58 protein-coding genes and 1 pseudogene (1 of these 59 only partly in view) are annotated in these 56,150 nt (G+C 59.9%); 26 read left to right on the top strand and 33 right to left on the bottom strand.

Annotated elements, in window-relative coordinates; translation table 11 throughout:
• Positions 1–7: 7 nt before the first annotated feature.
• The 3 genes from IEX27_RS12725 to greA are packed head-to-tail and all read right to left on the bottom strand — an operon-like array spanning position 8 to position 2,339.
• Entirely contained in the window at positions 8–763 is a 756-nt protein-coding gene (locus tag IEX27_RS12725; RefSeq protein WP_188721432.1) for a glycosyltransferase family 25 protein, read from the bottom strand.
• Complete coding sequence (locus tag IEX27_RS12730) at positions 760–1,863, bottom strand: glycosyltransferase family 4 protein (protein ID WP_188721433.1); 1,104 nt, start codon at positions 1,861–1,863, stop codon at positions 760–762. The genes IEX27_RS12725 and IEX27_RS12730 overlap by 4 nt, the downstream gene beginning before the upstream one ends.
• 2 nt (positions 1,864–1,865) lie before the next feature.
• Positions 1,866–2,339, bottom strand: coding sequence for a transcription elongation factor GreA (greA, locus tag IEX27_RS12735; RefSeq protein WP_188721434.1), 474 nt, complete (start codon positions 2,337–2,339; stop codon positions 1,866–1,868).
• Between the two features lie 265 nt (positions 2,340–2,604).
• Between greA and IEX27_RS12740 the strand changes: the two genes are divergently transcribed.
• From IEX27_RS12740 to IEX27_RS12755, 4 genes and pseudogenes are all read left to right on the top strand, one after another.
• Positions 2,605–3,510, top strand: coding sequence for a DMT family transporter (locus IEX27_RS12740; protein ID WP_188721435.1), 906 nt, complete (start codon positions 2,605–2,607; stop codon positions 3,508–3,510).
• A gap of 58 nt (positions 3,511–3,568) precedes the next feature.
• Positions 3,569–4,323: pseudogene (locus IEX27_RS12745) on the top strand (IS5 family transposase).
• Positions 4,324–4,473: 150 nt separating this feature from the next.
• Positions 4,474–5,262, top strand: coding sequence for an extensin-like domain-containing protein (locus IEX27_RS12750; RefSeq protein ID WP_188721547.1), 789 nt, complete (start codon positions 4,474–4,476; stop codon positions 5,260–5,262).
• A 68-nt stretch (positions 5,263–5,330) separates the two neighbouring features.
• Entirely contained in the window at positions 5,331–6,635 is a 1,305-nt protein-coding gene (locus IEX27_RS12755) for a hemolysin family protein (RefSeq protein ID WP_188721437.1), read from the top strand.
• Here IEX27_RS12755 and IEX27_RS12760 read toward each other — a convergent pair.
• From IEX27_RS12760 to IEX27_RS12775, 4 genes are all read right to left on the bottom strand, one after another.
• A complete protein-coding gene (locus tag IEX27_RS12760; protein ID WP_188721438.1) occupies positions 6,632–7,024 on the bottom strand; it encodes an acyl-CoA thioesterase in 393 nt (130 codons plus the stop codon). The two genes, IEX27_RS12755 and IEX27_RS12760, sit on opposite strands and share 4 nt — an antisense overlap.
• 82 nt (positions 7,025–7,106) lie before the next feature.
• The gene (locus IEX27_RS12765; protein ID WP_188721439.1) at positions 7,107–8,006 is read right to left on the bottom strand and encodes an NAD-dependent epimerase/dehydratase family protein; all 900 of its coding nucleotides are present in this window, start codon (positions 8,004–8,006) and stop codon (positions 7,107–7,109) included.
• Complete coding sequence (locus tag IEX27_RS12770; protein ID WP_280516488.1) at positions 8,003–8,809, bottom strand: glycosyltransferase; 807 nt, start codon at positions 8,807–8,809, stop codon at positions 8,003–8,005. Before IEX27_RS12770 ends, IEX27_RS12765 begins: the two co-directional genes overlap by 4 nt.
• A gap of 21 nt (positions 8,810–8,830) precedes the next feature.
• Entirely contained in the window at positions 8,831–10,051 is a 1,221-nt protein-coding gene (locus IEX27_RS12775) for an NAD-dependent epimerase/dehydratase family protein (protein WP_188721440.1), read from the bottom strand.
• A gap of 335 nt (positions 10,052–10,386) precedes the next feature.
• Here IEX27_RS12775 and IEX27_RS12780 point away from each other — a divergent pair, with 335 nt between their 5' ends.
• Together IEX27_RS12780 and IEX27_RS12785 are read left to right on the top strand one after the other, a co-directional pair.
• A complete protein-coding gene (locus IEX27_RS12780) occupies positions 10,387–10,602 on the top strand; it encodes a hypothetical protein (RefSeq protein ID WP_188721553.1) in 216 nt (71 codons plus the stop codon).
• A 233-nt stretch (positions 10,603–10,835) separates the two neighbouring features.
• Complete coding sequence (locus IEX27_RS12785) at positions 10,836–11,825, top strand: hypothetical protein (RefSeq protein ID WP_188721441.1); 990 nt, start codon at positions 10,836–10,838, stop codon at positions 11,823–11,825.
• Between the two features lie 105 nt (positions 11,826–11,930).
• Here the strand turns inward: IEX27_RS12785 and IEX27_RS12790 are convergent, their stop codons facing one another.
• The 8 genes from IEX27_RS12790 to IEX27_RS12825 all read right to left on the bottom strand — a co-directional run bounded on the left by IEX27_RS12790 (position 11,931) and on the right by IEX27_RS12825 (position 19,020).
• A complete protein-coding gene (locus IEX27_RS12790; protein ID WP_188721442.1) occupies positions 11,931–12,485 on the bottom strand; it encodes a cytochrome b in 555 nt (184 codons plus the stop codon).
• A gap of 122 nt (positions 12,486–12,607) precedes the next feature.
• Positions 12,608–15,436 (bottom strand): excinuclease ABC subunit UvrB, encoded by a 2,829-nt coding sequence (uvrB, locus tag IEX27_RS12795; RefSeq protein ID WP_188721443.1) that lies wholly within the window; start codon positions 15,434–15,436, stop codon positions 12,608–12,610.
• Between the two features lie 87 nt (positions 15,437–15,523).
• Positions 15,524–16,069, bottom strand: a complete 546-nt coding sequence (locus IEX27_RS12800) for a hypothetical protein (protein ID WP_244630357.1) — start codon at positions 16,067–16,069, stop codon at positions 15,524–15,526.
• Positions 16,070–16,101: 32 nt separating this feature from the next.
• Positions 16,102–16,623, bottom strand: a complete 522-nt coding sequence (locus IEX27_RS12805) for a SixA phosphatase family protein (RefSeq protein WP_188721444.1) — start codon at positions 16,621–16,623, stop codon at positions 16,102–16,104.
• A gap of 274 nt (positions 16,624–16,897) precedes the next feature.
• Complete coding sequence (locus tag IEX27_RS12810) at positions 16,898–17,149, bottom strand: GlsB/YeaQ/YmgE family stress response membrane protein (protein WP_188721445.1); 252 nt, start codon at positions 17,147–17,149, stop codon at positions 16,898–16,900.
• Between the two features lie 247 nt (positions 17,150–17,396).
• Positions 17,397–17,750 (bottom strand): tRNA-binding protein, encoded by a 354-nt coding sequence (locus IEX27_RS12815; RefSeq protein ID WP_188721446.1) that lies wholly within the window; start codon positions 17,748–17,750, stop codon positions 17,397–17,399.
• 151 nt (positions 17,751–17,901) lie between these two features.
• The gene (locus tag IEX27_RS12820; RefSeq protein WP_188721447.1) at positions 17,902–18,402 is read right to left on the bottom strand and encodes a type III secretion system chaperone family protein; all 501 of its coding nucleotides are present in this window, start codon (positions 18,400–18,402) and stop codon (positions 17,902–17,904) included.
• Between the two features lie 336 nt (positions 18,403–18,738).
• Entirely contained in the window at positions 18,739–19,020 is a 282-nt protein-coding gene (locus IEX27_RS12825) for an accessory factor UbiK family protein (RefSeq protein ID WP_188721448.1), read from the bottom strand.
• Positions 19,021–19,216: 196 nt separating this feature from the next.
• Here IEX27_RS12825 and lgt point away from each other — a divergent pair, with 196 nt between their 5' ends.
• The 8 genes from lgt to IEX27_RS12865 all read left to right on the top strand — a co-directional run bounded on the left by lgt (position 19,217) and on the right by IEX27_RS12865 (position 27,083).
• On the top strand, positions 19,217–20,071 hold the full coding sequence (gene lgt / locus IEX27_RS12830; RefSeq protein ID WP_188721449.1) for a prolipoprotein diacylglyceryl transferase: 855 nt from the start codon (positions 19,217–19,219) through the stop codon (positions 20,069–20,071).
• A gap of 7 nt (positions 20,072–20,078) precedes the next feature.
• A complete protein-coding gene (locus tag IEX27_RS12835; RefSeq protein ID WP_188721450.1) occupies positions 20,079–21,134 on the top strand; it encodes a class I SAM-dependent methyltransferase in 1,056 nt (351 codons plus the stop codon).
• Between the two features lie 115 nt (positions 21,135–21,249).
• On the top strand, positions 21,250–22,188 hold the full coding sequence (locus IEX27_RS12840) for an omptin family outer membrane protease (protein WP_188721451.1): 939 nt from the start codon (positions 21,250–21,252) through the stop codon (positions 22,186–22,188).
• A 161-nt stretch (positions 22,189–22,349) separates the two neighbouring features.
• Positions 22,350–23,306: an omptin family outer membrane protease gene (locus IEX27_RS12845; RefSeq protein WP_188721452.1), complete on the top strand. Its 957-nt coding sequence runs from the start codon at positions 22,350–22,352 to the stop codon at positions 23,304–23,306.
• 160 nt (positions 23,307–23,466) lie between these two features.
• Positions 23,467–24,252: a peptidoglycan editing factor PgeF gene (gene pgeF / locus IEX27_RS12850; RefSeq protein WP_188721453.1), complete on the top strand. Its 786-nt coding sequence runs from the start codon at positions 23,467–23,469 to the stop codon at positions 24,250–24,252.
• Positions 24,252–25,403: a M24 family metallopeptidase gene (locus IEX27_RS12855; protein ID WP_188721454.1), complete on the top strand. Its 1,152-nt coding sequence runs from the start codon at positions 24,252–24,254 to the stop codon at positions 25,401–25,403. Before pgeF ends, IEX27_RS12855 begins: the two co-directional genes overlap by 1 nt.
• A gap of 55 nt (positions 25,404–25,458) precedes the next feature.
• Positions 25,459–25,983, top strand: a complete 525-nt coding sequence (locus IEX27_RS12860; RefSeq protein ID WP_188721455.1) for a hypothetical protein — start codon at positions 25,459–25,461, stop codon at positions 25,981–25,983.
• A gap of 167 nt (positions 25,984–26,150) precedes the next feature.
• On the top strand, positions 26,151–27,083 hold the full coding sequence (locus tag IEX27_RS12865) for a ribose-phosphate pyrophosphokinase (protein WP_188721456.1): 933 nt from the start codon (positions 26,151–26,153) through the stop codon (positions 27,081–27,083).
• A 49-nt stretch (positions 27,084–27,132) separates the two neighbouring features.
• Here IEX27_RS12865 and IEX27_RS12870 read toward each other — a convergent pair whose 3' ends face one another.
• Positions 27,133–27,519 carry a DUF488 domain-containing protein gene (locus IEX27_RS12870; RefSeq protein ID WP_188721457.1) on the bottom strand — a complete coding sequence of 129 codons (387 nt, stop codon included), beginning with the start codon at positions 27,517–27,519 and terminating at the stop codon, positions 27,133–27,135.
• A gap of 260 nt (positions 27,520–27,779) precedes the next feature.
• Here IEX27_RS12870 and IEX27_RS12875 point away from each other — a divergent pair, with 260 nt between their 5' ends.
• The 3 genes from IEX27_RS12875 to ychF all read left to right on the top strand — a co-directional run bounded on the left by IEX27_RS12875 (position 27,780) and on the right by ychF (position 30,404).
• Positions 27,780–28,406, top strand: coding sequence for a 50S ribosomal protein L25/general stress protein Ctc (locus IEX27_RS12875; protein WP_188721458.1), 627 nt, complete (start codon positions 27,780–27,782; stop codon positions 28,404–28,406).
• Between the two features lie 38 nt (positions 28,407–28,444).
• Entirely contained in the window at positions 28,445–29,167 is a 723-nt protein-coding gene (pth, locus tag IEX27_RS12880) for an aminoacyl-tRNA hydrolase (protein WP_188721459.1), read from the top strand.
• Positions 29,168–29,300: 133 nt separating this feature from the next.
• The gene (gene ychF / locus IEX27_RS12885; protein ID WP_188721460.1) at positions 29,301–30,404 is read left to right on the top strand and encodes a redox-regulated ATPase YchF; all 1,104 of its coding nucleotides are present in this window, start codon (positions 29,301–29,303) and stop codon (positions 30,402–30,404) included.
• A 115-nt stretch (positions 30,405–30,519) separates the two neighbouring features.
• Here ychF and IEX27_RS12890 read toward each other — a convergent pair whose 3' ends face one another.
• Both IEX27_RS12890 and IEX27_RS12895 read right to left on the bottom strand, forming a co-directional pair.
• Positions 30,520–31,197 carry an outer membrane protein gene (locus tag IEX27_RS12890; RefSeq protein WP_188721461.1) on the bottom strand — a complete coding sequence of 226 codons (678 nt, stop codon included), beginning with the start codon at positions 31,195–31,197 and terminating at the stop codon, positions 30,520–30,522.
• Positions 31,198–31,392: 195 nt separating this feature from the next.
• Complete coding sequence (locus IEX27_RS12895) at positions 31,393–32,040, bottom strand: outer membrane protein (RefSeq protein WP_188721462.1); 648 nt, start codon at positions 32,038–32,040, stop codon at positions 31,393–31,395.
• A gap of 322 nt (positions 32,041–32,362) precedes the next feature.
• Between IEX27_RS12895 and IEX27_RS12900 the strand changes: the two genes are divergently transcribed.
• Genes IEX27_RS12900 through IEX27_RS12910 form a run of 3 tightly spaced genes read left to right on the top strand, consistent with a single transcriptional unit; the run spans position 32,363 to position 34,317 of the window.
• The gene (locus tag IEX27_RS12900) at positions 32,363–33,334 is read left to right on the top strand and encodes a magnesium transporter CorA family protein (RefSeq protein ID WP_188721463.1); all 972 of its coding nucleotides are present in this window, start codon (positions 32,363–32,365) and stop codon (positions 33,332–33,334) included.
• A gap of 21 nt (positions 33,335–33,355) precedes the next feature.
• Entirely contained in the window at positions 33,356–33,829 is a 474-nt protein-coding gene (locus IEX27_RS12905; RefSeq protein WP_188721464.1) for a MaoC family dehydratase, read from the top strand.
• The gene (locus IEX27_RS12910; protein ID WP_188721465.1) at positions 33,826–34,317 is read left to right on the top strand and encodes a MaoC family dehydratase; all 492 of its coding nucleotides are present in this window, start codon (positions 33,826–33,828) and stop codon (positions 34,315–34,317) included. The genes IEX27_RS12905 and IEX27_RS12910 overlap by 4 nt, the downstream gene beginning before the upstream one ends.
• A gap of 213 nt (positions 34,318–34,530) precedes the next feature.
• On the opposite strand, the gene IEX27_RS12915 is transcribed toward IEX27_RS12910, so the two are convergent.
• The 6 genes from IEX27_RS12915 to hemF form a co-directional block, all read right to left on the bottom strand.
• On the bottom strand, positions 34,531–35,076 hold the full coding sequence (locus IEX27_RS12915; protein WP_188721466.1) for an adenine phosphoribosyltransferase: 546 nt from the start codon (positions 35,074–35,076) through the stop codon (positions 34,531–34,533).
• A gap of 175 nt (positions 35,077–35,251) precedes the next feature.
• Positions 35,252–36,079 (bottom strand): cytochrome c1, encoded by an 828-nt coding sequence (locus tag IEX27_RS12920; protein WP_188721467.1) that lies wholly within the window; start codon positions 36,077–36,079, stop codon positions 35,252–35,254.
• A 24-nt stretch (positions 36,080–36,103) separates the two neighbouring features.
• A complete protein-coding gene (locus IEX27_RS12925; protein WP_188721468.1) occupies positions 36,104–37,390 on the bottom strand; it encodes a cytochrome b in 1,287 nt (428 codons plus the stop codon).
• Positions 37,391–37,411: 21 nt separating this feature from the next.
• Complete coding sequence (gene petA, locus IEX27_RS12930; protein ID WP_188721469.1) at positions 37,412–37,972, bottom strand: ubiquinol-cytochrome c reductase iron-sulfur subunit; 561 nt, start codon at positions 37,970–37,972, stop codon at positions 37,412–37,414.
• A gap of 292 nt (positions 37,973–38,264) precedes the next feature.
• Complete coding sequence (locus IEX27_RS12935; protein ID WP_188721470.1) at positions 38,265–38,573, bottom strand: DUF6665 family protein; 309 nt, start codon at positions 38,571–38,573, stop codon at positions 38,265–38,267.
• A gap of 151 nt (positions 38,574–38,724) precedes the next feature.
• Positions 38,725–39,639, bottom strand: a complete 915-nt coding sequence (hemF, locus tag IEX27_RS12940; RefSeq protein ID WP_188721471.1) for an oxygen-dependent coproporphyrinogen oxidase — start codon at positions 39,637–39,639, stop codon at positions 38,725–38,727.
• Between the two features lie 110 nt (positions 39,640–39,749).
• Between hemF and IEX27_RS12945 the strand changes: the two genes are divergently transcribed.
• On the top strand, positions 39,750–40,010 hold the full coding sequence (locus IEX27_RS12945) for a hypothetical protein (RefSeq protein ID WP_188721472.1): 261 nt from the start codon (positions 39,750–39,752) through the stop codon (positions 40,008–40,010).
• Positions 40,011–40,055: 45 nt separating this feature from the next.
• On the opposite strand, the gene IEX27_RS12950 is transcribed toward IEX27_RS12945, so the two are convergent.
• The gene (locus tag IEX27_RS12950) at positions 40,056–41,039 is read right to left on the bottom strand and encodes a glutathione S-transferase family protein (protein ID WP_188721473.1); all 984 of its coding nucleotides are present in this window, start codon (positions 41,037–41,039) and stop codon (positions 40,056–40,058) included.
• A 267-nt stretch (positions 41,040–41,306) separates the two neighbouring features.
• Between IEX27_RS12950 and IEX27_RS12955 the strand changes: the two genes are divergently transcribed.
• Both IEX27_RS12955 and IEX27_RS12960 read left to right on the top strand, forming a co-directional pair.
• Entirely contained in the window at positions 41,307–41,825 is a 519-nt protein-coding gene (locus IEX27_RS12955; protein ID WP_188721474.1) for a GNAT family N-acetyltransferase, read from the top strand.
• A 128-nt stretch (positions 41,826–41,953) separates the two neighbouring features.
• A complete protein-coding gene (locus IEX27_RS12960) occupies positions 41,954–42,913 on the top strand; it encodes a hypothetical protein (RefSeq protein ID WP_188721475.1) in 960 nt (319 codons plus the stop codon).
• Positions 42,914–43,036: 123 nt separating this feature from the next.
• Here the strand turns inward: IEX27_RS12960 and IEX27_RS12965 are convergent, their stop codons facing one another.
• The 5 genes from IEX27_RS12965 to IEX27_RS12985 form a co-directional block, all read right to left on the bottom strand.
• Positions 43,037–43,459: a VOC family protein gene (locus tag IEX27_RS12965; protein WP_188721476.1), complete on the bottom strand. Its 423-nt coding sequence runs from the start codon at positions 43,457–43,459 to the stop codon at positions 43,037–43,039.
• A 209-nt stretch (positions 43,460–43,668) separates the two neighbouring features.
• Entirely contained in the window at positions 43,669–45,741 is a 2,073-nt protein-coding gene (locus IEX27_RS12970) for a hypothetical protein (RefSeq protein ID WP_188721477.1), read from the bottom strand.
• Positions 45,742–45,744: 3 nt separating this feature from the next.
• Positions 45,745–48,579, bottom strand: coding sequence for a DUF4159 domain-containing protein (locus tag IEX27_RS12975; RefSeq protein ID WP_188721478.1), 2,835 nt, complete (start codon positions 48,577–48,579; stop codon positions 45,745–45,747).
• A complete protein-coding gene (locus tag IEX27_RS12980; RefSeq protein WP_188721479.1) occupies positions 48,576–49,478 on the bottom strand; it encodes a DUF58 domain-containing protein in 903 nt (300 codons plus the stop codon). The genes IEX27_RS12975 and IEX27_RS12980 overlap by 4 nt, the downstream gene beginning before the upstream one ends.
• A 33-nt stretch (positions 49,479–49,511) precedes the next feature.
• On the bottom strand, positions 49,512–50,534 hold the full coding sequence (locus IEX27_RS12985) for an AAA family ATPase (RefSeq protein WP_188721480.1): 1,023 nt from the start codon (positions 50,532–50,534) through the stop codon (positions 49,512–49,514).
• Between the two features lie 171 nt (positions 50,535–50,705).
• Between IEX27_RS12985 and IEX27_RS12990 the strand changes: the two genes are divergently transcribed.
• The 3 genes from IEX27_RS12990 to IEX27_RS13000 are packed head-to-tail and all read left to right on the top strand — an operon-like array spanning position 50,706 to position 53,205.
• The gene (locus IEX27_RS12990) at positions 50,706–51,320 is read left to right on the top strand and encodes a DUF1285 domain-containing protein (RefSeq protein WP_188721481.1); all 615 of its coding nucleotides are present in this window, start codon (positions 50,706–50,708) and stop codon (positions 51,318–51,320) included.
• Entirely contained in the window at positions 51,317–51,964 is a 648-nt protein-coding gene (locus tag IEX27_RS12995) for a CoA pyrophosphatase (RefSeq protein ID WP_188721482.1), read from the top strand. The genes IEX27_RS12990 and IEX27_RS12995 overlap by 4 nt, the downstream gene beginning before the upstream one ends.
• The gene (locus IEX27_RS13000) at positions 51,961–53,205 is read left to right on the top strand and encodes a CCA tRNA nucleotidyltransferase (protein WP_188721483.1); all 1,245 of its coding nucleotides are present in this window, start codon (positions 51,961–51,963) and stop codon (positions 53,203–53,205) included. Before IEX27_RS12995 ends, IEX27_RS13000 begins: the two co-directional genes overlap by 4 nt.
• A gap of 109 nt (positions 53,206–53,314) precedes the next feature.
• Here the strand turns inward: IEX27_RS13000 and IEX27_RS13005 are convergent, their stop codons facing one another.
• The 3 genes from IEX27_RS13005 to IEX27_RS13015 form a co-directional block, all read right to left on the bottom strand.
• On the bottom strand, positions 53,315–53,500 hold the full coding sequence (locus tag IEX27_RS13005) for a DUF1059 domain-containing protein (protein ID WP_188721484.1): 186 nt from the start codon (positions 53,498–53,500) through the stop codon (positions 53,315–53,317).
• A gap of 185 nt (positions 53,501–53,685) precedes the next feature.
• Positions 53,686–55,566, bottom strand: coding sequence for an ABC transporter ATP-binding protein (locus tag IEX27_RS13010; RefSeq protein ID WP_188721485.1), 1,881 nt, complete (start codon positions 55,564–55,566; stop codon positions 53,686–53,688).
• Positions 55,563–56,150: the 3' portion of an ABC transporter ATP-binding protein gene (locus IEX27_RS13015; protein ID WP_188721486.1), read on the bottom strand. Its footprint extends 1,290 nt past the window's final position; 588 of the gene's 1,878 nt are visible here — the last part of the coding sequence; the start codon falls outside the window, past its right edge; its stop codon occupies positions 55,563–55,565. The genes IEX27_RS13010 and IEX27_RS13015 overlap by 4 nt, the downstream gene beginning before the upstream one ends.

Below are 56,150 nucleotides of genomic sequence, written 5' to 3' on the forward strand. Positions count from 1 at the left end.
CCACGCACTAGCGGGAAGTCGACGCCTCACCGCGATGCTGCCTGGACAGTTTCTTCATAATGCTGCGATGGCGGAATCGGCTCCACTCGCGCCAGATTTTTTCAGAAAGGCTCTTCCTGGCGTGAATGGTGGTCCCACCGAGCTGGTTGTGGCGCGCAACGATAGAAACCGGGGCAACCCCACAAGGATCAACGCCGGTCAGCCAGAACATCTGAACCAGTACATCAATGGGTCTGTCGAACATTTCCGAATGTGCCAGCAAGCGCTTTGCAGCCTCATAGGAAATCAACTGGGCCTGTGCGCCCAGCATGACAATCTCCGGGCGCAGGATGCGGACATTTCCATCGGCTGCCACCCCGGTCATCCTGCCCTGAGGCTCCCGCAGTCCGAACTGTATGTACTGCGGGGAACCATCGCAAAGGGTCTTGGCCAGCTTCAGCGCTTCTTCAAACACTTCCGGCACAAGGCTGACGTCATCCTCGATGACGAGACCTGCATCGAGCTTACGATCGACGATCTCGGCCCAGGCCTTTCGATGCGAAAGGAAACAGGCAACTTCAGTCGGCCTCAACTCAAAAGGATAAGTGGGCTGCAAGAGGTTTGGCCGATAGGATGCGTTCAAAGCCTGGGGAGACATCGCCTTCCCATCCACCGCATCCAGGATATGAGCAGGCAAAGGCGCCAGCTGGCGGATCAATTCATCCACCTGCGGCCGCCGGGCCTCTGCTCTCTTCAGGTGGATGATGAAAGCTTCGATCTTCATTTCGCCTGCCAGAGTCCGTTGTAGACATCGAGGATTTTCGCAGCCTCACCTTCCAGGCGAAACTTCGAGCGGATCAAGTCCAAGGCTGCTTTCGAGGCCCTAGCAAGGCGGTCCTCGTCATCCATCCAGCGCGCAGTCGCTGCCACCATGGCTTCCAGCTCGTCAGGGGGGATGATCTCACCTGTGACACCGGGTTCGATCAGCTCCGAAAACGCACCAACGTCGGCAGCAACAACCGGCACGCCGGTCGACATCGCCTCAAGCGGCGTCAGGCCGAAGCCTTCCCAGCGCTGCGGCGCCACGAACAATGACAGGACGCGATAGTAGTCGGGGATGTTCTTCTGCTCACCGAGAAACCGGATGCGATCGCTGAGACCAGCCGCTTCGATGCGGGCGCGCAATTCCGCCTCGAACGAAGCATGGTTCGGCGTCGTCCGTCCGGTGATGATGGCGGTCCAGCCCGGACGCTGCGGCAGCAGACAGATCATCGTGTCTACGAAGAGGTCGGTGCCCTTCTGATGACGCACACGGCCGAAGCAGCCGACGTATTTCTGCGCGGGATCAAGACCCACGGCGCTGATCGCTTCCGCCTTGTTTGCAGGCGGCGAGAAGCGCTCAACATCCACGCCATGCATGATGACCGTGTTGGGCACCTTCAGGTAACGCGCGGACTTGTTGCTGGTGGCAATCACCGCGTCCATCCGCCGGATCAGCCAGCGCGTGTAACCTGTATGATGGCGCTGCGAAGCGGAGGTGAAGACGAGCTTCAGCGGTGCTCGAAAGAGGTATTTGAGCAGGATGCCTGCGAGCATTTCGGGATTGCGCCGCGCATGCCAGATCCGGAAGGGCCTGCCTTCCGGGCGCAACAGCAGGCCGGGGACCTGCCACCACTTCAGCTTCGGAAGGTTTGAGGGAAGCCCAGGGCCGAGCGCGGCAATGCCGATCATGCGCGCCTGAAGCGGCAGCAACTGGATTATGGTGCTGGTGACGCCGGACAGCCGCTGCTTGAAATTGGTAGCAATGACATAGATCCGGCGCACAGCAGGCGTGCCGGAAACAGGTTCTGCTCCCCTCACGCCCGCCTCGCCTTCAATGTTCATGATCAGATGTAGTCGATCCGGATGAGTTCGTAGCCGCGCGCGCCGCCGGGCGCGTTGACTTCGATGGTGTCACCGACAGCCTTGCCGATCAGCGCACGGGCGATCGGCGAAGAGATCGAGATGCGGCCAGCCTTCACGTCAGCTTCCTGATCGCCAACGATCTGGTACTTCTTCTCTTCCTCGGTATCTTCGTCGACGAGAACGACTGTCGCACCAAACTTCACCGTATCGCCGGAAAGCTTCTTCACGTCGATGACTTCGGCGCGTGCGATGTAGTCTTCAAGCTCGCCGATACGGCCTTCGTTGAGGCTCTGGGCCTCCTTTGCGGCATGGTACTCAGCGTTTTCGGACAAATCGCCATGAGCCCGCGCTTCCGAAATTGCGTCGATGATGCGCGGACGCTCTTCCTGTTGACGCCAGCGGAGCTCTTCCTTCAGAGCTTCATAGCCAGGCAGAGTCATCGGGACTTTGTTCATATCTGCATCACCTTTTCTGACCGCCGCGCACTCCACTGCGCATGCGACGACACACAAAAAGAAAACGGTCCGAACCATTGGCATCGGAACCGTTCATCCACTCGGTGCTAATATAACAAGCTTTGCCGGATTTTCATCAGCAATTTTTTTGTACGCCCGGGAGGGATATCCTGGCCGCTGGCAATGCGCGTTTGTGTCGGCTATCTCAGCGCTGCCACATCCGCTATGCAATCGCATCCCGTTCACCATCAGAAGAATTCCTCCCATGCCACGTTATCAAGCCAACCTTTTGCTTCTTCTTGCAGGAGCGCTCTGGGGCATGGGGTTTGTCGCGCAGTCAAACGCCATGAATGCGATTGGCCCGTTCCTGTTCATCGGAACGCGGTTCCTGCTCGCCTTCATCCTGATTCTGCCGTTCGCCATCCGGGAAGGGAAAAAGGCGGAGACGACGCTCAAGGCAGAAGACTGGCGGATGTTCGGCCTGATCGGCATCTTCATGTTCGGCGGCATGGGCGCCCAGCAAATGGGTCTTCTCACCACGACGGTGACCAACTCCGGCTTTCTGACCGGCCTCTATGTGGTGCTGGTGCCCTTCGTCGGCGTCATTCTCTACCGGCAATGGCCGAACCCGATCGTCTGGCCATCGGCGCTCTTTGCACTCGTCGGCATCTGGCTGCTCTCGGGCGGCAACGCACTATCCGGCTTGAGCCAGGGCGACTGGCTGACGATCCTCTGCGCCTGCATCTGGGCGCTGCAGGTATTCTTCATCTCCCGCAGCGCTTCGCATACGGGGCGGCCCATCACGCTCGCCGTCACGCAGTTTGGCATCACCGGCGCGCTGGGACTGCTGCTGGCGCTCTTCCTCGAGCCGATCAGCCTAGTGGCTATCCAGGCCGCGAGCACGGAAATCATCTATGCCGGCGTATTCTCCGGCGGCATCGCCTTCACACTGCAGGTCATCGCCCAGCGCCACACGACCGCGCCGCAGGCTGCCCTGCTGCTTTCAACCGAGGCGGTGTTCGCGGCCATCTTCGGCGCGATCTTCCTCGGCGACCGCGTGCCTCCATCCGGCCTGATGGGCTGCGGGCTGATCTTCGCCGCCATCCTGATGGTGGAAGTCATTCCGGCGCTGCGCAGCAGACAGGCGGTTTCCTACAGCGTAAACTCATAAAAGTTCTTGGCATTTAACGGTGGCGGTGATTCAAGGCTTCGAAATAAGGAAGCACTTGATGACGCGTCGTCGCTACGAACTGACTGACCGCGAATGGTCTATCATATCGCCGTTGTTGCCCAACAAGCCAAGGGGCGTTCCCCGCGTCGATGATCGGCGGGTGCTGAATGGCATTCTCTGGCGGTTCCGCACGGGCTCTCCCTGGGCGGAGATCCCGGAACGTTACGGCCCGCCGACGACCTGTTACAACCGCTTCGTCCGCTGGCGGAAGGCCGGGGTCTGGGATCGGCTTCTGGCCGCGGTGTCAGAGGCTTACGATGGCGATATCGTCATGATCGACTCGACCTGTGTTCGCGTTCACCAGCATGCGGCCACAGGAAAAAAAGGGATGGAGACGATGGTGGCATGGGACGTTCCCGCGGCGGGCTTACGAGCAAAATCCACGCGCTCGTCGATGCCGAAGGTCGCCCGGTCAATCTGCGTCTGACTGGCGGACAGATTGCCGACTGTGCCGAAGCTGACGCGCTGACGGATGAGCTTGGCGAAGGGAGCATCCTCCTGGCCGACAAGGGCTATGACACGAACGCCATTCGGGCCAAGGCCGCCGAGCGAAAAGCCTGGGCCAACATCCCACCGAAAAGTAATCGCAAGGGTTCCTTCGTGTTCTCGCGCTGGGTCTATCGGCAGCGCAATCTCGTGGAACGGTTCTTCAATCGGATCAAGCAGTTTCGAGGCATCGCAACCCGGTATGACAAGCGCCCCGAAAACTACCTCGCTGCCGTAAAGCTCGTCGCCACAAGAATGTGGTGCTAAAGTTTATGAGTCCACGTCCTAGTCCATAACAATCATGCTTTTGCCATAGGGGTGAACGGGCGTGATGAGCTTTCGTTTACCCTTCCCCCCTATTTTGCCCCATAACAAGTTATAGGGACCGCGCTGGCGGTCAGGGGCCTTTCCGTGGCAATGCGCAGCTTCACCAAAGACAGTCTCTTCAACATCAAGCCGATTATCCGTCGGGGTGCCGTGGTTGGATTGGCGCTGCTCGCAAGCGGCGCGATCGCTGGATGCTCGGTCGATGACCTGCTGCGCCCCTCCGCGGGTCTCAACGTCTCGAACGCGGGCATGACGAGCACCCTCGTCCACGTCCCGCCCGCCAGCTCTGTTGCCTACCCGACGATGATGTCGCCGATCCCGCAATCGGTTCTCTCCGCTGACGAAGTGGACTGCCGCAAGCAGCTGAAGCGGCTTGGCGTGAAGTTCCGCGAGCTCGATCCGATCGATGAAGGTGGAGCCTGCCGGATCGACCATCCAATTAAAGTGAGCGCGCTTTCCGGCGGCATCGAGATCAAGCCTGCCGTGACACTGAATTGTGAGATGGCGGCAAGCTTTGCCCTGTGGACGAAGCGTGAGCTCGCGCCCTCCGCCCGCATGCGTTATTTCTCCGGCATCAAGAGCATACGCCAAGGGTCCGGCTACTCCTGCCGCAAGATCGCCGGCTCCTCCGTCGCGTCCGAACATTCGACCGGAAACGCGCTCGACATCATGGCGATCACGCTCAACAACGGCCGCACGATCGATGTCCGCAAGCCTGGCTTCTTTGCCTTCCGCCAGCGCGGACTGCTCAACAAGGTGCGTGCCGAAGGGTGCGATTATTTCACGACGGTGCTCGGGCCTGGCTACAACAAGGACCACGCAAACCACTTCCATTTCGACATCAAAAACCGTCGCAATGGATATCGGGCCTGCCGGTAGCGTTCTATCTGGCAATGCACTAAGTGTATAACTAGCGCACCATCGCGTGGACACCTCAGAGAGACCCAATGTTCGCAATTGAGATTGCGATTCTTCTTCTTCTCATTCTTTTCAACGGCTTCATGGCCATGTCTGAACTGGCAGTGGTTTCTGCCCGCCCTGCCCGGCTGCAATCCCGGGCTGAGCAAGGCGAAAAGGCCGCAACCAAGGCGCTGCGGCTAGCCGAAGACCCAGGCCGTTTCCTTTCCACCGTGCAGATCGGCATCACGCTCGTTGGCGTGCTCTCCGGCGCCTTCTCGGGTGCAACCCTCGGTGTGCGCCTCAGTGAATGGCTGATGCACATCGGTCTCTCCCCCGCCGTCGCCAACCCGGCAGGTGTCGGTCTCGTCGTTGCCGTCATCACCTATGTTTCACTGGTGGCAGGCGAACTCGTGCCCAAGCAGATCGCACTCAAGAAAGCCGAGGACATCGCGATCTGGGTCGCGCCGTTCATGCTGGGTCTTTCCAAGGTTGCCCTCCCACTCGTATGGCTGCTCGATATGTCGGGCCGCCTGGTGCTCGCTGCTCTTGGTCAAAGTCAGGACGATTCGCAGCGTGTGACCGACGAGGAGATCCGCAGCCTGATAGCCGAGGCCGAGCGCTCCGGTACGATCGAGACGGCCGAGAAGCAGATGATCTCAGGCGTCATGCGCCTTGCCGACCGCAAGGCTCGCGCTATCATGACGCCACGTGGCGAAGTGGAATGGATCGACATCAATGCCGATGCCGAGGCCGCCATGGAGACGCTGCGGAACACCGAACACACGCGCCTGCCGGCCGGTGACGGTTCGATTGAACAGCTGCTCGGCGTGATCAACACGCGCGAACTTCTGACGGCAGAACTTTCCGGCAAGCCGTTGAACCTGCGAGAATATCTACGTCCCGCTCCGGTGGTGCTCGACTTCATCGATGCGCTTGACGCGCTGGAGACCCTGCGCGAGGCCGAGGTGCCAATGGCGCTGGTGCATGATGAGTACGGCTCTTTCGAAGGCCTCATCACGCCCGCCGACATTCTGGAAGCCATCGCTGGCGTTTTCCGATCGGACCTTGACGAGGATGACGTTGACATCGTGCAGCGTGCCGATGGCTCGTGGCTGCTGCCCGGCCTGATGCCGGTCGACGAAATGGCCGACCAGCTGGGCATCCGCCTTCCGCCTGACCACAGCTACGCGACGCTGGCTGGCTTCCTGCTTTCCTATACGCAGGAAATGCCACGCACCGGCGAAGTGGTCGAGGCGCTCGGCTGGCACTTTGAAATCGTCGACCTTGATGGCCGCCGTATCGACCGCGTCATCGCCAAGCGGCTCGATACGCAAGAAGAGAACTGGGATTAAGCCTCTTCTGGAATTGGCGTTGGGCGCCCCATGGCGTCCAACGCAACCATCACGAACTCTGCGCTGGTCACGTTCTCCAGCTCCTGCGTCAGATACCTGCGCACCCAGGCTTCCACCTTCAGTGTGATCGACGTCCGGCCGATCTTCTCGATCCTGGTGAATACACCCAGCGTATCGCCAATCTTGACCGGCTTGCGGAACGCCATTTCCTTCACGGCCGCCGTCACCACCCTCGCCCGGGCCCGTTCCGCCGCACGAATGCCGCTCGCAATATCCATCTGCGACATCACCCAGCCGCCGAAAATATCGCCCGCCGCGTTGGCGTCGCCGGGCATGGCCTGCGTCCGCAGTGTGAGTTCGCCCTGAGGCTTCATCGCCACATCGCTCATCGAAATTCCTTATCTTTCATCCACTTAGGCAATCGTCCTGACTCAAATAGGCAAGAACCTGAATCAATTTGCGAGGAAGATATCAGAGACTGGTGGCGGAGGTTTGAAGAAGTTGGGCGACGGTGCGGCGAAGAAGAGCTTCACCACCCGGCACCCATCCCAGAGCACACAGACGATCCGTGCGCATGGAGTTAATGGCGGCAGCATCCGCACGCGTCGGGAGCGGACGGGGAGAGCCGGTGAGCTCCTTAACCATACCGAGCAGATCGTGCTGGTCGACGAGAATGTCCGAGACGTTGAGGAGATCATCCGGCGCGGGGTGCTCGAGGGCGATCCTCACGGCTTCGGTAACATCGTCCCCATGAACCTCTGTTCCGGCGCGCGGCGTGATGGGCTTACCTGCCAGATAGTCAGCAAAGAGCCCGGCCCACTTGTGCGCCCTGCCCGGCCCCGCCGGTCCATAAACGCCCGTGACGCGCAGGCTGATGCCACGGAAGCGCTCGTCGCTCATCTGTCGCAGCGCGTTCTCGGCTTCCAGCTTCACCTCGCCATAGAGAGTGTCCGGGAGAGCCTCGTCGGCCTCGTCAAGCCATACGCCCGCGGTTCGCGTGCCATAGGCGGCGCGGCTCGACAGAAACACCATGCGGCGGGCGCCTGCCGCCTTGGCTGCCTCAAACAGGACAACGCTTCCGTCCAAGTTGCGACGGCGAAAAGCGGCGGGATCATCTCCCTCGCCGCCCCTGTACCTGCCCGGGACATGATCAAAGGCCGCGTGAACGAAGAAGGACGCGGAGGCGAAAGTCTCAGGAGCGACCTTCCCGCTGTCGAGATCAAGCGGGGCGAAGGTGACGGGGGCCGAGAAGAAGCCTTCAGCCGGTGGCGTACGCCCCAGCACCACCACCTGATGACCAGCCTTCAGCAGCCCTTCCACGATGAAACGGCCGACATAGCCCGTCCCGCCAGATACGACCGCGATGGTCATGGGGTCGGGTTCTTCAGCTGGTCGGGATCGGGGATGCCCTCGCCGATGTAGTAGGCATGCCAGAGGTCGATCAGCGGCTGCAGCCTGTCGGCCTTCGGATGGTTCCTCTCCCACGGTTTCTCATACTGGTAGTGAATCACGGAGATCGACTTCCAGTCCCAGAGCTCCGGCATGTTGAACCAGACATACTGGAGCATGTTGAAGAACACCGGCAGGCCATGCCATCGCGGAAAATAGCTTTGCAGGAAGGTCTGGTCGGTACGCGGCCAGAAGGCGTCCGGTGCATCGAGCTTCGCCAGCATATCATCGAACGTCTGCATCGAGGGTGCGGCCACGAAGACCCCGGAGTTGAGGCGGTGAAAATCCTGCAGGCTTTCATAGACGTTGGGTGCTGCCGAGAATTCGGGATAGAGAAACAGCCGGTCGATGTTGCGCAGGACAATCGCGTCGGCGTCGATGAAGACCACGCGTTCATATTCCACGAGCTGCCAGAGCCGCAGCTTCACAAAATTGTCGAGCGGCGTATGGAAGGCTGGCTTGTTGCCCTTGGTGAAGGGCGCTGCCGAATGGATATTTTCCCTTTGATGCCGCTGGTTGAAGGCGTCGGATGTCGGCAGCAGTTCGGCTTCCACCAGTCGGGCTCCAAGCGCACGCAACGGGTGAAGGCCCTCCGCTTCCACGCCACCGGTGTGCAGTGCCACAATGTCGGCCGCCGTTCCCGTCCGCTGTAGCGAGCGGACGAGCGCCACCGCGCCCATCACATAGTTGGCATTCGTGACCAGCGTTACATATGCGTTTTTCAACGAAGGCTCACTTCGCTTGGTCTAGCTCACGCTCTTCAGTCTGCGGCCTTCCGGGTCACGCTCGATCGTGGGAGCGAGATCCTTGGTCCAGGCCGAGACGCACGGGATGCGGTTGCGATCGACGCGGTAGGAATATTTCCGCGCGACATCAACGACTTCCGCCAGCAGCCCCTCCTTCAGCGTGATCGGATTCAGGCCCAGTTCCATGAACTGGTCATTCTTCACGATCAGGTCGTTCTCGGGCGCTTCCTTGCGCGGGTTGGGCAGGTAGGTGATCTTGGCGCCCGTGAGCTTCGCCACCATCTCCGCCAGATCCCGCACGCGGTGCGTCTCCGTCATCTGGTTGAAGATCTTCACCCGATCGCCGCGCTTCGGGGCATTGCTGAGCGCGATCTCGATGCAGCGCACAGAGTCCTGGATGTGGATGAAGGCCCGGGTCTGGCCGCCGGTGCCGTGAACCGTCAGAGGATAACCGATCGCTGCCTGAATGAGGAAGCGGTTCAACACCGTTCCGTAATCGCCGTCATAATCGAAGCGATTGATCAACTGGTCATGCAGCCGGGTTTCCTCGGTATGCGTTCCCCAGACGATACCCTGGTGCAGGTCGGTGATCCGCAGGCCGTCGTTCTTCGCGTAGTACTGGAACAGCAGCTGATCCAGACACTTGGTCATGTGATAGATGGAGCCGGGATTGGCCGGATAAAGGATTTCCTGCTGCACCGTATCGCCGGACAGCGTTTCCACGCCGACGCTCAAATAACCTTCGGGGATCGCAGCGCCGATGGTGGAATAGCCGTAGACGCCCATGGTGCCGAGATGCACCAGATGCGCATCAAGACCCACCTCGACGATGGCGTTCAGCACGTGATGGGTGGCATTGACGTTGTTGTTGACCGTGTAGTTCTTGTGCCGGTCGCTCTTCATGGAATAGGGCGCGGCGCGCTGCTGGGCGAAATGCACGATCGCATCCGGCTTGTGTTCGGCAAGCCAGGACTTCAGCCGCTCATATTCAGAAGCCAGATCCAGCAGATGGAAGTGAATGCGGCGGCCCGTCTCCTGATGCCAGATTCGGGTCCGTTCCTGTATCGAATCCATCGGCGTCAGCGACTGGACGCCGAGTTCGGTATCGATCCAGCGCCGGGAAAGGTTATCAATAATGTGGACTTCGTGCCCGCGTGCCGAGAGGTGTAACGATGTCGGCCAACCAACAAAGCCGTCACCACCCAAAACCGCAATCTTCATGATTCCATCCCTTACCGGTCAGATCCGAGTTTGCTTAGCCGACTTCCGTGACAGTATTTGTAGGCAAAGCACTTGACCTTTGGAAGTTGCAGCCGGCAGTTTAGCTCCCTCGAAAGACGAAAGCGCCGTCACATTAGGCGAACAGATTCGAAAGAAAATTGATTGCCCCGTTAACTATTTCCTAACTTTACCCCTTGACCTGCGCCCCGCACGAATCAACGATAGGCCTTCAGAGCGCGCTGAGATTTTTTAGTTTTCTGTAATTGCCCTGCCGTGTGGCTGATGTGGCTTGCCATTGTAGGCGTTGCTGCAAGCCTTGTAGAGGAGGCTGTATTATGATTGCGTCCGGATTGAATGATATTGGTGTATACGATGCGAATGACATGGCGAGCATTCGCGGCGCCGTGGAAGCCGTATGCGCTGAACTGGGAATTACCAAGGACGACCAGATGTCCCGTGAACGTATTGCAAGCAATATCATGCGTTCATGGGAAGTCGGTCACCGCACACCACTCGGCCTCGTCAAGGCTGGCCTGGACAGCTTTCTCTAAGTCTATCCCGACTGTCAAAAGCCCGTCGCCCTAGGCGGGCTTTTCTTTTTCCCCTCCGGCTCCCCAGAGAACTTGATACCCCAATTGCAGTATTCATTCTGAACTATTCCACCCAAACACTAACTGTGTCCCCTTGCATTTGTAACGCCTGGCAGAGCCCCAAGAGTTTTGCCGGTTAACTTCTTCCAATTTGCTGCTACACTGCTGAAAACTTTCCGGTAGCGGGGGAAGCTATGTGGGATTTCAGTGTGGGCGGAGCGCTGTCCATGATGGCACGGACGATGCCATTCATTCTGCTCCGAATTGCCGTCTATTTCGGGATTGCAGTCGGCTATGTGCTGGTCACCGGCACCGGCGCCGGGATCGGCTACACGTTCGGCCTGTTCGGCGACGACGGTTTTCGAACAACTTCTGCCCTGTGGGGTGGGATATTCGGCTTTGGCATTTTCGGCGCCGCCATGTACTGGGCGCGCGAATACATCCTCTATATCGTCAAGGCTGGTCATATCGCCGTGCTGGTCGAGCTGATCGATGGCAAGCCGATGCCTGACGGCAAGTCCCAGATCACCCACGCGACAGCAGTCGTGAAAGAGCGCTTTCTCGAGGCAAGCGTGCTTTTCGGCATCGATCAGCTGGTGAAGGGCGTGATCAGCGCCATCACCGGGCTGGTTCGCGGCATCCTGACGGTGTTGCCCATTCCGGGCGTGCAACAGCTCGCCGGTATCCTCCAGGCCTTCCTTCGGGTAGCCGTTGGCTTCATTGATGAGGTGATCCTCGCCTACGCGATCCGCACGGGTTCAACCAGTCCCTGGGCATCAGCCAGGGACGCCGTGATCCTCTACGGTCAGAACTACAAGATCATGCTGAAGAACGCTGCGTGGTTGGCGCTGATCGTCTACGGGCTGAGCTTCGTGGTGTTCCTGATCATGCTCGCTCCGGCTGCGCTCGTGGTCTACCTCATGCCGGGCGCCTGGTCGGCCGGAGGCTTCATCTTTGCACTGCTTTTCGCCTGGAGCGTCAAGGCTGCCCTGCTCGAGCCCTTCGCAATTGCCTGCCTGATGCAGGTCTATTTCAGGACGATCGAGGGCCAGACGCCCGATGCAGCCTGGGAGGCTCGCCTCGAACAGATGTCCGGCAAGTTCCGCGAACTCAAGGCAAAGGCCCTGGGCGCCGGCCGGTCACCACAACAAGCAGACGGCAACACGGATCTGCGGCCAGCCTAGCGCGGTTCCAGGAAAAGTGGGAACGGGTTTTCCGTCCGGAACCGCGAGAAAACAATAGTTAGAGCAAGGGTTCCTTCACACTGTGCGTGGAGGACTGCCCGCGCGTTACCGGCTCTCCACTCGCGATCTTGCGCCGCGGTACCACATTCGCGAGATCAGTCCGTCGCGGCGAATGAACTGGTGGTAAAGCGCAGCGCCGATGTGCCCAACCAGCAGGAGAACCAGCAGGTTCGCGCCAATCCCATGCGGCGTGCGGGGCGCATAGTCGCGGAAATCCGGCAGGGCTCCACCACCACCAAAGACAGCGGGACCTGCACCGCTCAGCACCATCATGCCGATGCCGCTCGCCACCATGATGAAGATGATTGCGTAGATCAGGAAGTGAACGTTGCGTGCCAGAAACTCCTGCCAGCGCGGCAGTCCCGGTACGGGGTCTGGCTTTTTGTCCCGCGCGATCCACCAGAAGACGCGGAAGGCGGTGAGCAGGAAGACAACGACCGCCACCGGAATGTGAACGCGCAGAAACTGCGCCTTGGTCGCCGAGTCCGCGCTGTCAGCAGCATTGAATCCGGTGCTCAGCAGGACAACGATCAGGATTGCGGTCAACCAGTGAATGGTAATTGCGACTGAACCGTAACGGTCGGAAGTGCTCTTGCGCATGATCGGGACTCCAGAAAGCCAGCCGGGCTTCAGAGTCCGTCAAGCCGGTCCATCCTGTCAAGGTTGAAAACAGAAGTGGATAGCAACCACAGGGTTGAACTTGAAAGACGACGTGCCGGGGCTCAACGCCCCGGCCTTCCCGTCTTCTTGGACCGGCGGCCGCGGGCTTTCTGCTCCGCCGGGTCCTCGTAGGAGCCGGCGCCGATCTTGCCGCGGCGGGGGATCAGGTCGGGCTCCACCATCTCGGTCTCGATCGGCAGCGTCTTGCCGACCGGCTTCTCTGTCCGGCGGACGGTCATCTCATCGAGAGAGTTCTTGCGGAAGAGAGACTCGCCTGCAGGGACCGCATGCGCGCCGGAGGTGCCCATCTCGTCCAGATGCGGCTTGCGGAACAGACCATCCGACTTGCCAGACTGCACAGGCTTGCCCTTTGCAGCATCGCGGCGGGAGGACTGGGTGTTCTCCACGCCCGCATCGCGCGAGAGCGGATCATCAAGAATCGCAAGCTCCGTCTCGCGTAGCCGCTTGATCTCATCGCGCAAACGCGCAGCCTCCTCGAAGTCGAGGTCGGCGGCCGCGTCGCGCATCGCCTTCTCGAGGTATTCGAGGTGAGCATGCAGGTTGTTGCCGACTAGATTGTTGACGTCGGAGCCCTTGCCACCGGAGATGTCCGCGCGCACGTGGTCGCGCTCGTAGACGGAATCCAGAATGTCGCCGATGTTCTTCTTGACGCTTTCCGGCGTGATCCCGTGGGCCTCGTTGTAAGCGCGCTGCTTCTCGCGGCGGCGGTTGGTTTCCGCCATAGCGCGTTCCATCGAGCCGGTGATCTTGTCGGCGTAAAGGACGACACGGCCATCAACGTTACGCGCCGCACGGCCGATCGTCTGGACCAGCGACGTTTCCGAGCGCAGGAAGCCTTCCTTGTCGGCATCGAGGATGGCGACCAGCGCACATTCCGGGATGTCGAGGCCCTCGCGCAGCAGGTTGATGCCGATCAGCACGTCGAAGGCACCGAGCCGCAGGTCGCGAATGATCTCGATGCGCTCCAACGTATCGATGTCCGAGTGCATGTAGCGGACGCGCACGCCCTGCTCGTGCAGGTATTCGGTTAGGTCCTCGGCCATGCGCTTCGTCAGCACAGTGACAAGCGAGCGATAGCCGCGCTTGGCCGTCTCGCGGATCTCGCCCAGCACGTCATCGACCTGCGACTTGGCGGGCCGAACCTCGACGGGCGGATCGATAAGGCCGGTCGGGCGGATGACCTGCTCGGCGAAGACACCGCCGGACTGCTCCATTTCCCAGCTGCCGGGGGTTGCCGACACGGCAACGGTCTGCGGCCGCATCGCGTCCCATTCCTCGAAACGCAGCGGGCGGTTGTCCATGCAGGACGGCAGGCGGAAGCCGTACTCGGCAAGCGTCGCCTTGCGGCGGAAGTCGCCCCGGTACATGCCGCCGATCTGCGGAATGGTGACGTGACTTTCGTCGATGAAGACGAGCGCATTGTCCGGCACGTATTCGAACAGGGTCGGTGGCGGCTCGCCCGGCGCACGTCCGGTGAGGTAACGCGAATAGTTCTCGATGCCGGCGCAGGAGCCGGTCGCTTCCAACATTTCAAGGTCGAAGCGGGTGCGCTGTTCCAAACGCTGTGCCTCAAGCAACCGTCCCGCATTCTCGAGTTCGAGCAGCCGGTGCTTCAGCTCTTCCTTGATGCTCCTCATAGCCTGGTTCAAAGTCGGGCGCGGCGTCACATAGTGCGAGTTCGCGTAGATCTTCACCGACTTCAGGTCGCCGGTCTTCTTGCCGGTCAGCGGGTCGAACTCGGTGATGGACTCGATCTCGTCTCCAAAAAGCGAGATGCGCCAGGCGCGATCTTCCAAGTGGGCCGGGAAGATTTCGATCGTGTCGCCCCGCACGCGGAAAGAGCCACGGGTGAAATCCATGTCACGGCGCTTGTACTGCTGCTCGACAAGGTCGGCCAGCAGCTGGCGCTGGTCGAGCCGATCGCCGATCTCCATCTGGAAGGTCATGGCGGTATAGGTTTCGACCGAACCGATACCGTAGATACACGAGACAGAGGCAACGATGATTACGTCGTCGCGCTCCAGAAGCGCACGCGTCGCCGAATGGCGCATGCGGTCGATCTGCTCGTTGATCGAGGATTCCTTCTCGATATAGGTATCCGAGCGGGGGACATAGGCTTCCGGCTGATAGTAGTCATAGTATGAGACGAAATACTCGACCGCATTGTCCGGAAAGAAGGACTTGAACTCGCCGTAGAGCTGGGCCGCCAACGTCTTGTTTGGCGCGAGGATGATCGCCGGGCGCTGCGTCTCCTCGATCACCTTGGCCATGGTGAAGGTCTTGCCGGAACCCGTAACACCGAGCAACACCTGTGTACGCTCCTGTTCCGAAATGCCTTCCACCAGATCGCGGATTGCAGTCGGCTGGTCGCCTGCGGGCTGGAACTCGGTGGCCATGCGGAAAGGGATGCCGCCTTCCGACTTGGTCGGGCGCGCGGGCCGATGCGGGACCCAGTTGGAGGTGACGTTCGGATCGCCGCCCTCGATCAGGCGCGACAGGGCTGCCACCGTTGCGGTCACGCCGCTGGAGCCAAGCGCCTCTGCATCCTCAAGCGAGATATCCAGACCCGGGATCGGGTTGAGGCCCGCAGCTGTACGCTCGCGCACGGTTGCCGCTCCACCCATGGAGGTGCCGCGGCCAGAGCGGCCGGGCGCAGTGGTCCGTTCGGGGATCTTCTTCGCCGGCTTGGCAGTGCCCTTCGCCGGCTTCGCCTTTACCTCTACGGTGCTCGCGACAACCGGGTCGTCGGCTGCGCGCGAAATTTCCTCGGCCCAATCCGAGATCGAACCGGACAGGGGTGTACCCGACAGCGGCTGTTGAGGCCGTTCGGCGAAGCCAGCGGCTTTCTTGGGAGACGATGATTTAGCCATGGCGGGAATATGGATACTCGAGAACAAAATGGAAAGGGGGCGATTGGATGGTCACCACGCCCGCCACGGTCTGCTGACAGCAGGTTGTCAGGAGCTGCAGTCCTTCAAAGCCTCCTCGATCGCTTCCTTCGCGCCTGGAAGCGTGAAGAGCGAATAGGTCTCGAAAGGCGATCCATCCGCCGCGTTCTCCGGCACGATGTCGAAGCGCAGCAGCAGCTCGGAGCCCTGCTTGATGGTCTCGATGAAGCTATCGTCTATGTCGGCGAGGTAGTTGTCTTCCTGCGAGCCTTCCGCCAGCAGCACGACCGCGTCACCTGACCCGGCAGCGACCAGCGGGAACTCCGCGCCATCGATCACCGCCTGGATGCGGCCCGGCTCATAGAAATAATCACTTTCCCCTCGCCCGTCCTTGGTGAGGACCGGACCATGCTCGGTAAAGACACCGAAGTGATACGGATCACCACAGCCCAGCTCCAACTGGACGATATTGCTGTTCGACGCCGAAGGAGTGGTGGTGGCCACGCCGTCTTCGAACTTCCACGCGGCCGCACTGGTGGCGAAGCCGCAGGCGGCGACAAGCGAACCTAGGAACAGGAGACGCGCAGGCGCTAAGTTCATCCAGGAATTTTGCATGGCTGAAATCCTGTTAGCTCACGGGTTTAGTCTCACTCAGCAATGTCCTGCGGACGCAGGAAATGTGTCAATCTGGCCTCGAAGGGATTGAGCGTCTGCCACGAACCCTCGAACTCGAGACGGACGATGCCGGCAGGCGGGAATTTCTGGCGAAGCAGGTTGAACGCGGCGGGATCCGAGCTTTCGCTGGCAAGACGCAGCGCCAGCTCGTGCATGGATGGATTATGGCCGATGATCGCCACCGCATTCACCGCATCCGCGGACTCGCGGATCATGTCGAGCACCCTGCCCGCGGTCGCACTGTAAAGGCGTTCCTCGATGGAACAGTCCAGTTCAGGGCTCTCAATGGCTGGCTTCAGGAGGTCCCAGGTCTGCCGGGTTCTCGCCGCCGATGATACCAGCACCCGCTGCGGAAGCCAACCAAAGCGCGCCATGGCATTGCCGATGCGCGTTGCGCCCTCCTGGCCGCGCGGTGACAATGGCCGTCCGAAATCATCTCCGGTCGGGCTTTCGGTCAACGCCTCGGCATGGCGCATCAAGAATAGTTCTCGCACAGCGAACGCTCCAAATCCTCGGCGGGCCGGCATCCCCAAGGCTCACAAGGATGCACTTGCGGATCGGTACCGTAATTTCTGGCGCTAGCAGAGAGAACACTTAAAGGTAAGTGCCTGCTTGCTGATCCCACACCTCCACAGGCTAACAGTTCTGGAAGATGTGGCTAGCCAATTCTGCCGATGATTGCGCAGAGGCTTATGATTGAGAAGTCAGGCTTTTGAAATGCAATGGCCCCCGGTGAGACGCTCCGGGGGCCTTCCAACAGGAAAGCGTTCACCCTCGTATTGCGCGCACGCCACCTATCAGAATGCATGCACCGACGATGCCGGCAATGAGATATCCAATCCAGCCGCCGAACGACACACCGAGCATGCCGAAGATGAAGCTCGCGATCGCGGCTCCAACGATGCCCAGAATGATGTTCATGAAGATGCCGGTATCGCTTTTCATGAAGCTTGAAGCGATCCAGCCTGCCAAACCACCAATAATAATGGCCGCAATCCAGCCTACACCTGCGTCATCCATGACTATTCTACTCCCTCCAAGTGAGAACACGCGTATTCAGGCACGATGCGGAATATTTAGCAAGATAATAGACTTCAGCCATGGCTTCGGTCTAACTCCTTGCTTCCCCGCATGTTTTCAACGTGCTGGTGTAGAATTGGTTGCAGTATCGCTTACGTGAAGTCTGGAGGTGCGAACGGAATAACCCTCGCGTTAAGGCGAAAGCCCTAGGATTCAGGCCACGATGCGCGGTCTTTCGAAGCCTGACTTAATGCAGGCGCGAACCGTTCGGCACCGGCTTGTCGATAGCGGCCAGAACGACGGCGCCGTTTTCATCGGAGAAGCCCAGGGTCAGGACCTCCGAAACAAACTTTCCGATCTGACGCGGCGGGAAATTCACAACTGCCATGACCTGCCGGCCTACGAGCTGCTCAGGCGTATAGTGGACCGTGATTTGCGCCGAGGATTTCTTGATGCCGATTTCCGGACCGAAGTCGATGCGCAGCTTGATGGCGGGCTTGCGGGCTTCCGGGTAAGGTTCCGCCTCGACTACCGTTCCAACACGGATATCGACTGCAAGGAAATCATCGAAGGTGATTTCTGGTGCGCGTGCCCCGGACATTGCTCCCCCAAAATCGCTGACTGGCCGAGTTGCCTTCTACGACAGGCTCGTGATTCCAACAAGCGTAAGACCTGGCTCATGGAGGGCGAAGCCGATGCCGCCCTAACCTCCTCCAGCGCGCTCCCGAGCCTTGGAGCACACGCTTTGCGTATCAGGCGGTGCCGGATACCTCGAAAAGAACGCTCTTCAGCGCATCCTGAGCCGTCGTGCCGGACCAGATGACATACTGGAACGCCTGATAGTAGCACTCGCAGGCCTCAAGCGCGCTGTTCAGCATCACTTCCACCTGCTGGCCCGTGGGCTCAAGGCCACCGGCGAGCAGCAGAGCCTGACGGAACATGATCACGCCTTCCTTCTCCCAATGGTCGAAGTGGCCGAAGAGCATCTGCTCATTGACGAGGGAGATAAGGCGCATGACCTCAAGCTGGCGGCCAGCTGGCACCTTCAGATCGAAAGCGCAGGCGATGTGCAGGGCCTCGAAATCCTCCATCCAGGAAAACGAAACCTGATAGTCGGTCCAGGTGCCGGCAACCGAGATCGAGATCTCGTCGTCGCCGTTCCGCTCGAAGCTCCAGTCGTTGGTGCTGGCAACATGCTCGATAACGTCCACCGGGTGGGCATCTCTGGCTATGTCAAATTCAACAAGGCTCATTTATTTCGTTATCCTGTCTTGCAGGAGCGCGCGCAAACGCACTCCGCCAATCTGACGGCAGCTTCAACTCACGTTACCAACTCTGCTTACGAAGCGGAGCGAAAGGGGAAACACTGTACACGCGGGATCCGCCCCAACCCGATGCTCTTTCGAATCATGCAGTGTTTTCAGTGTATTGATGCCAGAGTCCGTGAACAGTCCCTTTTTGCTTATGGGACCTTATCCATGTGGATATTGGCTACCGTAATGAGCCTAGTCGAAGAGCCTAAGCGACTCTCGCACCACACTTTTTCCGGACTGTTCACAGGCCAGAGGAAAAACGAAATATTCTTTGGATCACGTGTTGGAAGAGGGCTTATCGGCGCTCATCTGGGCGATTTTCTCTTCCAGGGCGGCGACGCGGGCTGCCAGGGCAATGTTTTCCTCACGCGCCTTGATCACCATCTCGCGAACCACTTCGAAATCTTCGCGCTGAACAAGGTCCATGGAGTTGAGGAGACGCTCAGCCTGACTGCGGAACACGGTCTCGAACTCGCGCCGCACGCCCTGGGCTGCGCCAGCCGCATCGGTCACCATCTTTGCGAATTCGTCGAGGATGCGGTTTGTGCCGTTCGTCATGTTCCTATCTCCTGAACCAAAGTTGAAGTAGGGCCGATCCCTAGGGTTTGCAAGGCCGCTCTACAAGACGGATTTTTCCCGTTCCCGCAAAACCTTGAAGTTTGCCCGCGCCAGCGGCCTTGACCATGCCCTATGGGTCGATCATAGGCTGGACGGGTGCAAACAGCCATCGCGAACGGAACACGGAGCCACGGATTTGAGCGACTTCCTCCTGCTGCCTTTGGCGGCACTGCCGTTTCCAAACATCGATCCGGTCATCGTGCAAATCGGACCGTTGGCAATCCGCTGGTACGGGCTAGGCTATATCGTCGGCATCCTGATCGCGTGGTGGTACGCGAAGCGCATGGTGAACACCCCGCAGCTGTGGCGTAACGATACGCCTCCGATGAAGCCGGTCGATCTCGATGACTTCGTCGTCTGGGCAGCAGTCGGCGTGGTCGCCGGCGGAAGGCTGGGCTACGTATTCTTCTATGATTTCGCGCAGTTCCTGGCCAATCCGCTATCGCTGGTGGCAGTGTGGAACGGCGGCATGTCCTTTCACGGAGGCCTGCTCGGCACCGTCATCGCAATGGTGCTCTTTGCGCGCAGCCGCGGCATCAACCCCTGGAGCATGATCGATGTGGTCGCCGCCACCGCGCCAATCGGGCTTGGACTGGTGCGTATCGCCAATTTCATCAATTCCGAGCTATGGGGGCGGACGACGGACGTTCCCTGGGGCGTGATCTTTCCTGACGGCGGTCCCCTGCCCCGGCACCCGAGTCAGCTCTATGAAGCCGCGCTGGAAGGCCTTGTCCTGTTCCTCGTCCTGCGACTGCTTACCCACCGGCTACTGATGCTGAAGCGTCCGCGCTTCGTCGGCGGCGCCTTCATCTTCGGCTACGGTGTGTCGCGCATCATTGTCGAGTTCTTCCGCCAGCCGGATGCGCATATCGGCTATCTTGCCGGCGGCTGGCTGACGATGGGCATGGTGCTGAGCATGCCGATGGTGCTGATTGGCCTATGGGCGATGCTGACGGCTCGCTCGTCCGAAAGCTCCGCTGCACGGGCATAGGTGCGGCGTGACCAAGCTCAAGGAAAAGCTGAAGCGGACGATCGCCCTCACCGGACCGATCAGCGTTGCCGAATACATGACGCAGTGCCTGCTCGATCCGGAGTTCGGTTACTACACGACGCGGGAGCCCTTTGGCCGAAAGGGCGATTTCATCACTGCGCCGGAAGTCAGCCAGATGTTCGGCGAGCTTATCGGTGTGTGGGTTTATTCGGCCTGGAAGGCTGCCGGGGCTCCTGGCAATGCAGTGGTAGCCGAGATCGGTCCAGGTCGCGGTACGCTGATGAAGGACCTGCTGCGCACGGTCTCGCGCCTCGATCCCGCATTTGCGCGCCAGACGCGCTTTGCCCTGATCGAAGCAAGCCCGAGGCTTGTCGAGGTGCAGAAGGCGACGCTTGCAAACTCATCCACCTCGCCGGAGTGGTATAGCCGCTTCGAGGACCTTCCTGAGGCTCCGCTTTTCATCGTGAGCAATGAGCTGTTCGACGCCCTCCCAATCCGGCAGTTCGTAAAGACGATGAGCGGATGGAGAGAGCGCATGGTGGGGCTCGATAAGGACGGAGAGCTCGCATTTTTCGCGGGCGCCGCTTCCGTGGATGCAGGTTTGCTTCCTGCTGATGCGGCCACGGCTCCGGAAGGCGCAGTATTTGAAGCTGCTCCCGCTCGCGATGCCCTGATGGATCAGATTGCAGAGCGGCTGAAACAGCTTGGCGGCGCTGGCCTGTTTATCGACTATGGTTTTGAGAAGACTGCGGTCGGCGATACGCTGCAGGCGGTGAAGAACCATACCTATGACGATGTCCTTGCCCATCCCGGAGAAGCAGACATTACATCCCATGTGGATTTCGACGCACTGTCACGGGTGGCGCGAAGCCACGGTCTGACATGTTTGCTTACAACGCAGGGCGAGTTCCTGCTGCAACTCGGCCTGCTCGAACGCGCCGGACAGCTGGGCGCAGGGAAGTCCGCCAGCGTACAGGAAAGCATCCGCGACGCCGTCGAACGCCTGGCGGCGCCGGACCAGATGGGGACTTTGTTCAAGGTTCTGGCCATTACGACGCATTGAAAAAAGTCGTTATTTGCTACAAACCGCATGTTGAGACACTTTCCGTCTATTTATACGCATCTTTTTGTTGAGCAATTTCATTTATTTATTGGAAGTAACAATGCCGAAGCATAGAATGTCCTTTGCCACGTTCCTTGCCCTTTCTGGAAGCGCGTTGGCAGCAGAGCACACACCGCAAGTGAGCCTTTCATCCGCGGATCGGGCGGTTAATTTCTCTAGCAGCCTCGGCTATTCGTGGATCAGGGCGGATGAAAAGGTATACGAAGAGAACTATCGACTGAGCCATCTGATCTGGGCTACACAAACCCCCGTCATCGCGGCGAAACTCCACTTCAAACCAACAGAAAACCTCACCGTCGCTGCTGAAGCCAAAGCCGCGTTCTTTGCCAGAAGCAGGATGGATGACTACGATTGGTCGCCTGAGCACCTCAAGAGCTTCCGCTTCGAAGACTGGACGGATTACTCTTTCCATGAGGACACGGATCTTGAGCGATACATTGTCGGGAATCTCGCCCTGGGGTACGATCTCGATGTTGACAAGATCAGCACACTCAACGTCCATGGCGGGTTTAAGTACCTGAATATAAAGCTCAGTAGCTATGGAGGGGTGGCCACATACAGTGCCGACGGGTTCAGGGATCAGACTGAACTCTTTGACCCTGCTGTGAAAGGAATCTCCTACGAACTGCGGTTACCGGCAGCCTTCGTCGGGGTTCTTTGGACAAGGGAATTCGAAAAGACGACATTCACCGCGGCAGCCCGCCTTGGCACAACAATTGGTGCAAGAGACATTGATAACCACTGGCTGAACTCCACCCTCTTCCGGTCTAAGTTTGAAGATGCCACCTTTGTGGAACTCAGAACGGAGCTCCACCACAGCGTTGCCGACTGGGTCATGCTCTTTGCGGCTGCTGAATATGAGAAATATTTCGAAATGAGAGGCGACACATTCATCGCCGACAAGGCGGCTGGTATCTACGAATTCGAACCAAACGCAGCAGGTGCAGCCTTGCAGAGCTTCGAACTTTCACTTGGCCTGAAGGTTTCTTTCTAGATCATCTCAACCGATTGCAGGAAATATCCGATAGGAAAATCATTTATTTTTTAAATACAATAAAGTATGGCATATTTTATCTTTCGTAATCAATTCAAGCGCGTTGAGCTCTGAATTCATAGAAATGTATACTTATACAATATTCACTCACAGGAACCAAAATGCCTAAGCTTCGATTTTTCCTAGCAACACTGCTTGCCGTTTCTGGGAGCGCTATGGCGGCAGACTATGATGCGCCTCAACTTATCTTTTCATCTCCCGACCGTACAGTGAACTTCGTTGGTGGTATCGGCTACTCGTGGATCAGAGCTGATGAGAAAGTGTACTTTGAGGGCGACCGGCTCAGCCATCTGATCTGGACCTCTCAAACTCCCGTCTTTACCGCAGCGATGAGCATCAATCCCTTGGCTGATCTCACCATTGATGCCAAGACGAGGATAGGATTTCTCTCAACCAGCCGAATGGAGGACTACGACTGGTTTGGACCATTTTTCAAGAGTTTCGCCTTCGATGACTGGACGCATCACTCCTCTAGTGAGGATACAAATCTAGAACGCTACATCTCGGGAGATGTAACGCTTGGGTACAACCTCGACCTCCGCAGTGTGGGCACGCTCAACTTGAATAGCGGTTTCAAGTACTTGAACCTAAAGTTCGATAGCAGTGGCGGCGCGCTTACCTATAGCGTTGAGGGATTCAGGGATGTGGCTGAACCTAGTGACAGCAGATTAAGATCGATATCCTATGAACAGAGGATTCCAGGCATATTCGTCGGCGCGAAATGGACGAATGAATTTGAGAGGTCTCTGGTATCGGCAAGAGCACGCGTGGGGAAAACTCTCGGAGCCAAGGACAAAGACGTTCATTGGAAGAGATCGACAATTTTTGCTGGAGATCTCTACAGCGCACCGTTTGTAGAACTTGGTGCTGATCTCCACTACAAAACTTCCGACAAGGTCTCTGTGTTTGCCTCATTAGACTATGAAAAGTACTTCGAGATGAAGGGCGATGCTTACATTACAACCATGCAGACCAACGAAACTGAACTGGACCCTGGTGGAGAAAGCGCTGCCTTTCGGGGCCTAACTATAACCCTTGGCCTGAGAGGTACATTCTAGCAGAGTCTGGTTGGTATGCGCGCTGGCTAATTACCGAAGAGTTGCTGGCCACGGTCTCGTTCGCCAACACTTGCCCACATCTCAGTCTCACATGCCGGATTGACAGCTGGACTCCCCTGCCCCACGATCCCGCGCCTGTGATGAAGAGCTGGAGCGGTCAATGCAGGATGCGATGAAGCCGGAGCCACTCCGGTCGAACACGCTGGAAATTCAGGGGATCCGCCATGGCTTTTTCACACGGCAGGGCGGTGTTTCGGATGGCATCTACGGTAGCCTGAATGTGGGCCTCGGGTCGTCCGATTCCCGGGAACGAGTGCTGGAAAACCGCCGTCGCGTAGCATGCGCCATGGGCGTGCAGGCGGAAAACCTGTGCACTGTTTATCAGTGTCACAGCCCTGATGTAATTACCGTAGACGCGCCGATCGGCGGCCAGGAGATCAAGGCAGACGCCATGGTTACGGCTACGCCAGGCATGGCTTTGGGCGTACTCGCGGCCGACTGCGGGCCGGTGCTTTTTGCAGACAGAGAGGCCGGCGTGATCGGCGCTGCGCACGCGGGCTGGAAGGGCGCGCTCTACGGCGTGCTCGAAAACACGATCGCCGCCATGGAGCGTCTCGGGGCACGCCGCGACAACATCGTTGCAGTGCTCGGACCTTCGATTTCCCAGGCCAACTATGAGGTGGGGCCGGAATTTGTTGAGCGGCTCACCATGGAAAATGGGGCTAACGCTGCATACCTTCAGCCATCGGATCGCGCGGGCCACGCCCTGTTCGATCTAAACGGTTACACGATCGACCGCCTGGAGCGGGCCGGTGTATCTGCTTCTTGCCTCGGGCGCTGCACTTATGCGGAGGAAGACCTGTTCTTCTCCTACAGGCGCACAACGCACAGGAAGGAACCGGACTACGGCCGACAGATCTCGGCAATCGTATTGGGAGATGCCTGATGGCGCTGCATTTTGAACGAGCTGAATTCGACGCCAGACGCGACCGCCTGATGATCGAGATGGCGGAGCGCAAGCTCGACGCCATGCTGCTTTTCGCGCAGGAAAGCATGTACTGGCTGACGGGCTACGACACGTTCGGTTTCTGCTTCTTCCAGTGCCTCGTGGTCAAGGCAAACGGCGAGATGGTGCTGCTGACACGTTCGGCCGACCTGCGCCAGGCGCGGCAGACTTCCATCATCGACAATATCGTCGTCTGGAACGACCGGCAGGGCGTCAACCCGGCCGCCGAACTGCGCAATATGCTCAACGACCTCGATCTGCTCGGCATGCGCATCGGCGTCGAGTATGACACGCACGGTCTCACGGGCAGGAACGCACGCCTGCTGGACGAACAGTTGCAGACTTTCGCCAAGGTAGAGGATGCATCCTACGTCATCCCGCGGCTGCGGCTCGTGAAAAGCCCGGCGGAAATCGAGAAGGTGGTAAAGGCTGCGAGCCTCGCCGATGAAGCCTTCGATGCCGGTATCAACATCATCAAGCAGGGTGCCGACGAGGCCGCGATCCTGGCCGCCATGCAGGGCGCGGTCCTCGCAGGTGGCGGCGACTACCCGGCCAATGGGTTCATCATTGGATCGGGTGCGGATGCCCTGCTCTGCCGCTACAAGGCGGGGCGCCGCAAGTTGGCCAAAAGTGACCAGCTGACGCTGGAATGGGCCGGCGTCTTCCATCACTACCACGCCCCGATGATGCAGACCGTGCTCACCGGCAAGGTTTCACGCGCTCATCAGGATCTCTACGAGGGGGCACGTGCGGCGCTGCAGGCGGTGGAAAAGGTTCTGACGCCCGACAGCACCTTTGGCGACGTCTTCGACACGCATGCCAAGGTGATGGAAGCCCACGGGCTGACCAAGCACCGGCTCAATGCATGCGGTTATTCCGTCGGCGCGCGGTTTGCACCCTCGTGGATGGAGACCCAGATGTTCTACTCCGGCAATCCGGAGCCGATCGGACCGGACATGACGCTGTTCGCCCACATGATCATCATGGATTCCGAACAGGGTTTGGCGATGACGCTGGGCCGCACCTATCTGACCACTTCGGGTGCGCCCAGGCTCCTGTCCCGGCATGGACTCGACCTGATCGTCAAGTAAGATGGTATGCGGGGTACTCATCCATAATAGGCTGTTTGAGCGGGGAAATTAACTGATGAGGCGTTTGAGAACGACGGCTTGCCTGATCTTGTCCGGGCTCGTTCTTGCTGCATGCTCCGGTTCGGATGCCATTGATCTCAGCCAGAATGGCCCAGGCCAATCCTCTTCGCAGACTGGAGCCACCGGCGCATCCATGAGCCGGGAGGCCGCTGCTGCAATCGCTTCTGCACGCGTGCATTTTGCGGCCGCTGTCGGAACACCTGCCGAAGCCCTGCAACCGCTCCAGGATGGTCTCAACGAACGCGCGCGGGAGATTGGTCTCAGCATCGAAACGGCCGAGAATGCCACGCTGGTCGTCAACGGCTACTTCTCGACCGTGGCGGAGGACGGCGGCACTCTCATCATCTACGTGTGGGACGTGACGGACAAGGCCGGCAACCGGCTGCACCGCCTGCAGGGGCAGCATAGGGTGAGCAACACAAGTGGCGGTTGGGAAGCTGTGGATCCTGCCACGATCAAACGGATCGGCGAGCGTACCATCGATGAGCTGGCCGGATGGCTCTCGCGCAGCAAAGCCTGAGGCATTGGCCGCAATTATTGCGACAATCTGTGCTTCTGCCAGCAATCATGGTGCCTCAAGGACACGAAAAGCTACGCAATGGGGGATTTTTAGAACGCAAAGCTTGCATTAGCTCTCCATGGCGGTAAAAGCGCGTTCAACGAAGGCATTTGCCAAGGACATCTCCCATGAAGCTCTTTGCGGGCAATTCAAACCGGGTGCTTGCGGAAGCCGTTGCCCGATACCTCAACGTTTCTCTCGGAAAGGCAGTCGCGAAGCGGTTTGCTGACCAGGAGATCTTCTTCGAAATCCAGGAGAACGTGCGCGGACAGGATGTCTTCATCCTTCAGTCCACCTCCTACCCTGCCAATGACCACCTGATGGAACTGTTGATCATGATCGACGCGTTCCGCCGGTCTTCGGCACGGCGCATCACGGCAGTGCTGCCCTACTTCGGCTATGCCCGCCAGGACCGCCGTACCTCCGGACGCACGCCGATCTCGGCCAAGCTGATCGCCAACCTGATCACGCAGGCCGGTGCAGACCGCGTCCTGACGCTCGATCTTCATGCGGGCCAGATCCAGGGCTTCTTCGATATCCCGACCGACAACCTGTTCGCCGTTCCGGTGATGGCTCGCGATGTGCGCGTCAACTACAAGCAGGAAAACGTCATGGTCGTGTCGCCGGACGTGGGCGGCGTGGTTCGCGCCCGCTCGCTGGCGAAGCGGATCGATGCGCCTCTGGCCATTGTCGACAAGCGCCGCGATCGCCCGGGCGAGTCCGAAGTCATGAACATCATCGGTGACGTAAGCGGCCGCGACTGCCTCCTCGTTGACGACATCGTCGACTCGGGCGGCACGCTCTGCAACGCTGCCGAGGCTCTGCTGGCCAACGGCGCAACCAGCGTGACGGCCTACATCACGCACGGTGTTCTCTCTGGCGCCGCCGTAGAGCGCATCACCGGGTCGAAGCTCAAGGAGCTGGTCATCACCAACTCCATCCAGCCGACCGAGGCCGTCGAGGCAGCGCACAATATCCGCGTCGTAACGATCTCCGACCTGATCGGCGAGGCCATCCTGCGCACCGCATCGGAACAGTCGGTCTCAAGCCTGTTCGACTGATCGGAAGCATCAGAGACAAGTTTTTGAAGGGCGGTTCATCCGCCCTTTTTCATGCGATCTCCGCTCCCCGCTCCTCGAGCAGCTCGCGCAGCACCGAGCGGTGGCAACGAGCCTCATTCTCGCAATAGCAGCCCACGGAAAAAGTGGTGGTGTGGGAGAGCGCTGCGAGCAGATCCAGCGTTCGGCTCGCAGCAGACTCCTTCATCTCCTTGCGGAAGGCGCGGACAAACTTGTTCCAGTCCGCATCCGTTTCAGCGTGCAGAGCCTCCGACACCAGATCGGGTGACGGAGAAAGCTCCGGATACCAGACGTCGTACCAATTGTCCGCCGCGAAGCGATCCTTCGGCACACCTCGTGGGGGGCGGCGCACCGTTCCGATGCGCAGCCCTTCATCCGGATGCCGCCTGGTACCAAGACGAACGATGCGAATGGCCATTTCCAGATCCCACGTTGCCATTTCCGGCATGATAGGATGTTGGGACGAAGCCGCAAGCCCATGGTTTCCGCCTCCGTGCGCTTGCACAATCGGGTGGTCCGCGCTATAGACCCCACGTCCACGTAGACACCCTTGGAGGCAACGCGGATGCAGGTACGCCAGACGGTTTCCGTCAGTGGCGGCTTTGCTGTTTCCGAATGTGCGGCGTGCTTTGCATGATGCTCGTTTGGGAATACTCCAGCAACTGAAAGGAAAATGCCATGAGCCAGAGCTCGACGCTTAAGGCCGAGGCGCGCGAACGGGTTGGTAAGGGGTCCGCCCGTGCACTTCGCCGCGAAGGAAAGATTCCAGCCGTAATCTACGGCGACAAGCAGGCCCCCGTTGCGATCACGGTTTCCGCCAAGGAAATCTACTACCGCATCTACAACGGCGGTTTTTCAACCACCGTTCTCGACATCGATGTCGACGGCAAGACCTACCACGTTCTGCCGAAGGAATATCAGCTGGACAAGGTCAAGGACACGCCTCTGCACGTAGACTTCCTGCGCGTTGGCAAGAATTCCGTCGTGACCGTGAACGTTCCGGTTCACTTCGAGAACGAAGAGCAGTCCCCGGGCCTCAAGCGCGGTGGCGTTCTGAACGTCGTTCGTCACGAAGTCGAAGTACACTGCCCGGCTGAAGCCATCCCCGAGGCAATCGTTGTCGACCTCACGGGTACCGATCTTGGCGACTCCATCCACATCTCGGCCGTCAAGCTGCCGAAGGGTGTAGAGCCGACCATCACCGATCGCGACTTCACCATTGCTACGATCGCAGCTCCTGCAGGCCTGAAGTCTGAAGAAGCTGAAGAAGGCGCACAGGCTGAGGGCGAAGCCGAGGCCGAGTAAGGCTTCCTGGCTTAACCTGATACAAGGGCAAGACAGACATGCTGCTTATCGCAGGGCTTGGAAATCCCGGGTCGCAATATGCGGGTCAGCGGCACAATGTCGGGTTCATGGCGGCGGATGCAATACACCGCCGCCATTCCTTTGGACCGTGGTCCAAGAAATTCAGCGCCCTCGTTGCCGAGGGACGTATCGGCGGCGAAAAGGTGCTGCTGATCAAGCCACAGACCTACATGAACAATTCCGGCCAGGCGGTTGGCGAAGCCATGCGCTTCTACAAGCTTGAGCCGAAGGACCTGATCGTCCTCTATGACGAGCTGGACCTGGCGCCTTCAAAGATGCGGGTAAAGCTTGGCGGCGGATCTGGCGGCCACAATGGCATCAAATCCATCGACGCCCATTGCGGCAACCCCAACTACAAGCGCGTCCGCATTGGCATCGGGCATCCGGGCGACAAGGCGCGCGTCAGCGGCTACGTGCTCGGCGATTTCGCGAAGGCTGATCAGGATTGGCTGGAGCCGCTGCTGGACGCCATCGCCGACAATGCCGAGCTGCTGTGCAAGGGCGACGATGCAGGTTTCATGAACCGCGTCAGCCTCAAGGTTCAGGGCAAGGGCAGCGAACCTGCATCGGCGCCCGCTTCAAAGCCCAAGGGCCAGAGCCATATCCGGCAGGCGCGGCCTTCGCAACCAGCCATCAACGTTCCGCAGACGGGACCGATGGCCGCCATGCTGAAGAAACTCTTCGGTTCGAAGAACTCGTGACGTCAGAACGCATCGCGACGGTGCGTCGAATTGATCAAAGCGGCTTGAGCTTTGCCCACCGGGGCTTGACGGGGCGTGCTCCCCTACCCCATAGCCAAGCCAAACATCTGTTGAACGCTACAGGACACGCATAATGGGTTTCAAATGCGGGATCGTCGGACTTCCGAATGTCGGCAAGTCGACCCTTTTCAACGCGCTTACCAAGACGGCTGCGGCGCAGGCTGCAAACTACCCGTTCTGCACCATTGAGCCGAACACCGGCGAAGTGGCGGTGCCGGATCCGCGCCTGAAGAAGATCGCGGCAGCTGCCGGGTCAAAGGAAATCATTCCGACGCGCATCTCGTTCGTCGACATCGCAGGCCTCGTGCGTGGCGCTTCGAAGGGCGAAGGCCTGGGCAACCAGTTCCTCGCGAACATCCGTGAGGTGGACGCCATCGTTCACGTGCTGCGCTGCTTCGAGGACGATGACATCACCCACGTCGAAGGCCGTATCGACCCGGTAGCGGATGCTGAGACGGTCGAGACGGAACTGATGCTCGCGGACCTCGAAAGCCTCGAGCGCCGTGCCGCCGGCTTCCGCAAGAAGGCCACGGCCAAGGACAAGGAAGCACTGGCTGTGCTGCCGATCATGGAGCGCGGCCTTACGTTGCTGCAAGACGGCAAGCCGGTGCGCCTGCTGCTGCCTGACCTGGATGCGGAAGAGCTGAAGATCCTGCGCAGCCTGAACCTGCTCACCTCCAAGCCTGTGCTCTACGTCTGCAACGTGGCGGAAGGCCAAGCTGCCACGGGCAACGAGCACACGAAGGCCGTTGAAGCCATGGCTGCGGCACAGGGTGCGGCCAGCGTTGTCATTTCAGCAGCGATCGAATCCGAGATCGCACAGCTGGGTGACGAGGAAGCAGCCGAGTATCTCGAAGCCATGGGCCTCGAGGAGCCGGGCCTCAACCGCCTGATCCATGCGGGCTACCAGCTTCTCGACCTGATCACCTTCTTCACCGCGGGCCCCAAGGAAACGCGCGCCTGGACCGTACTCAAGGGCGCAAAGGCCCCGCAGGCGGCAGGCGCGATCCACTCGGACTTCGAGCGCGGCTTCATCCGCGCGCAGACCATCGCTTACGACGACTTCACCACGCTTGGCGGCGAAACCGCCGCGCGCGAAGCCGGCAAGGCGCGCGACGAAGGCAAGGAATACGTCGTCCAAGACGGCGACGTGATGCTGTTCAAGTTCAACGTGTGATCAGCGATCTCGCAAGTCAAACGAAAGCCCCGGCCAGTGCTCACAGGCCGGGGCTTTCATTTTTGAAATACCTAGAGCAGTTCAGACTTTCGCAGAACTCTACACTTGCTCCAAATCAGAAACGATATGTCAGGCCAAGACGGACGTCGTGCGTATCGGCCTTAATCGAATAGATGTACGATCCTTCACCATAGTATGCTTCGACATCCTTCCGGCTGAAACGCGCATAACGGTATTCGCCCCTCAGGAAGAGGTTGTTGGTCAGTGCATATTCCGCACCAGCGCCAACGGTCCAACCGACCAGGTTCTTCGCCCCATCGGCGTAATAGCTGCCGTGATCTGTTTCATGCACCTTCAGGTGACCAACAGTCACGCCGCCAGCAATGTAAGGAAGGAAGCGGTCAAATGCGTACCCTATCCGGGCACGGGCACTGAAAGTGCGGTCAAATTTCGCCGTAACGCCATATGTACGATCGTCTGAATCTACAGCAGAGCCATGTACATCACCAAAGGAAACATCAGCCTCAGCGCCAAGAACGAAATTGTTTTCGAGCTGATGGTTGTAACCGATGTATACTCCTCCAAGTAGTCCACGAAGGTTGTGATTGTAGTTGTAAGCCGAATCCTCTGCATAGAAATAATCCGCATTGCCACCCACATTGTACCCGATCTGGGCACCAATATAAGCACCGGTCCAATTCAGCTGCGCCGGTCCGTCAGCGGCGAAATCTGCAGCATAGGCGGACGTAGAAGCAGCGGCTATGGCAGCAGCAGCAAGCAAACGCAAATTCATGAGCTTCCCCCAAAAAAATTGGCACGCGGATAGTGCCTGCCACTATTTAACCGGCAAACAAAAAATTTTCCATTTAATTCTTATGCCGCATGTCAAAAGTCTGCCGTGACAGCATCAACTTGTACCCGACAACGAAAACCCGGCCGAAGCCGGGTTCCGTAGCGCAGGTTGTTACCTGTATATCTGGAGAGCCAGTTAGAACTTGTAGGCGATACCGACGCGGAATTCGTTGGTGTTCGACTTCACATCGTATGCGTAATCGCTGGCGGTACCATCTACGAAGAGCGACTTGTTGTTGTACTTGGTGTAGCGATATTCGGCCCGCAGGGCAAGGTTGTCCGTCACCGCATATTCACCACCAACGCCCAGGTTCCAGCCGAAAAGGTTGGCATCGGCAGATCCGGAGTTCACACTATTGGTTTCGTGGAAATTCAGGCGAGCGTAGGAAATACCACCAGCGATGTAAGGCATGAAGCGATCAACGGCCACACCCAGACGAACACGGGCAGCAGCGGCGCGATCAATCTTTGTGGTAGCCTCGTAGGCCCAATCGCCAGGTGCGAGGAGCGAAGCGTGGATATCGCTAAACGTTACGTCAGCTTCGCCACCAAGGACCACGCCGTTGTCGAACTGATGATTGTAACCGACGTATACGCCGCCCAGCAGGCCGCGAAGTGTCTTGTCGTAATCGTAGTCGTCGTTCCAAGTACGCTCTTCGAGGTAGTACTCGGCAGCGCCGGAGGCGCTGTAACCAATCTGCGCGCCGACATATCCGCCGGTCCAGTTGAAAGCTTCCGAAGAAGATACGTCCGCAGCAAGGGGGGAACCGGAAACGCCCATCATTGCGGCTAGCGCGAGTGCCTAAAACTTCATGATAAGCCCCGTGAATCGAAAATTGATAATTTTCAGTAAACGAGTGCGTAGATAATACTGCTGCATAAATACCGCAGCTCGTAAACAATGATGTCTTATAAACAGATTAGCTGTATCCCGCCGAACTGATGTGGCCCGGGCTGTCCGTTGCTCACTGCGAACGCAGGGTGGGGGTATTAAACGACCCTCAGCCACAACAAATCCGTCATCCTGATGAATAGGATGGTCGATCGCGACCGAGCTATTGTGTAAGTAGATCTCCGGCTCTGGTGCGGCAGAAGGAGGTACGCCATTGCTCACTGCATATGTGGTCGATCATGACCGGCTTCTGCCCGTGACAGACCTCACCCTTCACAAGGAGGCGATCGTCTGGGCCGACCTCCTCGCCCCCACGCCAGAAGAGCAGCGCGCGGTGGAGGAATGGCTCGGTATCGAGTTTCCAAGCCGGGAAGAGATGGAGGAGATCGAGATCTCCAGCCGTCTTTATGCCGAGAACGGTGTGCACTACATGACCGTGACCGTTCCGGTGCAATCCGACGGCGACTCGCCCGAGGTCGGACCCGTGACGTTCATCCTCGCGGGAGACAGGCTGCTCACGCTTCGCTTTCACACGCCCTATGCCTTCCAGACCTTTCCTGAGCTCGCCACCAAGACGCCCCTTGGCTGCAGCTCGGGCAGCATGATCCTCATCAGCCTGCTCGAAGTGATCGTCGATCGCATCGCTGATGTGCTGGAGCGGACGAGCCAGGATATTCTCGAGATATCATCGCGAATCTTCCAGTCGCGCGAAAAGAAGGCGTCGACACGGGACCAGCAGTTCCACGCAATCCTGCGGCAGATCGGCAAGAAGGAGCACCTGCTCTCCATCCTGCAGGAGAGCCTGCTGACGCTGAAACGCATGTCCGGCTACCTGACGGCGCTCAAGCTCTCCGCACCCGACAAGGAGGCGAGCGTGCGCATCAAGATCCTTTCGCGCGACATCATCTCGCTCGCCGACCACGCAATCGGCAAGTCGCAGAAGATCAACTTCCTGCTCGATGCGACGCTCGGCATGATCAACATCGAACAGAGCGCCATCATCAAGATCTTCTCCGTTGCGGCCGTCGTCTTCCTGCCACCCACGCTAGTGGCTTCCATCTACGGGATGAACTTTGGTATCATGCCGGAACTTCATTGGAGGTACGGATACCCGATGGCCATCGGCCTGATGGTTCTGTCCGCACTCCTTCCCTACCTCTATTTCAAGCGGCGCGGCTGGCTCTAGCCGCGCTCCTGGGCAATCGACATGGACGTTACAGTGCGCGCGTATGAAGACTTTGCTGTGGGGCAATCATTCCCCTATGGCAAGAAGCTGATGACAGCCGAAGAAATCATTCGGTTCGCGAAGAAATTCGACCCACAGCCCATGCATCTGGACGACGAGGCCGGAAAGGCGAGCCTGCTCGGCGGGATGGCAGCTTCGGGCTGGCATACGTGCGGCATCTTCATGCAGCTTGCCTTTGAGGCCTTCGTCAAGAATTCAACGGCGCAAGGGGCGCCTGGCGTCGATGATCTGCGGTGGAAGCGACCCGTCCATGCCGGAGACGAGCTCTCCGGGTCGTCCACGGTGCTGCAAAAGCGGGTTCTCAGATCGCGTCCGCACATCGGGCTGGTCACCTTCCGGCACATCATCACGAACCAGCGAAGTGAAACCGTCATGGAGCTGGAGAACTCCATTCTGTTCGCCCTCAGAGATCCGCAAACAGGAGCAGACGCATGAGCCGGGAACTCGACAGCTACTTGAGGATCGGCGAACGGGTGAACCTCGGCAGCCACCTTTTCACCGCAGAGGAGATCATCGACTACGCCAGCGAATTCGATCCGCAGGAATTCCACGTCGATCCTGCAAAGGCTGCTGACAGCCTATTCGGGGGGCTCTGCGCTTCGGGCTGGCACACCTGCGCCATGTGGATGCGGCACAACACTGCCGAGCGGGACGGCGGGGGCGCACCGCGCTGGGAAGGTGAAGGCGCGGAACCTGAAAAAGGCCCCTCGCCCGGCTTCAGGAACCTGCGCTGGATGAAGCCGGTATTCGCAGGCGACACCATCACGTTCTACCGCACCTCGATCAGTTACCGCCCGCTTGCCTCGCGGCCTGGCTGGATCGTGCTGCTTGCCAAGGGCGAAGCATTCAATGGCGATGGCCAGCAGGTCATGGAGATGGAGAACTCGGTTCTCTACAAGTACAGCCCGACCAACTCGGCATAACTCTCGCAGCCAATGCGCACAAAAGCCGCGACGGATGCGCCGCGGCTTTTTTGTTTCCCGCAACTCTGGACGGAAAACCGGTTCCCACTTTTCCTGGAGTTGACCGGTTTCTCGCAACTCCTGACGGAAAACCGGTTCCCACTTTTCCTGGAGTTGCTCTGTTTTCCCGCAACTCCAGACGGAAAACCGGTTCCCACTTTTCCTGGAGTTGCTCTATTCACCCTCGAACGAGATCAGGGTGCGCACGTCCACGCCCATGGCTTCCAGACGGGCGCGGCCGCCGAGATCCGGCAGGTCGATAACGAAACATGCCGCAACAATGTCAGCGCCGATCTGATGCAGAAGGCGGCAGGCCGCTTCTGCCGTGCCTCCGGTGGCGATCAAGTCGTCCACGAGGATGACCTTCTCGCCGGGCGCGACGGCATCCACATGCATCTCCATCTCGTCGAGACCGTACTCGAGGCTGTAGGCGACGCGCACCGTCTCGTGCGGAAGCTTGCCCTTCTTGCGGATCGGCACGAAGCCGGAAGAGAGCTGGTGCGCCATGGCGCCGCCCAGGATGAAGCCGCGCGCCTCGATGCCGGCGATCTTGTCGATCTTGTTGCCGGCATAGGGGTGGACGAGCTCATCGATGGCACGGCGGAAAGCGCGCGCATTGCCGAGCAGCGTCGTGATATCGCGGAAGAGGACGCCGGGCTTCGGATAGTCCGGAATGGTCCGGATCGATTCCAGGAGGGTTTCTTCAAGCGTCCGCTTCATCGTCAGTTCCTCGCCGTAGTCCGCTGTCTGGCGGGCACCAGAGGCGGCTGGAGGTGCGTTGGCAGGGCCATGCACCGAAAGTCTGTTGTTGATCCACCAATAGCCAACACGGCCATACGCGCAACAAAAAAGGGCGCCTCAGGGGCGCCCTTTTCAATGGAAGTTGCTTTCCGGATCAGTGTGCAATGTCCTTCCAGACCTTGCGCTTGGTCAGGAACATCAGGCCCGCAAAGAGGACCAGGAAGACCATGACCACGAAGCCGGTGGACTTGCGAGCTTCAAGGTGCGGCTCGGCAGCCCACATCAGGAAGGCCGAGATGTCGCGCGAGTACTGGTCGAGCGTCTCAGGCGAACCATCATCATAGGTCACCTGGCCGTCGGTCAGCGGCTGAGCCATCGCCAGCGAGTTGGAGGCGATGAAGTGCGGGTTGTAGTAGGTGCCTTCCGGAACCTGAACACCCTCAGGCGCTTCTTCGTAACCCGTCAGCAGGCTGTAGATGTAGTCCGGTCCACCTTCGGCATACTGCGTGAAGATGTCGAAGACGAAGGTCGGGAAGCCGCGCTCTACGGCGCGTGCCTTCGCGATCAGCGACAGATCTGGCGGAACAGCACCGTTGTTGGATGCTGCAGCCTGCTGCGCGTTGGCGAACGGAGCGGGGAAGTAATCCGACGGCGTCGCAGGACGGGTGAACATGTCACCGTCGTCGTTCGGGCCATCTTCAACTTCGTACTCTGCAGCCAGGGCACGGACCTGCCCTTCATCGTAGCCAAGGTCTGACAGCGTGCGGAAGGCCACGCGGCTCAGCGAGTGACACGAGGAACAGACCTCACGGTAGATCTTCAGACCGCGCTGCAGCTGACCCTTGTCGTAGTGACCGAACGGACCTGCGAAGCTCCAGTTCTGCTCGACAGGCTTCTCGTGCGGGAATTCAGCTGCACCAGCAGCACCGGCCAGCGAGAGCCCAACGCCAAGCGCGGCCAAGGTGCGGATAAACGTATTCATCGACATAATCCCTTTGCGCATCGCTTAGCCCTGGGTCGTCTGGGCTGCGGCATTCGCACCAGCCTTGTTCTTCTCCAGCACAGCTTCCGTGATGGAGTTCGGCAGACGACGTGGCGTTTCGATCAGGCCGAGAACCGGCATGATGATGATGAAGAAGGCGAAGTAGTAGAGCGTCGCACCCTGAGCGAGGGCAACATACAGGCCTTCTGCCGGACGGGAGCCGAGCCAGCCGAGGAACACGCTGTCAATGACGAAGAGCCAGAAGAACAGCTTGTACCAGGGACGGTAGACCGCCGAACGAACCTTGGAGGTGTCGAGCCACGGAACCACGAACAGCACAGCGATCGCGCCGAACATCGCAAGAACGCCACCGAGCTTGGAGTCGATCGGTCCGATGTTGAAGGTGATCGCACGCAGGATCGCGTAGAACGGCAGGAAGTACCATTCCGGAACGATGTGGGCCGGCGTCACTAGGGCGTTAGCCTCGGTGTAGTTGTCCGGGTGACCCAGGAAGTTCGGGATGTAGAAGATGAAGTAGGCGAAGACCAGGAGGAAGACCACCATCGCCAGCGCGTCCTTAATGGTCGCATAGGGCGTGAAGGCAACCGTGTCGGTCTTCTGCTTGACTTCGATGCCGGTCGGGTTGGTCTGGCCGGTTACGTGCAGTGCCCAGACGTGCAGGACGACGACGCCAGCGATCATGAAGGGCAGCAGGTAGTGCAGCGAGAAGAAACGGTTGAGCGTCGGGTTGTCAACGGCGAAGCCACCGAGCAGCAGCTGCTGGATCCAGTCACCAACGACCGGGATCGCGGTGAAGAAGCCGGTGATAACGGTTGCACCCCAGAAGCTCATCTGGCCCCACGGAAGCACGTAGCCCATGAAGGCGGTTGCCATCATGAGGAGGTAGATCACGCAGCCGAGGATCCAGAGCATCTCGCGGGGAGCCTTGTACGAACCGTAGTACAGGCCACGCATGATGTGGATGTAGACCGCGATGAAGAAGAACGATGCGCCGTTGGCATGCATGTAGCGGAGCAGCCAACCGGAGTTGACGTCGCGCATGATCTGCTCAACCGAGGTGAAGGCGACGCCCGTGTTGGCCGCGTAGTGCATGGCCAGAACGATACCCGTCACGATCTGCACCGCCAGCATCAGGCTGAGGATGCCGCCGAACGTGTAGGCATAGTTCAGGTTGCGCGGAACTGGGTAGGCAACGAAAGAATCATAGACCAGACGCGGCAATGGCAGCCGAGCGTCCATCCAGCGGCCTACGCCGGTCTTGGGTGTATAGGTAGAGTGTCCACCGCTCATAAAAATGTGCTCCCTACGCCCTTAGCCGACCTGAATGACGGTATCGGATACGAATGAAAACGTCGGTACGAGAAGGTTTTCTGGCGCAGGACCCTTACGGATGCGGCCAGCCGTATCGTAGTGCGAACCGTGGCACGGGCAGAACCAGCCGCCGAAATCACCGGCCTGACCGAGCGGCACGCAACCAAGGTGCGTACAGACGCCAAGCATCACAAGCCAGTTTTCCTTGCCCTCGCCTGCCGAGCGGCTGAGGTCGTCAGCGGGTGCATCGGCATTCAGGTTCTGGTTACGCGCAACGGGGTCCTTCAGCTCAGACAGGGGAACCTGACGAGCCTGCTCAATTTCTGCTTCAGTGCGGTTGCGAATGAAGACAGGGCGGCCGCGCCACTTCACAGTCAGCGACATGCCAGGTTCGACTGCCGAGACATCGACCTGGATCGAAGCAAGGGCACGCGTCGATGCGTCAGGCTGCATCTGGTCAATAAACGGCCAAACAGCGCCGGCGAGACCTACTGCACCGGCAGTGCCGGTAGCGACGTAGAGAAAATCGCGGCGAGTATGTTGGGAATCGGTAGCGCTCACGAGACCTCGATCCTTTCACCTCAGGCTAAAAACCCGGAGAAAAGGCTTATATCACTAAACCCATGCAACGGACTATCCGCTGATGGGCAAGCAATTCCCCCGGCAATTTGCGATGGTTTCTATGCTCGACATAAGCGCTTGTCCAGTCGCACCTCGGTTATTGGGCAGATTGTCGCGGGGGAAAATACGTAGAAAATGGATCAAACGAGGCATTTTTGAGAAGCATCATCTTCACGCCTGAAGATGCTTAATCGATTTTAGACCATCTGAACTCGGGCCCGATGAAGCTCACCTAGGATTGCCCAAGGCGCACCAGCACTTCGCGGGGAATGTTGAGTTCGCGGATGATTTCGTCGTGTTTGCGCAGCCCGACAAGCTCACGCTGGATGAAATAAGCGTAGACCGCATCCACAGCCTTCTTGCGGACAGCGAGCCGCTCCTCAGCATCTCCGGAGAATGCCAGCAGGTTAGCCACACATTCCTGTGCATTGCGTCCGGCATGGCCAAGCGCGGTCGCCATTTCTCCCGCCAGCTCGTAATCCAGAACGTTGATTCCGGTTTGCGGGGCGGAGGAAGAGTTCGATCCGGGCGGTCGAAGCAAGGTTTGATTCTCCCCTCGATGGTTGCCGCAGCTTCAGCCAGGCATCTGGAGCGCCAGCTGCGATCGAGGAAATATAGACACTGATGCCCAAATAAAAAGCCCGACGGATTTGTGGTCCGCCGGGCCGGCAATCACAGCTCTACATATATGCTTATGGCCACTTCACCACGGGTGGCATGCTCGACAGGATCGAATCCACGTTGCCGCCGGTCTTCAGGCCGAAGGTGGTGCCCCGATCATAGAGCAGGTTGAACTCGACATAGCGGCCGCGGCGCACCAGCTGTTCCTCGCGATCGGCCTCGGTCCAGTTGGTATTGAAGTTCCGGCGCACGAGATACGGGTATACGATCAGGAAGGCGCGGCCGACGTCCTGCGTGAAGGCAAAATCGGCGTTCCAGCCGCCCTTCTCTTCGGACGAGTGCAGCCAGTCGTAAAAGATGCCGCCGATGCCGCGCGCCTCATTTCGGTGCGGCAGGAAGAAGTACTCGTCGCACCATTCCTTCATCTTGGCGTAATCGGCCACCTCGCGGTGCTTGTCGCAGACGAACTGCATCGCCTTGTGGAAGGCAACCGTATCCGGATCCTCCTGCGTGCGGCGGCGGTTCAGCACCGGCGTCAGATCGGCGCCCCCGCCAAACCACTGACGGCTGGTGACCACCATCCGGGTGTTCATATGGACGGCAGGCACATGCGGGTTCTGCGGGTGGGCGATCAGCGAAATGCCGGACGCCCAGAACTGCGGATCGGCTTCCGCTCCGGGAATCTGCTTGCGGAACTCGGGCGAGAATTCACCGTGGACGGTCGAGACGTGGACGCCAACCTTCTCGAACACGCGGCCATGCATGATAGACATGACGCCGCCGCCGCCCTTGCCCTCCTGGCGCAACCAGGGGGTGCGCTCGAAGCGGCCGGGCGCATGGCTCGACAGAGGGCCGGTCAGTTCATCTTCGAGGGCCTCGAAGGCCGCGCAGATGCGGTCGCGCAATTCCTCGAACCACTTCCGGGCAGTTTCCTTCTTCTGGTCTATGTCCTCCGGCAGGCCAACGGGAATCTCTTGCCGCTCCATGGAACTCCTTCCTGCACAAGGCGAACGAACAGTGCCAAGTGCAATAATTGACTCGCAATTTTGAGACTTGATCCCTAATCTCATTATATGCCGGGTCAAGGAGTTCTTTCGTGCGAGTACCCGCTAAACCTCCACTTTCGGGGCTGAAAAAGAGCCTCGACAAGAAGCGGTCGCAGGACGGTAGCCGCCTGCCACGGGACGGGTTCGTGCGCGAAACGTTCAAGCTGCCCCGAGCCGAAGCGCGCGCCAAAGCCAAGGAATGGCTGGAACGCTGGCCCAAGCAGGCCTACTGGACCGAGATCGAAAGCTGGGCAGAACGGCCGGGCGACCACATCGAATTCACGATGCGCCGCCTGCCGAACGCGGATTAGAGCTCCACTGATATGCAGCGGGCCCTTGGTGCCCGCTTGGAATGATCATCCGCTGATCCGATCCCGGTCATGCGGCAGGGTGTAGTCGATCTCGGGGCCGACCGGGACGATGCCCGTCGGATTGATCGTCTTGTGGCTGCCGTAGTAGTGCGCCTTGATGTGCAGCATGTTGACCGTCTCGGCCACACCCGGAACCTGAAAGAGTTCGCGCAGGTAGTTCGAAAGATTCGGATAATCGACGATCCGACGGATGTTGCACTTGAAGTGGCCAACATAGACCGGATCGAAGCGCACCAGCGTTGTGAACAGCCGCCAATCCGCTTCCGTCAGGCGGTTACCGACCAGGTAGCGCTGGCGAGACAGACGATCCTCCAGCTTGTCCAGCGTGGCGAAAAGCTGCGTGACGGCCTCTTCGTAGGCTTCCTGCGTCGTCGCAAAGCCTGCGCGGTAGACGCCGTTGTTGACCTTTGCATAGACGATGTCGTTGATCGCATCGATCTCGGCCCGATGCTCCTCAGGGTAGAAATCCAGCGAGGCATCGCCCCATTCGTCAAACGCCTCGTTCAGCATGCGGATGATGTCCGCAGACTCGTTGGAGACAATCGTCTGGGTCTTCTTGTCCCACAGTACTGGCACCGTCACGCGGCCGGAGTAATGCGGGTCAGCACGCGTGTAGATCTGGTGCAGGTAGTCGTAGCCGTAGAGGTCGTCGCCAGTGGCCCCGTCTTCCTTCAGGAAGGTCCAGCCATTCTCGCCCATGAAGTGATGGACGATCGACACAGAAATCACGTCCTCCAGCTTCTTCAGCTTGCGGAAGATGAGTGTTCGATGCGCCCACGGGCAGGCAAGCGAAACGTAAAGGTGGTATCGCCCGGGCTCAGCCTTGAAGCCGCGGCTGCGACCGTCTGCCGGCTCGCCGGTTTTCGTCACAAAATCCCGGAATTGCGATTTGGAGCGCTCGAAGCGACCGCCCGTCTTTGAAGTGTCGTACCATTCGTCATGCCAGACGCCATCAACCAGTAGTCCCATCAGGATCTCCTTTTGTTGGCTGTGATGTATGGGACTACGCGCGAGGTTCACAGGTGGTTTCGTGTGAACGGTGCGTCAACAGATTGCGCGGAACGCTTCAAGGCATATGGACGAGCGGAGATTTTGATGCTAGCAGCGCAAGCATCAGGGAGACTGAAGGTGGCATTTATCTCGATCGAGCGACGACGATAAGGCAGAAGCCCGCTGGACCGCGGGGGATTTCGTGCGGCCATTTCGTTACCAGTTAGCTCATCGGGTTCGTTTCCCATGTCCTTCTCCGAGTTTACCTTCACGCAGGAAACTCCTGCGCACGACGCTGAGATTGAAGCCATCAACGCCGAGGCCTTTGGCCCAGGCCGTTTCGTCAAATCTTCCTACAAGATCCGTGAGGGCGGTGCGCACGACCGCTCCATGTCCTATGTCGTGCTAAAGGATGGGCATGTCGTCGCCTCCGTGCGCATGACGCCGATCGCCGCCGGACAAGGACGTGCGATGCTGCTCGGGCCGCTCGCCGTGAAGCCGGAGTTCAAGAACCAGGGTCTGGGCAAGGCGCTGGTGCGGATTGCGCTTGAGGCGGCTGCAACGGCTGGCGCAGGCGTGACCATGCTCGTGGGCGACGCGCCCTACTATGAGCCGCTCGGTTTCCGGCGGATCCCCTACGGCCAGATAGAGATGCCACGGCCGACGGACCCGAACCGGATGCTCGCGGTTGAGCACGTTCCCGGCGCTTTGAGCCTGATGCGCGGGCTCGTCACGCACGCCGCGCTGGCGGCAGTAATTTCCTGAATAAATCAATATAGACGATGATCGTGGCGGCTTCCGCGCCACGATTTCTGCTTTCTGTAAGATTTGTGACAGATTATATTACTGTTTGGCCTAGGAGTTGGCGGAATTGACCACGATAGGTGCTTCAAATGTCGACGTTCGTCTCACTTCCTACCCGCTTTGGTGGTAGCCTGAACATTTCTGTCTCAGATGCCGCATCGCTCGCGGTACGATCCGCAAACGGAATGTCTGGCACAACAAGCCTCACAAAGATCTGGGACAGGATCAAAGACTGGTTCCTTGGGACGCATTTCGTCGAAGCAAAGGAACATCTCGCGCAGTTGTACGCCGCAGGGGTAGCAGATGAAGATCGATTAGCGAGCTTCCAGGAGCTGAAGAAGTTTGCCGGCCCGGCTTTTCAGGACAGATTCTCAATAGTGCCTCAGGATTTTGGCTACGCGATCGAAATAGACTACGGCAGTGGTCTGCCTGCGTATCATCATGAAATCACAGTCTGCAGTGAACGTTACCTGGAGTTGAAGTGGAACCAGGTGGCAGGTGAGGCTCTCGACCCGGGCAAATCCGAGGAAGATCGAACCCGCATTTTGCGGGAGCATGAAACCCAGCTCATGAATGACCTATCCCGGCTGACGTACGTTATCGACAGTGAGCCCCTCGATTTCAGCCCGCCGGTCGGCGCCGAGCCGAACGATGCACGGCTCATGCTGCAGACGTTCAGGGCAGTGCTTCTGTCTGGAGGCACCCTGACGAGCCAACAGCACGTTGCTGTTGAGGCCCTCGCCGCTCAAGGAATTTTTGCAGATGTTGGATTCTCCGCCCAGGATATCAACGGCGGTAAACTTAGCATTGAAGCGATAGCTGCCGGTCTCATTGGCCCAGAGTTGCAGCAAACCCTCAACATCTCTCGATCCGGCGATGACATCATCTTGCAGGGGATATCGATCAAGGAAGCTGTCGACCTTACCCGCACCAATTTCAAACGCTCCCCCCTGATGCTCAGCAGGGTCGTCGATTTTTCGCTCTCGATCGATCCTGCTGGACGCGTAAAAGTGATTTCGGCGAGCTACTGCGGTCCCGAAAGAGAGTAGCAGGCAACGACTTCCTGGGCGCTTAGATCATTTCAGTGTTTCACAGAAACGCTGAGATGATCTAAGCCTCTGTTGTAACGCAATTCCCACGGAAAACCGGTTCCCACTTTTCCTGGAATTGCTCTAGCCGCTGATCGTAACGTAGCCTTCGGGGCTGATCGGCCAAGCGGGGTTCCAGGCAATTTCCCAGGCGTGATCATCCGGATCAGCGACATAGCCACGGAAGCCGCCGTGCGGCGGGGCATCTGCTTCCCGGATGAGCCTGCCGCCGGCCTTCAGCAGCTGCTCCATGACCGGCACAACCTCTTCTTGTGTGTGGACATTGTGGGCAAGCGAGAACGCGCCGGGCGTGACAAGGCCCGTGCGGTTCATGTCGCTTTCCAGCGATGAAAGCTTGAAGAGACCCAGCACGAAGCCGTTCATCTGAAAGAAGATGATTTCGTCATTGGCAAATTTTGGCTTCCAGCCGAAGCCCTGCTCGTAGAAATGGCGCGAGCGATCAAGATCGCGAATGCCGAGCGTGATGATCGATATTTGCTGTTGCATGTCCAATACCCTCAACTCGCCCTGCACCGTGCAAGGCGTTCAGGTCTTGGGCCGTCCTAGCCCCATCTGCAGCTCGAGCTGTCGTGACCAGTGGAAGGACCGTACTCACAAATAGAGTACGGGGTTGGGCCAACCGTCCACAACCTAACCTGTTTCAGACAGGGTAAGTCTCGCAGATTGCCCCGGATGCATCAAGGCCGACGGGAGGGTTACCGCCCTTCCCGGTACCACATCGCGCCGAAGGCCAGCAGCAGGACACCAAGGCCCAAGAAGCCCGCAAAGAGCGGCACACGCTGCACCGAGCGGAGAATGCTGTCGTTGGTGGTTCTGAGCCCGATCCAGTCGCGCCCGGAAGCCACTGTGGCATTCGCCCGGACCGGAACGATGTTGGGCAGCGAAAGGCCGGTAACACCCTTGGTCAGGCGGCGGACGCTGCCGCGCGATCCTTCGGTCACAGGACGCAGCACGTCTTCCGTGGAAACGGTCGCCGCGAATTCCGGCGCGTTCACCGGACCTACATGGGCGAGCGCAGTCAGATCGCCGCTCGTCACCTGGTAAAGGCCGATTTCATCCGTCTCCATGACAGCGTCGAAGAGGCCCGGCGTGCCTGCCACCAGCGGCAGCTCGCGCTTCTCGCCGGAGGGCATGGTGACCGTCACCGGCTCCGGCTCGTCTGCCATGGTCTGGCGGGTGATTTCCAGCGTCATGCCGCGGCCCGCAGCGGTGAGGCGCTCTTCCTCAAGCTCCGGTTCCTTCATCAGCCAGTGGGCGATGCGGCGATAGAGCGAAACATAGGGACCGCCGCCTTCAAAGCCGCGCGCCCAGAGCCAGCCCTGATCCGACAGGAACATGCCGACCCTGCCCTCGCCAACGCGGGAGAGAACGAGCAACGGGCTCTTGTCGGGACCTTCCATGACCACATGGCCATCCGGCTGATCAATACCTACGAGGCGGAACCAGCGGCTCCAGTTCGGTGGGTCAACGTCCGAACCGTCCAGGCCGCGTGTGACGGGATGGCGGGCGCCAGTGTCGCTCAGGCGCGGCAAGAACCCGCTCTCCTGCACCTCGCCAGTGGGTACGGCAGGTAGAACAGAGATCAGCGGCGTGCGGGCGATCGACTGCTCGCTTGCGAATTCCGGTCCGGCCGCGATGAGCAGCGCACCGCCGTTCTGCACATATTCCGAGATATAGTCGTAATAGAGCAGCGGCAGCACATCACGGTGCTGGTACCGGTCGAAGATGATGAGGTCGAAATCCTCGACCTTCTCGACAAACAGCTCGCGCGTCGGGAAAGCGATGAGCGACAGCTCGTTGATCGGAGTTCCATCCTGCTTCTCCGGGGGGCGCAGGATGGTGAAGTGCACGAGGTCAACGGAGGCGTCCGACTTCAGCAGGTTGCGCCAGGTGCGCTCACCCGAATGGGGCTCGCCGGAGACCAGCAGCACGCGCAGGTTCTCGCGGATACCGTCGACAAGGGCGACAGTCCGATTGTTGGTTTCGGTGAGTTCGCCCTCCTCCACCGGCATCCGCAGCTCGACAACATTGCGGCCGGCGATCGGGATGGTGACGGAGACGGGCATTTCCTCGCCAATCGCCGCCTGCTCTATTGATTGGAGCTCGCGGTTTACGAAGACCTCGACTTCAACGATCCCCTTTTCCTGGGGAGCCGAGATGACGCGATAGGTCATTTCCATCGGCTGGCCGACGATGGCGAAGCGCGGCGCGCGCTCAAAGCGGATGCGACGGTCCTTCTCGTCCTCCTCGCCGGTGATCAACGCATGAAGCGGCGCAGTAAGCCCGGCGGCATTCTCGGGAACATCATGCACCTGCCCGTCAGTGATCATGATCGTTCCGCCGATGCGCGAGGGCGGGACGTCGTGCAATGCACCTTCCATCGCCTCAAACAGACGCGTCTCGGTCCGCTCTTCCGCGGCGTCGCTCTGACCGGCTTCGATCATACGGACTTCGAACTGGTTGAAGCGCTCAAGACGGGCGCGCAATGCTGCCGCGGCCTGTTCGGTTACCTCGGAGCGATCACCGATATTCTGGCTCTGGCTCTTGTCGACCACAAGGGCGACGACGCTTTTCAGCGGGTCGCGCTGTTCTTCCAGCAGCACGGGATTGAGGAGTGCCAGCGCGAGAGCCGCCAAAGCCGCCAGACGCAGCACCGAACCGCGCTGGCGCATGAAGAGACCAACCAGTACGAGCAGCGCGATGGGTACCAGCACCAGTGCAAGCGTCAGGACAGGAAACAGCGGCTCGAAGCTGATGGACCAGTTCATGCTCTACTGCCCCAGACGTTCGAGGATTGCCGGTACGTGCACCTGGTCCGACTTGTAGTTGCCGGTCAGCATGTACATCATGATGTTCACGCCCGCGCGATAGGCGTAGATGCGCTGCATCGGATCAGACGGCACGGTCGGCAGCATCGCTTCGCCGCCGGAGTCGATCGCCCACGCCCCCGCGAAGTCATTGCCGGTGATCATGATCGGCGTCACGCCATCGCCCACACGCACCGGACGGTCCTGCCGGCTTTGAGCGTTGACGGAGGCTTCAACCCAGAGCTCGCTGCCACGGAAGCGGCCTGGAAACTCATCCAGGATGAAGAAGGCCTTGGTCAACACGTGGTCTTCCGGGACCGGCTCAAGTGCAGGGACATTAAGGCCGGAGAGGATCTCGCGCAGGCGCTGTGTCTCAGGCGTCACCGCATCGCCGCTGCCGAAGCCTGCGGAATACTGGTCGCGCGTGTCAAAGAGCACGGTTCCGCCCTGCTGCATGTAGGCGTCGATGCGAGCGATCGCCTGTTCGGTGGGCATCTCCGCATTGGCATCGATCGGCCAGTAGATCAGGGGGTAGAAGGAGAGTTCGTCGGTCGCAATATCGAGCGGCGCAGGCTCCCCCGGCTCCAGCGCCGTCTTGTCGGCCAAGAAGCGGTTCAGGCCCTCAATGCCCGCGCGGCTGATCGCGTCGACGGAGGAATTGCCCGTCACCACATAGGCGATGCGGGTGGCGGAGATCGCTTCGATGGCTTCAGCTTCCGACACCTGCGGGGCTGAAGGCGCTTCCTGTGCGCGGGTTGGTTCAGCAGGAAACAAAGCGACCGAAAGGCCGACCGCAAGCAGTGCCGTGGTCGCGCGCCGGCGCCCAATTCGCGCGCGATTGGCGAAACCGCCGAGCCACAACATGGCGAGGGTATCGAGCGCGAGCAGACCGAGCGCAATCGCCATAAGTGTTCCCTTCATGGGCTGCGCGGAATCGAAGGCGTAGCTCGCTTCCGTCAGCGGCACCGGCGATTGGGGCTGGCGAAGCGGTGCAAGTTCGGCATCAGGTTTGAGCAGGTTGTGGGCCACGAACCCTTCCTCCGAACCATAGAGACCAGGCGGATTGGACAGGGTCACCGCCACGTTGGCGCCAGGGGCGAGCGGTTCTGCCTCCTGTCCCGGCGGCACGATGGCGCCGGTAGCCGAGATCATCCGGTAGGGCGGAAGAACGGCCTTGGCGGACTGTCCCTGCGCTGAAGCGCTGCCCTGATTGCGTGACAGCTGCACCACGCGGCGGAGCATTTCAACGAAGCTTCCCGAAATGGGCAGGTTCGACCAGGTGGCCTCCGGCGTGATATGGAAGAGGATCACCCTGCCCTCACCCCTCGCAGCACCCGTCACCAAGGGCGTACCATCGGCAAGGTTGGCCCAGGTGCGCTCGACAATGTCGGCAGACGGTTCGGCAAGCACCTGACGGTTGACGGTGACCTCGCGGGGCGGTGTCAGGTCGGAGAAGGGTCCGGTCGCCGGGAACTCGCTCAAAGGCTGCGGCTCGGACCAGGAAAGCGCGCCCCCGAGCGAGCGCTCACCGGTTCGCAGACGCACGGGTAGCAGCGCGTCGTCGTTCCCTTCTGCGGCTGCAAGGCGCGGGCCGGCGAAGCGAAGCAGCGTGCCGCCCCGCTCGATCCACTGCACCAGCGAATCGTGCACGGACTGGGGAAGCGTGCCGACGTCGGCCATGACGATGACAGCAGGCTGCTGTTCCAGCAGTTCCGGCAGCGCCACGGTCAGATCGGGGCTTGAAGGTTCGATCAGATCTGCGAAAGGCCCAAGCGCGCGGCGGATGTAATAGAGCGGCGACAACAGAGGTTGCGCCTGATCGGCTTCTGCCTGCGAGAGAAGCCCGACGCGACGGCGGCGGGAATTTTCGTCCAGAAGATGGACCGCACCCGCCTGGCTCTGTCCATCGATCACGACGGAGGCGAAGTCGTTGCGCAGCTCAAATGGCACCCGCATTTCGGCGAGCACGGAGACGTCGCCCGGGCCGAACGTCACGGGCGTTTCAGCAATGCGCCGTCCCTGAGCATCAAGCGCCAGCGCGTTGACGCGCAGGGGCTGCTGCTGGCCCGCTGGCCGCAGCGCGCGGATGACGAACCGCTCCGGCTCGTTCGACGTGTCGACCACCGTGACGAGCGGCAGGCTACCTGGATCAAACCAGAGAACGTCGGCGACGCCGCCGGACATGATCTCGCGAAAAGCTTCCTCATCGCCTGGTTGAGCGATGCCATCAGTCAAAAGCGCAAGCGTTGCGTTCGGCGCCTGTTCCAGCGCTCCTGCGACGCGGCCATAGACAGACGGACGATCCGGCGGGATGGGACGCGGCTCGGCGGCGTTCAGCCGGTCGAGTGCCGTCGCAGCATCAAAGGGGCCGATTTCCTGCGCGGGCCGTTCCGCCGTCAGTGCCAGGACCACCGGCGTGTTGCTGTCACGCGCATCCTCGATCAGGCGGGTAGCAGTGGCAACGCGACGGTCCCAATCGGGAGCAGCGGCCCAGCTGTTGTCCAGTACGATGGCAAGCGACTGCCCGTTCACCGCCATACGTTCCCGCGGATTGAATACGGGGTCGGCCAGCGCGAGAATGACAATTGCTGCCAGCAGCAGGCGGAGCAGCGTCAGCCACCATGGGCTCTTGTTCGGCGTCTCTTCGCGGCGGATTACCCTGGCAAGGATCGCGAGCGGCGGAAACGCCTCCTCCTGCGGGCGCGGCGGTGTCAGCCGGAGCAGCCACCAGATGACCGGCAGCGCAAGCAGTCCCCAGAGGACCATCGGCGTCGCAAAGGTGAACGGCAGAAAACTCATAGCCGTAGATCCGTGCCAGCGGCCATGGCGGCATGGACCCGGACGAGCGCGTCAGAAGCGAGTCGATCGGTGTGGTTGACGGTGTAGCTCCAGCCGAGCTTGCTGCACCAGTCCATCAACTCCTCGCGGCGCGCGATGTAGAGACGGCGGTAGTCTTCCGCCACGGTTTCCGCCCGGCCAGCCGTGAGCTTTGCACCGGTCGCGGGGTCGCGGAACTCGGTACGGCCTGCGTAGGGAAACGTCTCTTCCGCAGGATCGGCCACCTCGATCAGATAAGCGCGAGCACCGCTACGCGTCAGCGGCGCGAGCCAGCGCTTCGTTTCCTCCACGTCGAGAAAATCGCTGGCGATCACCACATCGCTCATGCGCTTGACGAGCGACAGGTCCGGCTTTGCCGCAGAAGGATCAGCGTGGGCGATATATTGCGCAAGCCGTTCAGCGCCGTTGCGCGCGGCGAACGGATCGGTGAGGCCCGGCCAGGCGATGCGTTCGCCTGCCCGTGACAGCAATTCCGCCATCGCCAGGATGAGCACCAGCGCACGGGATTCCTTCGGCACATCGGCAAGACGGGAGCGGTAAAGCATCGAGGGAGACCGGTCTGCCCAGAGCCAGACCGTGTGCGCAGCCTCCCATTCGCGGTCGCGGATGTAGATATGATCGTCGCGGGCGGAGCGGCGCCAGTCGATGCGGGCGACGGCTTCGCCTTCGACATAGGGGCGGAACTGCCAGAAATTTTCGCCGATGCCGCGACGGCGGCGGCCGTGCCAACCGGCAGTGACGTTGTTTATGATGCGACGGGCCTCGATCAGCAGATCCGGTATCAGCGACGCGCGCGTGCGGGCGCGGACAAGCGCATCCTGCAAAGCGACCGGAGCTGTAGTTTCACCTATGCGCGCCATAAATCCTCATAGTGGGCGTGATGCCCGTCGCGGCTATTTCAGGTCCTTCACCAGACCGGCAATGACATCGCGGACGCTGGTTCCTTCCGCGCGGGCCGCGAAGGTCAGCGCCATGCGGTGCTGCAGGATGGGCTCGGCCAGCGCGCGGACATCATCGACCGACGGAGCAAGACGTCCGTCATAAAGCGCACGAGCACGGGCGCAGAGCGTCAGCGCCTGGCTGGCGCGGGGTCCCGGACCCCAGCTCACATGACGGTCGATCTCGGCGTTGCCATGACCCGGACGGGCGGAGCGTACGAGCGTCAGGATCGACTCCACCACGCTCTCGGGCACCGGCATCCGACGGATCAGGAGCTGAATTTCGCGGAGCCGCTCCGGCGTCAGCACGGGCGTAGCGTGGGCATCGGTGACACCGGTCGTCTCGATGAGGATGCGCCGCTCCGCGTCGAGTTCCGGATAGAGGACGTCCACCTGCATCAGGAAGCGGTCGAGCTGGGCCTCGGGCAGCGGATAGGTGCCCTCCTGTTCCAGCGGGTTCTGAGTTGCCAGCACATGGAAGGGCGCTGGAAGATCGTGGCGCTGGCCCGCGACTGTGACGTGGTATTCCTGCATCGACTGCAGGAGTGCCGACTGCGTACGCGGGCTGGCACGGTTGATCTCGTCGGCCATCAGAAGCTGGGCGAAGATTGGCCCCGGAATGAAGCGGAAGGACCGGCGTCCGGTCTCGTCCTGCTCCATAACTTCGGACCCCAGGATATCGGAGGGCATGAGGTCCGGCGTAAACTGGACGCGACGGGTGTCGAGCCCCAGCGCGATTCCCAGCGTGTCCACAAGTTTTGTCTTGGCGAGGCCCGGCACGCCGACCAGAAGCGCGTGTCCGCCGGCGAGAATCGCAACAAGCGACCGCTCGATCACCGACTCCTGGCCGAAGATGACCCTGCCGACCGATTCCCGTACGCGGGCGATATCTGCGAGAGCGGCCTCTGCCTCGGCGACCATTTCCCTGTCGCTTACTCCCTGAATGCTGGCATTCTGGTCCCGGGCGATTATGCTCATGTGGTGTACCCTTGCTGTGGCGGGGCGGAATTTCGGCTCATGCGTAGTCTAAGGCCATTCAGCACACGATGGAAATAATCCGAATAGAACACTTAGATGCGTTCTCCCTACTGACAATCCCAAGAACGGTGACTATTTCGTGACCATCACCAACGATGGAGGTTGCTGACGATGGAGGAACCCACCGGCATGGCGAAGGCCGGCCAGGCAGAAGCGCTGTCGTCCCTGATCGCGCGTGCCGCACGTGCCGGCAAAGGCGCCCCCCCGGTTGAGCGCTGGAACCCGCCCTTCTGCGGCGATCTCGACATGGAGATCCGCAGCGACGGGAGCTGGTGGTATATGGGCACGCCGATCAACCGGATGCCCCTCGTTCAGCTCTTTTCCTCGGTGCTGCGCAAGGATGACGACGGCCAGACATATCTCGTCACGCCGGTGGAAAAGGTGGGAATCCGTGTAGCGGATGCCCATTTTCTGGCAGTGGAGATGGTGGTGACAGGTACGGGCGATAGCCAGCTCCTCACCTTCCGCACGAATGTGGGCGACGTGGTGGAAGCCGGCCCGGCCCATCCGCTCCGTTTTGTCGAAGATGGGGAAACCGGCGGCATGAAACCCTATCTACATGTTCGCGGGCGGCTGGAAGCTCTGGTGACGCGATCGATGACCTACGAATTGCTGGAGTTGGGGGAAGAAGCCACTATAGATGACCGCAACGTAATCGCGGTGCGGTCAGGTGGTGCGCTCTTCCCCGTAATGGAAGTAGACAGACTGGAGATGCTTTCTCAATGAGTGCATGCGCAGCAGCGACAGGTGCCAAGCTTTTCACGGCCAGTGATTTCCGCGAGCGAGCGCGCCTGCACCTCACCGACGAGGAGACCTCCGAATATGGTGACCACCGCCTGAATCCGACGCTCAAGGACATGCTGATCCAGCAGCAACCGCGCGATGCGGCCGTTCTCGTGCCTATCGTCGATCGGGGTGACGAGGCGACCGTACTCTTGACGCTGCGTTCCAGCAAGCTGCGCCAACATGCAGGCCAGATCGCCTTCCCCGGCGGGCGCATCGATCCGGAGGATGTGTCGCCGGAAGCTGCCGCGCTCCGCGAGGCGGAAGAAGAGGTCGGGCTAGATGCATCCTTCGTGGAGACTGTCGGCCGCCTGCCCTTCTACTACACCGGCACCGGCTATCGCGTGCTGCCGATCCTTTCGGTGGTGCAGCCCGACTTCCTGCTGACGATCAACGAGGATGAAGTGGAAGACGCCTTCGAGGTGCCACTTTCCTTCCTGATGAATGAAGAGAACCACGAGCGCGATAGCCGCTACTGGATGAACCAGAAAAGGCATTTCTTCAGAATGCCTTATCAGCAATACAACATCTGGGGCGTCACCGCCGGCATCATTCACATGCTCTACGAGAGGCTATACCACCGATGAAAAGAATCGACGCTGCATGGCTGAAAGACGAAAGCCTGCAGAAGCTGCTCGCGGTTCTCTCAACGGATGGTGAAGAAGCCCGTGTCGCCGGTGGCGCAGTCCGCAATGCCCTGCTCAGCCAGGATGTGGCTGACGTTGATGTGGCTACTACCACCGTTCCGGATGAAACCATCCGGCGCGCGAAGGCGGCCGGGTTCAAGGTCGTGCCGACCGGTTACGAGCACGGCACCGTCACCGTCATCGCAGCCGGCAAGCCTTTCGAGGTAACAACGCTGCGTGCCGACGTGGAGACCGACGGCCGTCACGCCGTGGTGCAATTCGGCCGTGACTGGAACGAGGATGCGGCACGGCGCGACTTCACCATCAACGCCATCTACGCCAAGGCGGACGGTACTATCGTCGATCTCGTCGAGGGCGTCCGGGACATCGAGACGGGAACGCTGCGGTTCATCGGGGACGCCGAAAAGCGCATCAAGGAAGACTATCTGCGTATTCTGCGCTTCTTCCGCTTCTTCGCCTGGTATGGGCGCGGAAGGCCGGATGCCGAAGGCATCAAGGCCTGCGCCCGCCTCAAGGACGGGATGCGCAAGCTCTCGGCGGAGCGCGTCTGGGCGGAACTGAAGAAGCTGCTTTCAGCATCCGACCCATCTCGCGCGTTACTCTGGATGCGGCAGACGGGTGTGCTCACCACGATCCTGCCGGAGAGCGAGAAGTGGGGGATCGACACGATCCACGGTCTGGTCGAGGCCGAGCGGGCCCTGCATTGGGAGCTTGATCCCATGCTGCGCCTTGCCTCGATGCTTCCGCCAGATGCGGAACGGATGCGGGAACTGGGCAAGAGGCTGCGCCTCTCCCTGCGGGAAGCTGAACGGCTAGAGCTTTGGGCGGAAACGCCAATGCCTTCCCATGGCCTCAGCGAAGGCGAGTTCCGCAAGACGCTCTATCTGAACGATGTGCAGGGGCTCACCTGGCGACTGAAGCTGGCGATCGTCACCGAGCGAACCCGCGTGACCGAGGATGCCGCAGCACTTGAAAAGCTCGCCGGTTACCAGCGGCTTCTGAAACAATCTCAGGCGTGGGAGCGGCCGCAGTTTCCTGTCTCAGGCAAGGACCTGCTGGCGATTGGCTTCGAGCCCGGGATGGAGGTCGGAAAGACGCTCAGCAGGCTTGAGCAGAAGTGGGTTGAGAGCGGTTTTGCGCTTTCAAAGGAAGCGCTTCTGGCTGAAGCGGAAAGCAAGTGAGTATCTTCTCCACCCCCTCATGGTGAGCTTGTCGAACCATCGAGGGGGTGGATTTTGCGCGCTAGCGGAGGGCGACGGCGCCAGAAACAGCACCAAGTCGTGAAATCCGTCAGGCCACGTTCTTCGCGGGCTGAATGCGGGAGCGGATGGCCTCAACCATGCTCTCGCGAATGATCGTCTCCCCGTGGGTCTCACGCATGTGCTCTACCGCACGGCGGATCACTTCCGCCTCATCCTCGTGACGCGTATGCCATGCACAACCGGGTACCAATGATCCGCAATGAAATTCCTTCATCCGATCCTCCTTTCGAATCTGCATCTATCAGGTTCATCTACCTGATTTCATTATATTTCCCCGCAACAATGTGGGGTTATACGACCGGAAATACAACCTTTAATCTGGTTCAGGCGGGGAAAAAGACAATAGCCGGATTGTCATGAGCCGGAAGCTGGAGTGGTCGCAGACATGAAACCGCGCCGCTATTCCGCCGCTATCCGGTCCACCAGGAAGCCGCCCGACTGGCGCTTCCAGAGGTTTGCGTAGAGGCCGCCGGATTGCAGCAGATCCTCATGCCGCCCCTCTTCCACGATGCGGCCCTTGTCTAGCACAATAACGCGGTCGAGAGCTGCGATGGTGGAGAGACGATGGGCAATAGCAATCACGGTCTTGCCCTCCATCAGCTTCTCCAGGTTCTCCTGGATCACCGACTCGATCTCGGAATCGAGCGCCGAGGTCGCCTCATCGAGGATGAGGATCGGCGCATTCTTCAGCATCATGCGCGCGATGGCGATGCGCTGGCGCTGGCCACCCGAAAGCTTGACCCCGCGCTCCCCCACATGGGCGTCGTAGCCGGTGCGGCCCTTCGGGTCCTGCACGCGCAGGATGAAGTCGTGCGCCGAAGCCCGCCTGGCCGCTGCGATGATTTCCTCTTCCGTCGCGCCCGGCTTACCATAGGCGATGTTGTCGCGAATGGAGCGGTGCATCAGGATCGGCTCCTGACTGACAACGCCGAACTGGCCGCGCAGCGACGCCTGGGTCAAATCGCGGATGTCGTTACCGTCCAGCAGCACCCGTCCACCTTCGACATCGAAGAGGCGGAGCATGAGGTTCACGATCGTCGTCTTGCCAGCACCCGAAGGACCGACCAGAGCGACGCGCTCTCCGGGCAGGATCTCGAGGTTCAGGTTCTCGATGATGCCGCCTTCCTTGCCATAGTTGAAGGTCACGTTGTCGAACCGGATGTGGCCTTCCGCATGATCGAGCACCTTGGCTGCGGGCTTGTCCTGGATCGCAGGGCGCTGCGAAATAATAGTCGTGGCATCCTGCACAGTCGCGTAGGAGCGGATGAGGCCGTTGATGTTGAACATCATGTAGCCAGACATCTGGTTCAGCCGCAGCACGAGGCCCATGGCGGCAGCAATCGCGCCACTGGTCGTGTTGCCCTCCATCCAGCTCATCACGGAGATCGCGCCGACGGCCGTCATCATGACGCCGTTGACGATGAAGACCATGCCGCGCACGCGGGTAACTGCGCGTCCGGCGATCTGGCTCGCATGCAGCAGTCGCGCCATGCCCTCGCGAACATAGCCGTGTTCGCGGCGACCGCTGTCATAGAGCTTCACCGCCATGATGTTGGTGAAGGCATCGACCATGCGGCCGCTGAGCACAGAGCGCTCATCGGCGCGGCGGCGGCCAGCCTCACGCAGCGGCGGGAGCAGGTAACGGGCGATCAACAGGTAGGCTCCGACCCACAGCGCCAGGACGACACCGAGAAGCGGGTCGAGCGCCGTGAGGATCGTTCCCGCGAGCAGCAGGAAGGTGAGAAAACTCCACGTCGTCTGGAGGATCGAGATGATGAAGTCTCCGGTCGCTTCGCCGCCCTGCATGATCTTGGTGGCGATGCGTCCGGCAAAATCGTTCTGATAGAATTCGTAAGGCTGGTCCATCACGCGGCGGAAGGCCTGCCAGCGCACCCGCTGGTAGAAGGCAGGCGTGATGACCTGCTCCTCGATAACCGTATTGGCGACCATGACGATCGAGCGGACCACCAGAACGAGCAAGGCTAGTGCGGCCAGTTCATGCCAGTGGTCGGCAATGAGCGTGGCGGGGGAAGCGGTGTCGAGCAGGTCGATCAGCCGGCCGACGCCCCAATAGAGGCCGGCGTCCACGGCACCCACAAGACCACCGATGATGAGAAGAAGCAGGAAGGGCCCCTTGGCCTGCTTGGCGAAGAAGTAGATGAACCGGGCAGCGTCCTTCGGCAGAACCGGAACATCGGTGTCACCGAACGCGTCTATCGTGCTTTCCGCCCTGCTCCACAGAAGCTCCGCCTTGTCTGACTTCTTCTCTTCTGCTTTCACTCGGCCGCCTCCGACACTTCGACATCAATGAAACCGCCGGACTGACGTTGCCAAAGCCGGGCGTAAATGCCGTCGCGCGCCAGGAGTTCCTCATGGGTGCCCTGCTCCACGACCCTTCCCTTGTCGAGAACCACCAGCCGATCCATCGCCGCAATGGTGGAGAGGCGATGTGCAATCGCGATCACGGTCTTGCCTTCCATCAGGCGGTAGAGATTGTCCTGAATGGCAGCCTCAACCTCGGAATCCAGCGCGGAAGTTGCCTCGTCCAGGATCAGGATCGGCGCATCCTTCAGCATAACGCGGGCAATGGCTATTCGCTGCCGCTGCCCGCCTGACAGTTTCACACCCCGATCGCCAACATGCGCGTCGAAGCCCTTGCGTCCCTTTATATCGGCAAGGCTGTCGATGAATTCCAGTGCGCTGGCGCGACGGGCTGCCTCGAGCATCATCTCATCTGTCGCATCTGGGCGGCCATAGATGATGTTTTCGCGGACGGAGCGGTGAAGCAGAGACGTATCCTGCGAGACCATGCCGATCTGCGCGCGCAGGCTGTCCTGCGTAACGTCGGCGATGTCCTGTCCATC

This window comes from Nitratireductor aestuarii (assembly GCF_014641695.1).
Classification (GTDB): Bacteria; Pseudomonadota; Alphaproteobacteria; order Rhizobiales; family Rhizobiaceae; genus Chelativorans; species Chelativorans aestuarii.

Bases quoted from the DNA above. Each gene is read 5' to 3' on its own strand.
- IEX27_RS12970 (WP_188721477.1), bottom strand. From the start codon at position 45,741: ATGAACTGGTCCATCAGCTTCGAGCCGCTGTTTCCTGTCCTGACGCTT.
- IEX27_RS12890 (WP_188721461.1), bottom strand. From the start codon at position 31,197: ATGAATTTGCGTTTGCTTGCTGCTGCTGCCATAGCCGCTGCTTCTACG.
- hemF (WP_188721471.1), bottom strand. From the start codon at position 39,639: ATGGAGCGGCAAGAGATTCCCGTTGGCCTGCCGGAGGACATAGACCAG.
- IEX27_RS12990 (WP_188721481.1), top strand. From the start codon at position 50,706: ATGGAGGAACCCACCGGCATGGCGAAGGCCGGCCAGGCAGAAGCGCTG.
- IEX27_RS12950 (WP_188721473.1), bottom strand. From the start codon at position 41,039: ATGGGACTACTGGTTGATGGCGTCTGGCATGACGAATGGTACGACACT.
- IEX27_RS12785 (WP_188721441.1), top strand. From the start codon at position 10,836: ATGTGGGATTTCAGTGTGGGCGGAGCGCTGTCCATGATGGCACGGACG.
- IEX27_RS12895 (WP_188721462.1), bottom strand. From the start codon at position 32,040: ATGATGGGCGTTTCCGGTTCCCCCCTTGCTGCGGACGTATCTTCTTCG.
- uvrB (WP_188721443.1), bottom strand. From the start codon at position 15,436: ATGGCTAAATCATCGTCTCCCAAGAAAGCCGCTGGCTTCGCCGAACGG.
- IEX27_RS12865 (WP_188721456.1), top strand. From the start codon at position 26,151: ATGAAGCTCTTTGCGGGCAATTCAAACCGGGTGCTTGCGGAAGCCGTT.
- IEX27_RS12790 (WP_188721442.1), bottom strand. From the start codon at position 12,485: ATGCGCAAGAGCACTTCCGACCGTTACGGTTCAGTCGCAATTACCATT.
- ychF (WP_188721460.1), top strand. From the start codon at position 29,301: ATGGGTTTCAAATGCGGGATCGTCGGACTTCCGAATGTCGGCAAGTCG.
- IEX27_RS12760 (WP_188721438.1), bottom strand. From the start codon at position 7,024: ATGAGCGATGTGGCGATGAAGCCTCAGGGCGAACTCACACTGCGGACG.
- IEX27_RS12985 (WP_188721480.1), bottom strand. From the start codon at position 50,534: ATGAGCATAATCGCCCGGGACCAGAATGCCAGCATTCAGGGAGTAAGC.
- IEX27_RS12980 (WP_188721479.1), bottom strand. From the start codon at position 49,478: ATGGCGCGCATAGGTGAAACTACAGCTCCGGTCGCTTTGCAGGATGCG.
- IEX27_RS12975 (WP_188721478.1), bottom strand. From the start codon at position 48,579: ATGAGTTTTCTGCCGTTCACCTTTGCGACGCCGATGGTCCTCTGGGGA.
- IEX27_RS12755 (WP_188721437.1), top strand. From the start codon at position 5,331: ATGTTCGCAATTGAGATTGCGATTCTTCTTCTTCTCATTCTTTTCAAC.
- IEX27_RS12965 (WP_188721476.1), bottom strand. From the start codon at position 43,459: ATGCAACAGCAAATATCGATCATCACGCTCGGCATTCGCGATCTTGAT.
- IEX27_RS13005 (WP_188721484.1), bottom strand. From the start codon at position 53,500: ATGAAGGAATTTCATTGCGGATCATTGGTACCCGGTTGTGCATGGCAT.
- IEX27_RS12955 (WP_188721474.1), top strand. From the start codon at position 41,307: ATGTCCTTCTCCGAGTTTACCTTCACGCAGGAAACTCCTGCGCACGAC.
- IEX27_RS12905 (WP_188721464.1), top strand. From the start codon at position 33,356: ATGGACGTTACAGTGCGCGCGTATGAAGACTTTGCTGTGGGGCAATCA.
- IEX27_RS12765 (WP_188721439.1), bottom strand. From the start codon at position 8,006: ATGACCATCGCGGTCGTATCTGGCGGGACGGGCTATGTCGGCCGTTTC.
- pgeF (WP_188721453.1), top strand. From the start codon at position 23,467: ATGCAGGATGCGATGAAGCCGGAGCCACTCCGGTCGAACACGCTGGAA.
- IEX27_RS12915 (WP_188721466.1), bottom strand. From the start codon at position 35,076: ATGAAGCGGACGCTTGAAGAAACCCTCCTGGAATCGATCCGGACCATT.
- IEX27_RS12995 (WP_188721482.1), top strand. From the start codon at position 51,317: ATGAGTGCATGCGCAGCAGCGACAGGTGCCAAGCTTTTCACGGCCAGT.
- IEX27_RS12920 (WP_188721467.1), bottom strand. From the start codon at position 36,079: ATGAATACGTTTATCCGCACCTTGGCCGCGCTTGGCGTTGGGCTCTCG.
- IEX27_RS12810 (WP_188721445.1), bottom strand. From the start codon at position 17,149: ATGGATGACGCAGGTGTAGGCTGGATTGCGGCCATTATTATTGGTGGT.
- IEX27_RS12825 (WP_188721448.1), bottom strand. From the start codon at position 19,020: ATGACGAACGGCACAAACCGCATCCTCGACGAATTCGCAAAGATGGTG.
- IEX27_RS12740 (WP_188721435.1), top strand. From the start codon at position 2,605: ATGCCACGTTATCAAGCCAACCTTTTGCTTCTTCTTGCAGGAGCGCTC.
- IEX27_RS12855 (WP_188721454.1), top strand. From the start codon at position 24,252: ATGGCGCTGCATTTTGAACGAGCTGAATTCGACGCCAGACGCGACCGC.
- IEX27_RS12820 (WP_188721447.1), bottom strand. From the start codon at position 18,402: ATGAGCCTTGTTGAATTTGACATAGCCAGAGATGCCCACCCGGTGGAC.
- greA (WP_188721434.1), bottom strand. From the start codon at position 2,339: ATGAACAAAGTCCCGATGACTCTGCCTGGCTATGAAGCTCTGAAGGAA.
- IEX27_RS12780 (WP_188721553.1), top strand. From the start codon at position 10,387: ATGATTGCGTCCGGATTGAATGATATTGGTGTATACGATGCGAATGAC.
- IEX27_RS12870 (WP_188721457.1), bottom strand. From the start codon at position 27,519: ATGGCCATTCGCATCGTTCGTCTTGGTACCAGGCGGCATCCGGATGAA.
- IEX27_RS12875 (WP_188721458.1), top strand. From the start codon at position 27,780: ATGAGCCAGAGCTCGACGCTTAAGGCCGAGGCGCGCGAACGGGTTGGT.
- IEX27_RS12960 (WP_188721475.1), top strand. From the start codon at position 41,954: ATGTCGACGTTCGTCTCACTTCCTACCCGCTTTGGTGGTAGCCTGAAC.
- IEX27_RS12910 (WP_188721465.1), top strand. From the start codon at position 33,826: ATGAGCCGGGAACTCGACAGCTACTTGAGGATCGGCGAACGGGTGAAC.
- IEX27_RS12815 (WP_188721446.1), bottom strand. From the start codon at position 17,750: ATGTCCGGGGCACGCGCACCAGAAATCACCTTCGATGATTTCCTTGCA.
- IEX27_RS12775 (WP_188721440.1), bottom strand. From the start codon at position 10,051: ATGAAGATTGCGGTTTTGGGTGGTGACGGCTTTGTTGGTTGGCCGACA.
- IEX27_RS12800 (WP_244630357.1), bottom strand. From the start codon at position 16,069: ATGCAAAATTCCTGGATGAACTTAGCGCCTGCGCGTCTCCTGTTCCTA.
- IEX27_RS12840 (WP_188721451.1), top strand. From the start codon at position 21,250: ATGTCCTTTGCCACGTTCCTTGCCCTTTCTGGAAGCGCGTTGGCAGCA.
- IEX27_RS13000 (WP_188721483.1), top strand. From the start codon at position 51,961: ATGAAAAGAATCGACGCTGCATGGCTGAAAGACGAAAGCCTGCAGAAG.
- IEX27_RS12725 (WP_188721432.1), bottom strand. From the start codon at position 763: ATGAAGATCGAAGCTTTCATCATCCACCTGAAGAGAGCAGAGGCCCGG.
- pth (WP_188721459.1), top strand. From the start codon at position 28,445: ATGCTGCTTATCGCAGGGCTTGGAAATCCCGGGTCGCAATATGCGGGT.
- IEX27_RS12860 (WP_188721455.1), top strand. From the start codon at position 25,459: ATGAGGCGTTTGAGAACGACGGCTTGCCTGATCTTGTCCGGGCTCGTT.
- IEX27_RS12730 (WP_188721433.1), bottom strand. From the start codon at position 1,863: ATGAACATTGAAGGCGAGGCGGGCGTGAGGGGAGCAGAACCTGTTTCC.
- IEX27_RS12750 (WP_188721547.1), top strand. From the start codon at position 4,474: ATGCGCAGCTTCACCAAAGACAGTCTCTTCAACATCAAGCCGATTATC.
- IEX27_RS12845 (WP_188721452.1), top strand. From the start codon at position 22,350: ATGCCTAAGCTTCGATTTTTCCTAGCAACACTGCTTGCCGTTTCTGGG.
- IEX27_RS12925 (WP_188721468.1), bottom strand. From the start codon at position 37,390: ATGAGCGGTGGACACTCTACCTATACACCCAAGACCGGCGTAGGCCGC.